General features: G+C 28.0%; 62 protein-coding genes, 1 tRNA gene and 4 pseudogenes (1 of these 67 running past the window's edge). 57 read left to right on the top strand and 10 right to left on the bottom strand.

Annotation, left to right across the window (positions count from 1 at the left end; translation table 11 throughout):
* Both LEQ07_RS10550 and LEQ07_RS10540 read left to right on the top strand, forming a co-directional pair.
* Nucleotides 1-131 carry the 3' end of a hypothetical protein gene (locus LEQ07_RS10550; RefSeq protein WP_263330639.1) on the top strand. 151 nt of this gene lie to the left of the window's left edge, so only the last 131 of its 282 coding nucleotides appear in the window; its start codon lies beyond the left edge, outside the window; the stop codon is at nucleotides 129-131.
* A 285-nt stretch (nucleotides 132-416) separates the two neighbouring features.
* Nucleotides 417-1106, top strand: a complete 690-nt coding sequence (locus LEQ07_RS10540) for a L,D-transpeptidase family protein (protein WP_317852065.1) — start codon at nucleotides 417-419, stop codon at nucleotides 1104-1106.
* Between the two features lie 7 nt (nucleotides 1107-1113).
* Here the strand turns inward: LEQ07_RS10540 and LEQ07_RS10535 are convergent, their stop codons facing one another.
* Nucleotides 1114-2058, bottom strand: a complete 945-nt coding sequence (locus LEQ07_RS10535; protein WP_263330638.1) for an AI-2E family transporter — start codon at nucleotides 2056-2058, stop codon at nucleotides 1114-1116.
* Between the two features lie 35 nt (nucleotides 2059-2093).
* A complete protein-coding gene (locus LEQ07_RS10530; RefSeq protein WP_263330637.1) occupies nucleotides 2094-2252 on the bottom strand; it encodes a hypothetical protein in 159 nt (52 codons plus the stop codon).
* A 117-nt stretch (nucleotides 2253-2369) separates the two neighbouring features.
* Between LEQ07_RS10530 and LEQ07_RS10525 the strand changes: the two genes are divergently transcribed.
* The 6 genes from LEQ07_RS10525 to LEQ07_RS10505 all read left to right on the top strand — a co-directional run bounded on the left by LEQ07_RS10525 (nucleotide 2370) and on the right by LEQ07_RS10505 (nucleotide 8141).
* Nucleotides 2370-2609, top strand: coding sequence for an EscE/YscE/SsaE family type III secretion system needle protein co-chaperone (locus LEQ07_RS10525; RefSeq protein WP_263330636.1), 240 nt, complete (start codon nucleotides 2370-2372; stop codon nucleotides 2607-2609).
* Nucleotides 2610-2737: 128 nt separating this feature from the next.
* Complete coding sequence (locus LEQ07_RS10520) at nucleotides 2738-4519, top strand: BglG family transcription antiterminator (protein ID WP_263330634.1); 1782 nt, start codon at nucleotides 2738-2740, stop codon at nucleotides 4517-4519.
* Nucleotides 4520-4637: 118 nt separating this feature from the next.
* Complete coding sequence (gene pfkB / locus LEQ07_RS10515; protein WP_046824233.1) at nucleotides 4638-5555, top strand: 1-phosphofructokinase; 918 nt, start codon at nucleotides 4638-4640, stop codon at nucleotides 5553-5555.
* A gap of 5 nt (nucleotides 5556-5560) precedes the next feature.
* Complete coding sequence (locus LEQ07_RS23025; RefSeq protein WP_332843095.1) at nucleotides 5561-5686, top strand: hypothetical protein; 126 nt, start codon at nucleotides 5561-5563, stop codon at nucleotides 5684-5686.
* 14 nt (nucleotides 5687-5700) lie between these two features.
* Nucleotides 5701-7455, top strand: a complete 1755-nt coding sequence (locus LEQ07_RS22545; RefSeq protein ID WP_442952421.1) for a PTS fructose transporter subunit IIABC — start codon at nucleotides 5701-5703, stop codon at nucleotides 7453-7455.
* A 191-nt stretch (nucleotides 7456-7646) separates the two neighbouring features.
* Nucleotides 7647-8141 carry a hypothetical protein gene (locus LEQ07_RS10505; protein ID WP_046822381.1) on the top strand — a complete coding sequence of 165 codons (495 nt, stop codon included), beginning with the start codon at nucleotides 7647-7649 and terminating at the stop codon, nucleotides 8139-8141.
* Nucleotides 8142-8144: 3 nt separating this feature from the next.
* Here LEQ07_RS10505 and LEQ07_RS10500 read toward each other — a convergent pair whose 3' ends face one another.
* Nucleotides 8145-8453 (bottom strand): DUF2238 domain-containing protein, encoded by a 309-nt coding sequence (locus LEQ07_RS10500; RefSeq protein ID WP_263330629.1) that lies wholly within the window; start codon nucleotides 8451-8453, stop codon nucleotides 8145-8147.
* A 597-nt stretch (nucleotides 8454-9050) separates the two neighbouring features.
* Here LEQ07_RS10500 and LEQ07_RS10495 point away from each other — a divergent pair.
* The 9 genes from LEQ07_RS10495 to LEQ07_RS10455 all read left to right on the top strand — a co-directional run bounded on the left by LEQ07_RS10495 (nucleotide 9051) and on the right by LEQ07_RS10455 (nucleotide 20665).
* Complete coding sequence (locus LEQ07_RS10495; protein ID WP_317852064.1) at nucleotides 9051-11669, top strand: cation-translocating P-type ATPase; 2619 nt, start codon at nucleotides 9051-9053, stop codon at nucleotides 11667-11669.
* 40 nt (nucleotides 11670-11709) lie between these two features.
* On the top strand, nucleotides 11710-11856 hold the full coding sequence (locus LEQ07_RS10490; protein WP_161794378.1) for a hypothetical protein: 147 nt from the start codon (nucleotides 11710-11712) through the stop codon (nucleotides 11854-11856).
* A gap of 212 nt (nucleotides 11857-12068) precedes the next feature.
* Nucleotides 12069-14687: a cation-translocating P-type ATPase gene (locus tag LEQ07_RS10485; protein WP_263330627.1), complete on the top strand. Its 2619-nt coding sequence runs from the start codon at nucleotides 12069-12071 to the stop codon at nucleotides 14685-14687.
* Nucleotides 14688-14846: 159 nt separating this feature from the next.
* Entirely contained in the window at nucleotides 14847-16190 is a 1344-nt protein-coding gene (locus LEQ07_RS10480) for a M20 family metallopeptidase (protein ID WP_263330625.1), read from the top strand.
* A gap of 104 nt (nucleotides 16191-16294) precedes the next feature.
* Nucleotides 16295-17065 carry an EFR1 family ferrodoxin gene (locus tag LEQ07_RS10475; RefSeq protein ID WP_046823698.1) on the top strand — a complete coding sequence of 257 codons (771 nt, stop codon included), beginning with the start codon at nucleotides 16295-16297 and terminating at the stop codon, nucleotides 17063-17065.
* Nucleotides 17066-17206: 141 nt separating this feature from the next.
* Nucleotides 17207-17566: a PIG-L family deacetylase gene (locus LEQ07_RS10470; protein ID WP_263330622.1), complete on the top strand. Its 360-nt coding sequence runs from the start codon at nucleotides 17207-17209 to the stop codon at nucleotides 17564-17566.
* Between the two features lie 47 nt (nucleotides 17567-17613).
* Entirely contained in the window at nucleotides 17614-17988 is a 375-nt protein-coding gene (locus LEQ07_RS10465) for a hypothetical protein (protein WP_263330620.1), read from the top strand.
* A gap of 157 nt (nucleotides 17989-18145) precedes the next feature.
* A complete protein-coding gene (locus LEQ07_RS10460; RefSeq protein WP_263330618.1) occupies nucleotides 18146-18931 on the top strand; it encodes a PIG-L family deacetylase in 786 nt (261 codons plus the stop codon).
* A gap of 168 nt (nucleotides 18932-19099) precedes the next feature.
* Nucleotides 19100-20665 (top strand): BCCT family transporter, encoded by a 1566-nt coding sequence (locus tag LEQ07_RS10455; protein WP_263330616.1) that lies wholly within the window; start codon nucleotides 19100-19102, stop codon nucleotides 20663-20665.
* Nucleotides 20666-20717: 52 nt separating this feature from the next.
* On the opposite strand, the gene LEQ07_RS10450 is transcribed toward LEQ07_RS10455, so the two are convergent.
* Together LEQ07_RS10450 and LEQ07_RS10445 are read right to left on the bottom strand one after the other, a co-directional pair.
* Nucleotides 20718-20996, bottom strand: coding sequence for a cation:proton antiporter regulatory subunit (locus LEQ07_RS10450; RefSeq protein WP_263330613.1), 279 nt, complete (start codon nucleotides 20994-20996; stop codon nucleotides 20718-20720).
* Between the two features lie 97 nt (nucleotides 20997-21093).
* Nucleotides 21094-21339 carry a GntR family transcriptional regulator gene (locus LEQ07_RS10445; RefSeq protein WP_263330611.1) on the bottom strand — a complete coding sequence of 82 codons (246 nt, stop codon included), beginning with the start codon at nucleotides 21337-21339 and terminating at the stop codon, nucleotides 21094-21096.
* A 185-nt stretch (nucleotides 21340-21524) separates the two neighbouring features.
* Between LEQ07_RS10445 and LEQ07_RS10440 the strand changes: the two genes are divergently transcribed.
* From LEQ07_RS10440 to LEQ07_RS10415, 6 genes are read left to right on the top strand one after another with little or no spacing between them, the layout of a single operon-like run.
* The gene (locus tag LEQ07_RS10440) at nucleotides 21525-21881 is read left to right on the top strand and encodes a NifB/NifX family molybdenum-iron cluster-binding protein (RefSeq protein ID WP_046823700.1); all 357 of its coding nucleotides are present in this window, start codon (nucleotides 21525-21527) and stop codon (nucleotides 21879-21881) included.
* Nucleotides 21882-21907: 26 nt separating this feature from the next.
* Entirely contained in the window at nucleotides 21908-22738 is an 831-nt protein-coding gene (locus tag LEQ07_RS10435; RefSeq protein WP_263330609.1) for an ATP-binding protein, read from the top strand.
* On the top strand, nucleotides 22729-23553 hold the full coding sequence (locus tag LEQ07_RS10430) for an ATP-binding protein (RefSeq protein ID WP_263330607.1): 825 nt from the start codon (nucleotides 22729-22731) through the stop codon (nucleotides 23551-23553). Before LEQ07_RS10435 ends, LEQ07_RS10430 begins: the two co-directional genes overlap by 10 nt.
* A gap of 41 nt (nucleotides 23554-23594) precedes the next feature.
* On the top strand, nucleotides 23595-23951 hold the full coding sequence (locus LEQ07_RS10425; RefSeq protein ID WP_046823703.1) for a NifB/NifX family molybdenum-iron cluster-binding protein: 357 nt from the start codon (nucleotides 23595-23597) through the stop codon (nucleotides 23949-23951).
* A gap of 17 nt (nucleotides 23952-23968) precedes the next feature.
* The gene (locus tag LEQ07_RS10420) at nucleotides 23969-24442 is read left to right on the top strand and encodes a Fur family transcriptional regulator (protein WP_263330604.1); all 474 of its coding nucleotides are present in this window, start codon (nucleotides 23969-23971) and stop codon (nucleotides 24440-24442) included.
* On the top strand, nucleotides 24412-24852 hold the full coding sequence (locus LEQ07_RS10415; protein WP_046823705.1) for a DUF134 domain-containing protein: 441 nt from the start codon (nucleotides 24412-24414) through the stop codon (nucleotides 24850-24852). The genes LEQ07_RS10420 and LEQ07_RS10415 overlap by 31 nt, the downstream gene beginning before the upstream one ends.
* Nucleotides 24853-24880: 28 nt before the next feature.
* Here the strand turns inward: LEQ07_RS10415 and LEQ07_RS10410 are convergent, their stop codons facing one another.
* Nucleotides 24881-25693: a carbon-nitrogen hydrolase family protein gene (locus LEQ07_RS10410; RefSeq protein ID WP_263330602.1), complete on the bottom strand. Its 813-nt coding sequence runs from the start codon at nucleotides 25691-25693 to the stop codon at nucleotides 24881-24883.
* A 115-nt stretch (nucleotides 25694-25808) separates the two neighbouring features.
* On the opposite strand from LEQ07_RS10410, the gene LEQ07_RS10405 reads away from it, so the two are divergent.
* Nucleotides 25809-26270, top strand: a complete 462-nt coding sequence (locus LEQ07_RS10405) for a hypothetical protein (protein ID WP_263330601.1) — start codon at nucleotides 25809-25811, stop codon at nucleotides 26268-26270.
* A 54-nt stretch (nucleotides 26271-26324) separates the two neighbouring features.
* Here LEQ07_RS10405 and LEQ07_RS10400 read toward each other — a convergent pair whose 3' ends face one another.
* Nucleotides 26325-26939, bottom strand: a complete 615-nt coding sequence (locus LEQ07_RS10400) for a DUF4397 domain-containing protein (protein WP_263330600.1) — start codon at nucleotides 26937-26939, stop codon at nucleotides 26325-26327.
* Between the two features lie 177 nt (nucleotides 26940-27116).
* On the opposite strand from LEQ07_RS10400, the gene LEQ07_RS10395 reads away from it, so the two are divergent.
* The 7 genes and pseudogenes from LEQ07_RS10395 to LEQ07_RS21315 all read left to right on the top strand — a co-directional run bounded on the left by LEQ07_RS10395 (nucleotide 27117) and on the right by LEQ07_RS21315 (nucleotide 32811).
* A complete protein-coding gene (locus LEQ07_RS10395) occupies nucleotides 27117-27275 on the top strand; it encodes a (2Fe-2S)-binding protein (protein WP_263330598.1) in 159 nt (52 codons plus the stop codon).
* Nucleotides 27276-27495: 220 nt separating this feature from the next.
* Entirely contained in the window at nucleotides 27496-28896 is a 1401-nt protein-coding gene (locus LEQ07_RS10390) for a [FeFe] hydrogenase, group A (protein ID WP_263330596.1), read from the top strand.
* Nucleotides 28897-29173: 277 nt separating this feature from the next.
* Nucleotides 29174-30223, top strand: coding sequence for a [FeFe] hydrogenase H-cluster radical SAM maturase HydE (gene hydE / locus LEQ07_RS10385; RefSeq protein ID WP_046823058.1), 1050 nt, complete (start codon nucleotides 29174-29176; stop codon nucleotides 30221-30223).
* A gap of 16 nt (nucleotides 30224-30239) precedes the next feature.
* A pseudogene (gene hydG / locus LEQ07_RS10380) lies at nucleotides 30240-31614 on the top strand ([FeFe] hydrogenase H-cluster radical SAM maturase HydG).
* A gap of 9 nt (nucleotides 31615-31623) precedes the next feature.
* A complete protein-coding gene (locus tag LEQ07_RS21325) occupies nucleotides 31624-31881 on the top strand; it encodes a GTPase (RefSeq protein WP_332843094.1) in 258 nt (85 codons plus the stop codon).
* Between the two features lie 17 nt (nucleotides 31882-31898).
* A complete protein-coding gene (locus LEQ07_RS21320; protein WP_332843096.1) occupies nucleotides 31899-32471 on the top strand; it encodes a hypothetical protein in 573 nt (190 codons plus the stop codon).
* Nucleotides 32449-32811 carry a hypothetical protein gene (locus LEQ07_RS21315; RefSeq protein ID WP_332843093.1) on the top strand — a complete coding sequence of 121 codons (363 nt, stop codon included), beginning with the start codon at nucleotides 32449-32451 and terminating at the stop codon, nucleotides 32809-32811. The genes LEQ07_RS21320 and LEQ07_RS21315 overlap by 23 nt, the downstream gene beginning before the upstream one ends.
* A 55-nt stretch (nucleotides 32812-32866) precedes the next feature.
* On the opposite strand, the gene LEQ07_RS10370 is transcribed toward LEQ07_RS21315, so the two are convergent.
* Entirely contained in the window at nucleotides 32867-33322 is a 456-nt protein-coding gene (locus LEQ07_RS10370; RefSeq protein ID WP_263330593.1) for a staygreen family protein, read from the bottom strand.
* 222 nt (nucleotides 33323-33544) lie between these two features.
* Here LEQ07_RS10370 and LEQ07_RS22540 point away from each other — a divergent pair.
* The 24 genes and pseudogenes from LEQ07_RS22540 to LEQ07_RS22535 all read left to right on the top strand — a co-directional run.
* A pseudogene (locus LEQ07_RS22540) lies at nucleotides 33545-33661 on the top strand (hypothetical protein); the annotation flags it as partial.
* A gap of 132 nt (nucleotides 33662-33793) precedes the next feature.
* A complete protein-coding gene (locus LEQ07_RS10360) occupies nucleotides 33794-34690 on the top strand; it encodes a S8 family serine peptidase (protein ID WP_263330592.1) in 897 nt (298 codons plus the stop codon).
* A complete protein-coding gene (gene cspBA, locus LEQ07_RS10355) occupies nucleotides 34666-36792 on the top strand; it encodes a bifunctional germination protease/germinant receptor pseudoprotease CspBA (protein ID WP_317852067.1) in 2127 nt (708 codons plus the stop codon). Before LEQ07_RS10360 ends, cspBA begins: the two co-directional genes overlap by 25 nt.
* Before the next feature lie 16 nt (nucleotides 36793-36808).
* On the top strand, nucleotides 36809-38485 hold the full coding sequence (cspC, locus tag LEQ07_RS10350; RefSeq protein ID WP_263330591.1) for a bile acid germinant receptor pseudoprotease CspC: 1677 nt from the start codon (nucleotides 36809-36811) through the stop codon (nucleotides 38483-38485).
* 139 nt (nucleotides 38486-38624) lie between these two features.
* The gene (locus LEQ07_RS10345; RefSeq protein WP_247013235.1) at nucleotides 38625-39515 is read left to right on the top strand and encodes a sulfite exporter TauE/SafE family protein; all 891 of its coding nucleotides are present in this window, start codon (nucleotides 38625-38627) and stop codon (nucleotides 39513-39515) included.
* A gap of 206 nt (nucleotides 39516-39721) precedes the next feature.
* Nucleotides 39722-39922, top strand: coding sequence for a hypothetical protein (locus tag LEQ07_RS10340; protein WP_263330589.1), 201 nt, complete (start codon nucleotides 39722-39724; stop codon nucleotides 39920-39922).
* A gap of 163 nt (nucleotides 39923-40085) precedes the next feature.
* Entirely contained in the window at nucleotides 40086-40334 is a 249-nt protein-coding gene (locus LEQ07_RS10335) for a hypothetical protein (protein WP_263330588.1), read from the top strand.
* Between the two features lie 14 nt (nucleotides 40335-40348).
* The gene (locus tag LEQ07_RS10330) at nucleotides 40349-40894 is read left to right on the top strand and encodes a hypothetical protein (RefSeq protein WP_263330587.1); all 546 of its coding nucleotides are present in this window, start codon (nucleotides 40349-40351) and stop codon (nucleotides 40892-40894) included.
* A gap of 168 nt (nucleotides 40895-41062) precedes the next feature.
* The gene (locus tag LEQ07_RS10325) at nucleotides 41063-41350 is read left to right on the top strand and encodes a hypothetical protein (RefSeq protein ID WP_263330586.1); all 288 of its coding nucleotides are present in this window, start codon (nucleotides 41063-41065) and stop codon (nucleotides 41348-41350) included.
* Nucleotides 41347-41472: pseudogene (locus LEQ07_RS23020) on the top strand (hypothetical protein); the annotation flags it as partial. The gene LEQ07_RS10325 and the pseudogene LEQ07_RS23020, both read left to right, overlap by 4 nt.
* Nucleotides 41473-41487: 15 nt before the next feature.
* Nucleotides 41488-41772, top strand: coding sequence for a sensor histidine kinase (locus tag LEQ07_RS10320; RefSeq protein WP_263330585.1), 285 nt, complete (start codon nucleotides 41488-41490; stop codon nucleotides 41770-41772).
* Nucleotides 41763-42107, top strand: coding sequence for an ATP-binding protein (locus LEQ07_RS10315; RefSeq protein WP_263330584.1), 345 nt, complete (start codon nucleotides 41763-41765; stop codon nucleotides 42105-42107). The genes LEQ07_RS10320 and LEQ07_RS10315 overlap by 10 nt, the downstream gene beginning before the upstream one ends.
* 142 nt (nucleotides 42108-42249) lie before the next feature.
* Nucleotides 42250-44202 carry a two-component regulator propeller domain-containing protein gene (locus tag LEQ07_RS10310; RefSeq protein WP_317852066.1) on the top strand — a complete coding sequence of 651 codons (1953 nt, stop codon included), beginning with the start codon at nucleotides 42250-42252 and terminating at the stop codon, nucleotides 44200-44202.
* Nucleotides 44171-45394, top strand: coding sequence for an ATP-binding protein (locus LEQ07_RS10305; protein WP_263330583.1), 1224 nt, complete (start codon nucleotides 44171-44173; stop codon nucleotides 45392-45394). Before LEQ07_RS10310 ends, LEQ07_RS10305 begins: the two co-directional genes overlap by 32 nt.
* A gap of 139 nt (nucleotides 45395-45533) precedes the next feature.
* Nucleotides 45534-45622, top strand: a tRNA-Ser gene (locus LEQ07_RS10300).
* An 80-nt stretch (nucleotides 45623-45702) separates the two neighbouring features.
* Nucleotides 45703-47659: pseudogene (locus LEQ07_RS10295) on the top strand (SNF2-related protein).
* A gap of 251 nt (nucleotides 47660-47910) precedes the next feature.
* Nucleotides 47911-48138 (top strand): hypothetical protein, encoded by a 228-nt coding sequence (locus tag LEQ07_RS10285; RefSeq protein ID WP_226896692.1) that lies wholly within the window; start codon nucleotides 47911-47913, stop codon nucleotides 48136-48138.
* 130 nt (nucleotides 48139-48268) lie between these two features.
* On the top strand, nucleotides 48269-48556 hold the full coding sequence (locus LEQ07_RS10280) for a hypothetical protein (protein ID WP_263330580.1): 288 nt from the start codon (nucleotides 48269-48271) through the stop codon (nucleotides 48554-48556).
* A 171-nt stretch (nucleotides 48557-48727) separates the two neighbouring features.
* The gene (locus tag LEQ07_RS10275; RefSeq protein ID WP_332843091.1) at nucleotides 48728-49594 is read left to right on the top strand and encodes a LacI family DNA-binding transcriptional regulator; all 867 of its coding nucleotides are present in this window, start codon (nucleotides 48728-48730) and stop codon (nucleotides 49592-49594) included.
* An 11-nt stretch (nucleotides 49595-49605) separates the two neighbouring features.
* Nucleotides 49606-49731, top strand: a complete 126-nt coding sequence (locus LEQ07_RS23015; protein ID WP_442952420.1) for a hypothetical protein — start codon at nucleotides 49606-49608, stop codon at nucleotides 49729-49731.
* 273 nt (nucleotides 49732-50004) lie between these two features.
* Entirely contained in the window at nucleotides 50005-51660 is a 1656-nt protein-coding gene (locus LEQ07_RS10270) for a PTS transporter subunit IIBC (RefSeq protein WP_046823069.1), read from the top strand.
* Nucleotides 51661-51664: 4 nt separating this feature from the next.
* Nucleotides 51665-52453 carry an endonuclease/exonuclease/phosphatase family protein gene (locus LEQ07_RS10265; protein ID WP_046823070.1) on the top strand — a complete coding sequence of 263 codons (789 nt, stop codon included), beginning with the start codon at nucleotides 51665-51667 and terminating at the stop codon, nucleotides 52451-52453.
* A gap of 153 nt (nucleotides 52454-52606) precedes the next feature.
* Nucleotides 52607-54268, top strand: a complete 1662-nt coding sequence (locus tag LEQ07_RS10260; RefSeq protein ID WP_263330579.1) for a glycoside hydrolase family 13 protein — start codon at nucleotides 52607-52609, stop codon at nucleotides 54266-54268.
* A 31-nt stretch (nucleotides 54269-54299) separates the two neighbouring features.
* Nucleotides 54300-54833, top strand: coding sequence for a sugar O-acetyltransferase (locus tag LEQ07_RS22535; protein ID WP_263330578.1), 534 nt, complete (start codon nucleotides 54300-54302; stop codon nucleotides 54831-54833).
* A 171-nt stretch (nucleotides 54834-55004) separates the two neighbouring features.
* On the opposite strand, the gene LEQ07_RS10250 is transcribed toward LEQ07_RS22535, so the two are convergent.
* Together LEQ07_RS10250 and LEQ07_RS10245 are read right to left on the bottom strand one after the other, a co-directional pair.
* Entirely contained in the window at nucleotides 55005-55160 is a 156-nt protein-coding gene (locus LEQ07_RS10250) for a TetR-like C-terminal domain-containing protein (protein WP_263330652.1), read from the bottom strand.
* Nucleotides 55161-55183: 23 nt separating this feature from the next.
* A complete protein-coding gene (locus LEQ07_RS10245) occupies nucleotides 55184-55594 on the bottom strand; it encodes a TetR/AcrR family transcriptional regulator (protein WP_263330577.1) in 411 nt (136 codons plus the stop codon).
* Nucleotides 55595-55748: 154 nt separating this feature from the next.
* Between LEQ07_RS10245 and LEQ07_RS10240 the strand changes: the two genes are divergently transcribed.
* Together LEQ07_RS10240 and LEQ07_RS10235 are read left to right on the top strand one after the other, a co-directional pair.
* Entirely contained in the window at nucleotides 55749-56465 is a 717-nt protein-coding gene (locus LEQ07_RS10240; protein WP_046823074.1) for an ABC transporter ATP-binding protein, read from the top strand.
* Complete coding sequence (locus LEQ07_RS10235) at nucleotides 56465-57559, top strand: ABC transporter permease (RefSeq protein ID WP_263330576.1); 1095 nt, start codon at nucleotides 56465-56467, stop codon at nucleotides 57557-57559. The genes LEQ07_RS10240 and LEQ07_RS10235 overlap by 1 nt, the downstream gene beginning before the upstream one ends.
* Nucleotides 57560-57671: the final 112 nt, after the last annotated feature.

The following is a 57671-nucleotide window of genomic DNA, read 5'->3' as shown; positions in this document are numbered from 1 at the left end:
TTAATATTAAATCTAGTGAATACGATAAATTGTCAAAAGATATAATGTATCAATGTAAAGTTTTTAGAGAGTATATGAATGACTTAGATTTACTTTTAAGTGAAATATCAGAAGTTGTAGAACAATTTTAAATAACTTAAGAATCAGTATAAGTTTGTTGTAATATAAAATTTATACTGATTTTTATATGCATATAACCAAAATAAAGATAGTTTAACAATAATTACGAAAATGATATATTTTTTAACACACCATTACAAAGTAAATTTTATATGATATATAGGGAGAAAAAACTTAAAGGAAGTGAGTGTCATAAAAAAATTTGTATCTTTTATGGTGTGTATGTTTATGGTATTTGGAAACACTGCCTATGTAGCTGCTAATACCTATAAATCCAATGAAAAAATGCTAAGTATGTGATAGCTCAAAATACAATTAATAAGATGAAGGTAAATGCCAGCTCATTAAATATAAGAAGTGGGCCAGGTACAAACTATAAAAAAATAGGAAGCTTAAAAAGAGAAGTTACCATTGATACGATAGATAAATGTGGAATTTGGTACAAGATAAAGTATAAAAATAGTTATGGGTGGTGCAGTGGAGATTTTTTACTACAAGTAAATAGTACAAATAATAATAAATCAAATAGTAATCAAAATCTATCAAAGGAAGATTTTATAATAATAAAAACATCTAATAATACTATGGCGTATTATAAAGATGGCGTTTTAGTTAAAGAATTTAATGTGGCTACAGGAAAAAAATCAACTCCTACACCAAAAGGAAAATTTAAGATAGTAAATAAAATTGTAAACAGACCTTATTATAAAGATAATATAAAAGGTGGAGATCCTAGAAATCCTTTAGGAAATAGATGGTTAGGCCTTCAAGTAGGTAGTACTTATGGAACTACTTATGCTATACATGGAAATAATAATGAAAGTAGTATAGGCAAGAGCGTATCAGCAGGATGTGTTAGAATGCATAATAATGATATAAAATGGCTGTTTGATCAAGTTCCAAAGCAAACTACAGTTATAATAAGTAATTCAAGTCAAAGTTATAATCAAATTGGGGCATCTTACAATATTAATTTACAAAAATAGACTAGAGTTAAACTCTAGTCTGTTTTTGATAATTTTTTATAATTTTTTTATTATCCATATATCTATTAATGTAAATTATGATTACCCCCATTATAGGAACTGACAACATCATTCCGATAAAACCTGTATAATTACCAGCAAGAGTAACTGCTAATATTGTAAGAACAGGTGGTACTCCAACTTGTTTTCCTACAAAGTGAGGTTCTAATATAGCACTTTCTAATTGTTGAACAATTACCATTACAACTAACACTAAAATTGCTTTGTTAAATGAGAAAAATAAGTTTATAAAAACAGCAACTACAGTACCTATAATTGGTCCAAAGAATGGGATCATATTTGTTACACCAATTATTATTCCAACAAATACTGGATACTGAGATTTTAATAATAGTAAAATTACAGTACAAAACGTTCCATATATCAAAGAGTCTATAAACTTAGCAATTATATAAGAACCTATGTTTTTATCAAGTATTTTTCCGAATTCTTTTGCTTTTAAATAAAATTTACCAAATAAACATTCGCATAGGTCATTAACTATTTGAATTGTTTTTTCTTTAGAAATTAAGAAGTAAATAGAAATAACAATTCCTAAGAATATATTTACTGTATAAGTTACAACTAACCCTATTAGTTCTAGTAATGTCTGACTAAGAACTCCTGCAATTGATGTAACAGTAGGTATCACAGAACTTGTAATAAATTCCTTTATTTGTAATGTTGATTCAGGATTTTTAGTACTTATTTTAAATGTTGAAAGTATAGAATTAATTAAATCTTCTATTTCATTTATATTGTGAGGCATAAATGAATATAAATCAGTTATATTTTTTTGTATAATAGGAACAACATATAACCATATAAATACTAAGCAAGCTAATAGAATTCCATAGATTATAGTAACACTAATACCTCTATTAAGCTTAAACTTGCTTTGTAAATAACTCATAGGTTTATTAAGTATATAGGCAATTAAAAAACCTATTACAATGGAGTTAAAACTCCTGATATTATTGTAATATTAGTACTTACAAATGACATTATGTGATCAAAGTTTTTGTAAAGAATAACTCCTATGAAAAATATTATAATAGGAATTATATACCGTATAGAATTTGAAGCTTCATCAATTAATTTTTTCATGCATCCTCCTACAAATTAATTTTTATAAGTTAATATTTATGTAGTATAACATTTTTAAAAATTTTAAAACTATAAAGCTTAAAGTTTATATAGTAGGAAAGAATAATAATAGATATATTGACCATAATAGGTATTGTAGTACAAATAAATTACATAAGGAGGAATAAAAATGAAAAAAATGCTAAAGAACAATTACAATGTGCTTGTAATCAATTACAATCTGCAAAAGATGAATTAAATCAAGCTATGAGTACTGTTGAGAAACAACAAAATAAACAAGAATTACAAAACACTTTAAGTGCTGTTGAAAGTGCTATGTCTGTAGCAAATACTGCTGTACAAAATTATAGAGATTAATAAAATATCAAAATGTAAATTAAAAAGTGTAGATTTTATTTTAAAATCTACACTTTTTAATTTATTGAAAGCTAAGTGTTGTTTATAGTAAAATTAAGAAGTAATATAAACAATTATGATAAGGGTTGATGATATTGAAGAGCACTTTAAATAAAAGGCAGAGTAAAATTATTAATATATTAAAAAACAGCAAACAACCTATAAGTAGTAAGGCACTAGCGGAGGATATAGGTTGTTCAACAAAGACAATTCAATTAGAAGTAAAAAATATAAACTCTATAATGGATAATATAAAAATAGAATCATCAAGAGGAGTAGGATATAACTTAGTTGGAGATATAAGTAGCATAAAAAATATAAAAGATGAATCTATAAGAGATGATTTTGATAGAATTGGCTACATACTTAAAAAAATAATTTTATTATATAATAGAGATACATTAAAAATAGAAAATTTGGCGGATGAAATGTATGTTAGTCTATCAACTATAAAAAATGACTTAAAAGAAGTTAAAAAAATACTCAAAACGTATAATCTAATAATAATATCAAAGCATAAATTAGGAATTAGCATTGATGGAGATAAAAATAATTTGATTAGATGTATAATAGAAATCAGCTTAAAGTACGAAGATATACATATTGAAGATTTTTTTAGTGAATTTGTAAGTTTAAATATTATATCAATCCGAAATGAAATTTTAAATAAACTTGAAAATGAAAGTATTATTTTTACTGATTATGAGTTTAATAATATTTTTAATTACATACTTTTATATTTATCTTTAGAAAAGCAAATGGATTATAACGATTATATAGATAAATACATAAATCATTACAAAGAGCAGGTAAAAAATAAAAATAATGAAAGTACGAAAAACAAGGTGCTAGATTCTATAGATAAGTTTATTAGAAACTTAAAACTTGCAACTTCTATTGATTTGAGTGCTGATGAAGTTTTCAAGGATTATCTATGTAAACATATAATTAGTTTTTGTATAAAAAATGATTTAAACATAAACAATCAAAGCATTATATCTAATGATATTAAAATTAAGTATCCATTTGCATTTGAACTAGCTACTATAGCTAAAACTACATTAGAAGAAGATTTAAACATAGAGATAGATGAAAGTGAAGTAGCAAATATAGCTATTCATATTGGAGGGGCACTTCAAAGAAGCTCAAGTAATGAAAATCATAAAGTTTTAAAAACTATAATAGTATGTGCATCAGGTATAGGAACATCAATGCTTATAAAGGCTAAGTTAGAAGCGAAATTTGAAAAAAGACTTGAAGTTTTAAAAGTGATTCCATCATATTTAATACATTATGTAGGTATTATGGATGTAGATTTTATAATAGCTACAGTTCCTGTAGAAGTTAAAAATATTCCAGTGATTAAAATATCACCTTTTTTAGATGATAAAGAGGTAAATATAATTGAAAAGTTCTTAGATACTGGAAATATATATTATAATGTTAATTTATCAGATATATTTAGCCAGGACTTATTTTTTATAGATTTAGACTTTGACAACAAGTATGATGTAATAAGTTATATGTCAGATAAGCTATTAGAAAACAATTATATAGATGAAGAAATGAAAAATTCTTATATAGAAAGAGAAAAAATTGCTACTACTGAAATCGGAAATATGGTAGCTATACCTCATGGAGCTCATGGCAAAGTTTTTAAAAATGCTATAGCTATAGGTATTTTAAAAAGTAGTATGAATTGGGAAGTTGGACAAGTAAGACTTGTTGTAATGCTATCTCTTCAAAAAGAAAGCATATTAAACTATGAAGACTTATTTTCAAATATATATAAAAGAATAGATTCTATTGCCAAGGTAATAAGTATATGTGAATCTAAGAGATATGAAAAGTTTATATCAATGTTTAAATAAAACTAAATATATTTATTTCGACAAATTTCTCTTTTGATTAAGAGAAATTTTTTGTCTTTTAGGAAAATGTATTCAAGGTTATCATAAGTATATAAGATAACACTAGCGAGGTGATAATATGATTTACACAGTAACACTTAATCCATCTATAGATTATGTAATAAAATTAGATGATTTAAAAACAGGAGCAGTAAATAGAACAAATGAAGAAAATATATACCCAGGCGGTAAAGGTATAAATGTATCTTTAATATTAAATGAGCTTGGATATAACAATAAAGCATTAGGATTTGTAAGCGGATTTACAGGAGCATATATAAAAGATACTTTAAGATACAAAGGTTTAGAAGAAGATTTTATAAATTTAGAAAATGGATTTACAAGAATAAATGTAAAAGTAAAAAGTAGTAATGAAACAGAAATAAATGGACAAGGCCCAATAATTAATGATATGGATTTAAATGAATTATATACAAAGCTAGACAAGCTTAAGGAAAACGATGTATTGATTTTAGCAGGAAGTATACCAAACACATTAGATTCTTCTCTTTATGAAAATATAATGAAGAGATTAGAAAATAAAAATATAAGAATTGTAGTAGATGCAACAAAAGATTTATTGATGAATGTTTTAAAACATAAGCCATTTTTAATAAAACCAAATAATCATGAACTAGAAGAATTATTTAATGTTAGACTAGAAAATATTGATGACATAATAGTTTATGCAAATAAGTTAAAAGAAATGGGTGCTAAAAATGTATTAGTATCTATGGGAAAAGATGGTGCACTTTTAATTAGTGAAAATGGAGAGATTTTTGTAAGTAATGTTGCAAATGGAGAAGTTAAAAATTCTGTAGGAGCAGGAGATTCTATGGTAGCAGGGTTTATTGCGGGATATTTAGAATCAAATTCTTATGAAAAAGCACTACAATTAGGAGCAGCTAGTGGAGGTGCAACAGCATTTTCAAATGATTTAGCAAATAAAGATTATATATACAAATTAATAGATGAAATCAGAGTTGAAAGGAGATAAATTTTATGAGAATAGTCGATTTAATAGACAAAAGATCTATAAGTCTTGCTTTAAAAGCAAAGGATAAAAAAGATGCAATAGATAAGTTAGTAAATTTAGTAAATAACAGTGGAAATTTAATGATAGATTAGAGTATAAAGATGCTATAATAGCTCGTGAAAATCAAAGTACAACAGGCATTGGAGAAGGAATAGCTATACCACATGCTAAAACGAAAGCAGTTAAAAATGCATGTTTAGCAGCAGGAGTTTGTAAAAATGGTGTAGACTACGAATCTTTTGACGGAAGTTTGTCCCATTTATTCTTCATGATAGCAGCTCCAGAAGGTGCAAATAATACTCACTTAGAGGTATTATCTAGATTATCTACGATACTTATGGATGAAGAATTTAGGTCAAAGTTAATAAATGCACAAAATGAAGATGAGTTTTTAAATTTAATAGATTATAAAGAAAAAGAAAAATTTCCAGAAGAAGAAAAAGAAGAAGTTTTAGAACAGAAAGATGTCGAAAATTCAAAATATCCTCAAATTTTGGCAGTTACAGCATGTCCAACAGGTATAGCTCATACTTTTATGGCAGCAGAAAGTTTAAACAAGCAAGCTGAAAAGATGGGCGTTAGTATAAAAGTAGAAACTAACGGATCATCAGGAGCTAAGAATATTTTAACTAAAGAAGAAATTGAAAATGCAAATGCTATAATAGTTGCAGCTGACAAAAAAGTCGATATGGCAAGGTTTAATGGTAAAAAAGTTATAATAACTAAAGTTGCTAATGGAATTCATAAAGCAGAGGAATTAATAACTAAAGCTGTAAATGGAGATGCTCCTATGTATAATCATGGAGGAAATATAGAATCGTCAGAAGAGAAAGAGGATGAAACTGCATTTAGAAAAGTGTATAAGCACTTAATGAATGGAGTATCTAATATGTTACCGTTTGTTGTAAGTGGTGGTATATTAATTGCATTGGCATTCTTATTAGATAATTATTCTATAAATCCAGCAAACTTTGGCTCAAATACACCAATTGCTGCATTCTTTAAATCTATAGGAGATGTTGCCTTTGGATTTATGTTACCTGTACTTGCAGGATATATAGCGTATAGCATAGCTGATAGACCAGCGTTAGTTGTAGGTTTTGTTGGTGGAGCGCTTGCAAATGCAGGTGGGTCAGGATTCTTAGGAGCATTACTTGCAGGATTTTTAGCAGGATATTTAGTTCTTGGACTTAAAAAATTATTTAGTGTATTACCAGATTCATTAGATGGTATAAAACCTATACTACTATATCCACTATTTGGAACACTTTTAATGGGGATTATAATGACTTTTGTAATAATACCTCCAGTTGCAGCATTAAATGCTGGTATAACTAATTTCTTAAATGGACTTGGAACAAGTTCAAAGTTAGTTCTTGGATTAGTATTAGGCGGAATGATGGCTATAGATATGGGTGGACCTATAAACAAGGCAGCTTATGTGTTTGGGGTAGCATCACTTCAATCAGGTCAATATGAGATAATGGCAGCGGTTATGGCAGGAGGAATGGTACCACCATTATCAATAGCTCTTGCTACAACTTTCTTTAAAAATAGATTTACAAAAGAGCAACAAGAATCAGGAAAAGTTAATTATGTAATGGGATTATCATTTATAACAGAAGGTGCTATACCATTTGCAGCGGCAGATCCTTTAAAAGTTATACCAGCTTGTATTTTAGGATCAGCTACAGCAGGAGCTCTTAGTATGATGTTTAATGCAACACTTAGAGCACCTCATGGAGGAATATTCGTAGTTCCGGTTGTAGGTAATCCTATAGCTTACTTAGGAGCTATAGTAGCAGGATCTTTAGTAGGTATGTTTGCACTAGCAGCATTAAAAAAACCTATAGAAAATTAGTATAAATTAGAATAATAATTAATAAAAATATAAGAATAGACTATGGAGAGTATTTTATCCATAGTCTATTTTGTGTTTGTCTTAAAAAATAACTTTATATAAAATTATATTAAAAAGACTAAGTGTAACAAATTACGACAACATGGATTTTGTATAATATTATCAATGAATTAATACATGGAGGAAAAAATATGAAACAGAAAAAATCTATAGGAATAATTATAATTAGTTTATTATGCTCATTTATGTTAACTGGATGTACAAATAGTAATCAAAGTGTAGACAATAAAGTAAATATAAATAACAATGCAGAAAAATCACCTATAGAGGTTGACGATATAGAGTTTGTTGGTTTAGAAATATCACAACCAGATTCAATCGGCCAGAGGTATATAAAAACAAAGGTGAAAAATAATTCAAACTTAACAATAACTAGCATAAGAGTTGAACTTAAAATAGGAGATAAAGAAACTACTTATATATCATCAAACAAAACACTTAATCCAGGACAGACAAGTGAGGATATAAAATGTTTTGGTCCCAAAAGTGGTGATATAAGTGATATAGAACCTAAAAGTGTAAATATTAAAGTAAATGAAGATGGAAAAATGGTATTTGTAGACTATGATACGAAATTAGGAGAGTATAATGTTTTAGAAGCTAATATAGGAAAGGAAGAAGAGTAATTACTACTTCTTCCTAATATAGTAAATAATCATTAGAAATGCTCCAGTCATAGCATACATCATATCTTGCATAGTATCTTTTAAACCACCAGCTTGAGTTGTCATGTTGAAAAATCTATCAAGTAAATATTCTACTATTTCGCAGAGCCCAGATACACCTAATGAGAAGAAAAAAATGACTATGAAAAATAATATTTTGTCTATTAAGTTTGGGGGATTATAGTATTTTAAAATATTCCAACATATTTTTAAACTTATAAAGCCTGACCAAAAATGAAGAAAGCTATCATAAGGTTTAAATATATCGTACATTCCATAGCATGAACCTATTAAAAAAGAAAAAAGTACAAATAGATTTCCTACGACATACAATGGTGTATCTATTACGTAGAAGTTTTTTACATAAGCTTTTGTAAGTATAAATAATATTATTAAACATAAAAAGCTAATAGAACTTTTCCATAATCTTTAGTAAATAAAAAGTAACTTATAGAAAAAATGTATATGGCATAAAGTAGATATCTAAATATTTTTAAACTATTTTTGTTCATAACCATACCTTCCTATATAAAAATATTTATAATTAGTATGTGTACGTTATATAAATTTATTACATATGTAAAATTTATGAAATGTTAAATGAATGTTAAAAAACAAAAACATGTTACAGATTGTTGCAAAAATTAAAAAAAAGTATATAATAATTTATATAAATAATTTAGTACTCCTTGAAGGGGAGTAGCTTTCGTTAAAAAACGATAATCAATCGCCAATTTCGGATTTAAAAATCCCGGTTGATTAGCAAGATAAAACCTTGTTAGCGAGACCTTCAAGTAAACTTTATTTTAATTTAAAATAGAGTTTGCTTGGAGGTCTTTATTATTTAAATAAATTAGGTGGAGGCAAATTATGTTTTACAAAAAAAGTATCGATGAAATATTAAGTCAATTAAACTCAAGTTTAAATGGTTTAAGTTCAGACAAAGCACACGACATACTATTAGAGCATGGATACAACGAGTTAAAAGAAAAAGAAAAAACTCCTACATGGAAGTTATTTTTAGAAACTTTTAAAGATCCACTAGTTATCATATTATTAATAGCGGCATTGGTTCAAGCGTTCTTAGGAGAAGCGGTAGAGTGTGGGATAATATTTGCAGTTTTAATATTAAACTCTATATTGTCCGTAGTTCAAACTAAAAAAGCAGAGGGATCTTTAGCGAGCCTTAAAAAGCTATCAGTTCCAAATGCAAAAATTATAAGAGATGGCATAAAAGTTACAGTTCCATCTAGGAATGTAGTACCAGGAGATATAATAATTTTAGAAGCTGGTGATTATGTGCCAGCAGATGGTAGAATTTTAGAATCTCAAAACTTAAAAGTTGTAGAAGGAATGCTTACAGGAGAAGCAGAACCTGTGTTAAAGCATGAAGATGTAATAAGTGAAGATGTAGCATTAGGAGATCAAAAGAACATGGTATTTAGTGGATCTATGGTAGTTTACGGTAGAGGGACATATTTAGTAACTCAAACTGCTATGGACACAGAAATGGGTAAAATTGCAGATTTATTAGAAAATGCAGAAAATAAGCAAACACCACTTCAGATAAAACTAGATGAGTTTAGTAAAAAATTAGGTGTAGGTATAGTAATATTAGCAGCTTTAATATTTGGTATAGAAGTATTCAGAGGTGGAGAAGTGGTAGATTCATTTATGTTTGCAATAGCTATAGCAGTTGCAGCTATACCAGAGGCATTATCTTCTATTGTGACTATAGTGTTAGCAGTTGGAACTAATAATATGGCAAATAAACAAGCCATAGTTAGAAAATTACCAGCAGTTGAAACATTAGGATCAACAAGTGTTATATGTACAGATAAAACAGGAACATTAACTCAAAATAAGATGACAGTTGTAGATGACTTCACTTACAACCCAGAAAAAGCACTAGTAAATGACGAGTGTTTTGAAACAGCAGCAACAAAAGAATTAACTAAACAAAAGAGTTTCCTGATATTAAGTTCAGCACTTTGTAATGATTCAGATAAAACTAATGAAGGTGTTGAAATAGGTGATCCTACAGAAATAGCACTTATGAATTACACTAACAAAAGTGGATTTGATTATAAAGAAATAAGAGAAATAAATACTAGATTAAGTGAATTACCATTTGATAGTGATAGAAAACTTATGACTACTGTTAATAAGGTTGATGGAGAAGTAGTCATGTTTACAAAAGGGGCTCCGGATGTAATATTTAATAGATGTAAGTATGCATTAGTAGGAGACGAAGTTGTAAAGGCTAGTGATGAGATAATTGATGAATACAAGAAAATGAACGAAGAATTTTCTAATAAAGCATTAAGAGTTTTAGCATTTGCAACAAAGAGAGTAGAAGATGAAAGTTTTGTACCAACAATTGAAGATGAAAACAATTTAACGCTAATCGGACTTACTGCTATGATAGATCCTCCTAGAGAAGAAGTCTATGGAGCGGTAGAAAATGCTAGAAAATCTGGAATAAAAACTGTAATGATAACAGGAGATCATAAAACAACTGCAAAAGCAATAGCTGTAGATATCGGAATATTTGAAGATGGAGACATGGCTCTTACAGGTAATGAGTTAGATGCATTAACTGATGAAGCGTTAGATAGAGATTTAGAACATATATCAGTATATGCAAGAGTTTCACCAGAAAATAAAATAAGAATAGTAAAAGCATGGCAAAGAAAAGGAAGAGTTTGTGCAATGACAGGAGATGGAGTAAATGATGCTCCAGCTTTAAAACAAGCAGATATAGGTATAGGAATGGGAAGTGGAACAGAAGTTGCAAAAGACGCGTCGGATATGGTTTTAGTAGACGATAACTTTGCAACAATAGTAAATGCTGTAGAAGTTGGTAGAACAGTTTACACAAATATTAAAAAATCTATAATGTATTTATTCTCAGGAAACTTAGCGGGAATAATAGCTATATTATTTGCAGTATTTGCAAACTTACCAAATCCATTTACTACAATACAACTATTATTTATAAACTTAGTAACAGATTCATTACCAGCAATAGCGCTAGGTCTTGAAAAGCCAGAAAAAGGCGTTATGAAGGATGCCCCTAGAGATCCAAATGAAAGTATCTTATCAAAAGGTTCTTTAGGATTTGTTGCAACTAGAGGGATTATAATAGGTGTTGTTACAATAGCTGCACAATTTATAGGAATGAAGCATTCAGCTGAATTAGGTGTATCAATGGCATTTGCAACTCTTACATTATCTAGAATAATGCAGACATTTGCATCAAGATCAAATACAGAAACAATATTTGAGCTTGGAATTAAAAGTAATAAATATGTATTGGGTGCAGTTGGAGTTTGTTTAATGATGTTCTCGTTAACATTACTCCCATTTATGAGAGAAATATTTACAATGCCAAGTAGCTTTAACTTCACAACTTTAATGACTTGTTTTGGCCTTTCAGTACTTGCCACTTTAGCGATGGAAGTTAGTAAAGTTATAAAAAGAAAATAAATTCATATACTTTATAAATAAAAAATTTGGAGGTATATGTATGTATGAGTTTATAGTAATGACAATAGCGACTCTTATATTAACTTCTCCTACCATTTTTATAAAGTATATAATAAACCATATGATGAGTATAATTAAATTTTATATTTGTTTAGAAGAAATAATAAAATTACAATTAGAAGTTTAATAAAAAGAGTATCGAAATTTTCGATACTCTTTTTTACAACAACGTATTGCAAAAATAAATTAAACGTATATAATGTTTATATAAATATATATTAAAAAGAGATTACAGACCCCTAAGTGAATTTTAAAGAACATAAAATTTTACTTAGGGTTTTTTATTTTAGCAAATTTAGCTAATAATTTTATTTAAATTAATGTAGGTGGAGGAAGTATATGTTTTATAAAAAAAGTGTAGAGGAGACTTTAAGCCAGGTAAATTCTAGCTTAAAAGGATTGAGTTCATCTAAAGCAAGTGAATTACTAAAAAAGTATGGGCCAAATGAATTAAAAGAAAAATCCAAGGTGCCTATTTGGATGTTATTCTTAGAAACATTTAAAGATCCATTAGTTATTATCTTATTAATAGCAGCACTTGTCCAAATATTTTTAGGCGAAGGGATGGAATCTTTAATTATATTTGCAGTGCTTATCTTAAATTCAATACTATCTGTAATACAAACTAAAAAAGCAGAAAGTTCACTTCAAAGTTTAAAAAAACTATCAGTTCCAAATGCAAAAGTCATAAGAGATAACAAAAAAGTTACAGTTAATTCAAAAGATATAGTGCCAGGAGACATAATAATTTTAGAAGCCGGAGATTATGTTCCTGCTGATGGAAGAATTATAGAATCCCAAACTCTTAAGGTTGTAGAAGGAATGCTTACAGGAGAAGCAGAACCAGTTTTAAAACACAACAAACCAATATTAAAGGATGTAGCATTAGGAGATCAAAAAAATATGATTTTTAGTGGATCTATGGTTGTTTATGGAAGAGGTGAGTATGTAGTAACACAAACTTCTATGAATACTGAAATGGGGAAAATAGCAAATCTGCTTGAGAATGCAGAAAGTAAGCAAACACCACTTCAAATAAAATTAGATGAGTTTAGTAAAAAACTTGGTGTAGGCATAGTAATATTAGCAGCTTTTATATTTTTAATAGATATATTAAGGGGAGCTAGATTAATTGATTCATTCATGTTTGCAGTTGCTATAGCGGTTGCTGCAATACCTGAAGCATTATCATCTATAGTAACGATTGTTCTTGCAGTTGGGACAAACGTTATGGCTAAAAGACAGTCAATAGTCAGAAAGCTACCAGCAGTTGAAACGCTAGGATCAACAAGTGTAATTTGTACAGATAAAACAGGAACTTTAACTAAAAATAAGATGACAGTTGTAGATACATATGTATATAATCCAGAAAGATCATTAGTATATAATACTAGTTTAGAAGTTGCAGCAGCAAAAGTATTATCAAAGCAAGAAGAGTTTATAATAATGTGTTCAAGTTTATGTAACGATTCAGATATAACTAATGAAGGTGTTGAAATAGGTGATCCTACAGAAATTGCTCTTATAAATTATGCAAACAAGAAAGGTTTTGATTACAAACAAATAAGAAATGAGAATATTAGGATAAGTGAATTGCCATTTGATAGTGAAAGAAAGAGAATGTCTACTGTACACAAGGTAGATGAAGAGGTAGTTATGTTTACAAAAGGAGCTCCAGATGTAATATTTAGTAGATGTAAATATGCATTAGTAGGAGATGAAGTAGTTAAAGTAAATGATAAAATTTTAAATAGATACAAGCGTATGAATGAAGAATTTTCTAATAAAGCTCTAAGAGTTTTAGCTTTTGCTAGTAAAAGTGTTAAAGATGAAGGTTTTATTCCAACCGCAAATGATGAAGAAAATTTAACTTTAATAGGACTTACAGCAATGATAGATCCACCTAGAAAAGAAGTTTATGCAGCTGTTAAAAATGCTAAAAAATCTGGCATAAAAACTGTTATGATAACGGGGGATCATAAGACTACAGCAAAAGCTATTGCTAGAGATATAGGTCTATTTACAAGTGGAGATATGGCTTTAACAGGTAATGAGTTAGATGAATTAACTGAAGAAGAGTTAGATAAGGATTTAGAGAAAATATCAGTATTCGCAAGAGTTTCCCCAGAAAATAAAATAAGAATAGTAAAAGCATGGCAAAGAAAAGGAAAAGTTTGTGCAATGACAGGAGATGGAGTAAATGATGCTCCAGCTTTAAAACAAGCAGATATAGGTATAGGAATGGGAAGTGGAACAGAAGTAGCAAAAGATGCGTCAGATATGATTTTAGTAGATGATAACTTTGCAACTATAGTAAATGCAATAGAAGTAGGTAGAACTGTTTATACAAATATTAAAAAATCTATAGCGTATTTATTTTCAGGAAATTTAGGAGGAATAATAGCTATATTATTTGCGGTAATTGCAGGATTACCAAATCCGTTTACTACAATACAGTTACTATTTATAAATCTTGTAACAGATTCATTGCCAGCAATAGCACTAGGACTTGAAGAGCCTGAAAAAGGTGTTATGGATAATCCGCCAAGAGATAAAGATGAAAAGATACTAACTAAAGATACGATTGGATTTGTTTTAACCAGAGGATATATAATTGGTGCAGTTACAATAATGGCTCAACTAATAGGTCTTAGATATTCTCATGAATTAGGCGTTGCAATGGCGTTTTCAACACTTACACTTTCTAGAATACTGCAGACGTTCGCTTCTAGATCAAACACTCAATCAATACTTGAATTAGGATTTACTACTAATAAATACGTGCTAGGTGCAGTTTGTATTTGTTTGACAATGTTTATGTCAACACAGCTTCCGTTTATGAGAGAAATATTTAATATCCCTTATAGTTTTAACTTTAACATATTATTAATTTGTTTTGGACTTGCAATGTTATCTACATGCTCTATGGAGATAAGCGAATTTTTAAAAAGAAAATAAAAAATTATTAAATATAATAAAAAGGCTGAATATAGAAGTACAAATATCTATATTTAGCCTTTGTTGTATGTATAAATAGTATAAATTATTTATAGAAATAAAAATATAAATTGATATAATTATAGTTGAGAGTAGATTTTGAATAAGGGGGTATGTGATATGAGAGATCAAATTATAAAAAGCGTTGAAAATATTAAAGATGAAATGGTTAATTCAATTATTGAAAGTGTACAAATACCAAGTGTAATTGGTGAAGAAAGTAAGCAATATCCATTTGGAAAAAATATAGATGATGTACTAAACCATATTCTAGATTTGTGTGAGAGATTAGGATTTAAAACTTATAAAGATAAAGAAGGATATTATGGCTATGCAGAAATAGGAGAGGGCGAAGAATTAGTAGGGATTTTAGGGCATTTAGATGTAGTTCCAGCTGGAGATTTAAGTGCATGGGATGTAGAACCTTTTAAGGGAACTATAATAGATGGTAAGCTTTATGGAAGAGGAACTCAAGATGATAAAGGGCCTACTATTGCAGCTATATATGCAACAAAGGCAATAATAGATTCAGGCTTTAAGTTAAATAAAAGAGTTAGATTTATTTTTGGAACAGATGAAGAAACTTTATGGAGAGACATGGCTAAGTACAATGAAAATAAAGAAGAGATACCTAGTTTTGGATTTACGCCAGATAGTGCATTCCCTTGTATAAATGCTGAAAAAGGATTATTACAATGTATATTATCATCAAATAAAGCATCAAAAGTAAATTTAAAAGCAGGAGATGCTTTTAATGCAGTTCCAAGTAAAGCTAAATATAACAGTATAAATTTAGTTGAACTAGAAAGTGAATTAGATAAATTAGGGTTTGAATATAAAAAAGAAGAAAAAGCTATAACAGTTATAGGAAGAAGTGTGCATTCGCAAAAATGCAATGAAGGTATAAATTCTATATCTAGACTTTGTATAGCACTTAAAAATATTGGAATAAGCACTCCAGCTATAGATTTTATATCTGAAGTAATAAAAGAAGATGCACATGCAAATTATATATTGCCAAATTGCGAAGATGTATCAGGTAAGTTAACCCTTAATTTAGGGAAAATTGATTTAAATGAAGATGGTGAAAAAATTTATTTAGATGTTAGAATACCGGTTACAGTTGAAAAAGATGAATTTGTAAGTGCATTAAGTGAAAAAGCAAATAAATATGGATTAGATTACATTGAATATGATTGGCTTAACTCAATATATATACCTAGTGACCATTTTTTAATAAAAACTTTGAGAAAAGTATACGAACAAGAAACAAATTGTGATTCAACACCTATGTCATCGGGAGGAGCTACTTATGCAAGAGCTATAGATAACTGTGTTGCATTTGGAGCAATATTCCCTTGGGGTAAAAAAACGGAACACCAACCAAATGAATATGTTGAAATAAAAGATATAATAAAAGCTACTGAAATTTATGCGCTTACATTATATGAACTAACTAGATAATTTGATGTATAATAAATAAGGGACCTTTCTATAAGTGGAAGGTTCCTTGTTTGTAATAAAAAGAAAAGAAAATTAATAATAGTTAAAAGGAAGGGGATGATTAGATGTTAAAAAATGGAGCAGTTATATTTTTTTCAGGAACTGGAAACTCAAAATACATAGCTAAGATTTTCAAAGAAGAATTTGAAAAATTAAACGTAAACATGGATATTATAAACATAGAAAAAGAAACCGGATTAAAAAAAGAATATGATTTCTATGTATTTGGAGGTCCTATACATGCAGAGATGCTACCAAGAATATTTACAGATTGGGTAAGCAAAAATATACCAAACGAGCATAAAAAGTGTATAGTATATCACACATTAGCAGGCGATAAACATAGTGAAGGCAGAGTTTATTTAGCCAAATTGTTAAAGAAAAAAGGGTTAGATGTAGTTATAAATACATCTATACAGATGCCTAATAATTATTATCATAAATTTTTTAAAAGAGATACAGATGAGCAGATAAAAAAAGTTTTAAGTTTAGCTCCAAATAAAGTAAAAGTTATTGTTACAGATTTTTTAAATGAGAAAAGAAGTGATATAAATTATAAAAAGCTAACGGTTGGAACAAAATTGGTTTATGATAGTTTTTTGATTTACGCTAAAAAATACGCAAAGAGAAATTTTTCTGTAGATAAAAGTAAATGCATAAATTGCAAGATATGTGAACATGAGTGCCCTACTAAAAATATAGTTATGGATGAAAAAAATATAGAGTTTTATAACAAGTGTATAGGATGTGAAAAATGTATTCATAGATGTCCTACAAATGCTATTTTATTTAAAGATGAGCCTTTTACACCATACAAAATCGAGGATTATATATAAATAGGAAAATGAAAGGAAAATTGCAAAAAATTACAAAAATGGAACAAAAACGACAAAAATATAGAAATATCTTGTGAAGATGTGTACTATAAATATCTAAAGGGTATAAACCCCTTATAAAAGATATTAGGTGGTGCAAAAATGAGCAAGAAGATAAAAATAGTTATTTTTATGATGATTATTTTAATAATAGGATTAGGTGCTAAGTTCGTATATGGAGAAGCTGAAGATCCAATGCATAAGAATTTTAAGGATCATGTAGTTTTTTATCCTCAACATCAAGATGATGAAACTCTATGGGGGGCAAGTGCAATTATAGAAGCTATAAAAGAGTGTGGAGCAGATAATGTATATATTGTATTAGTTTCAGATGGTTCAGGTGTAAATGTATTTAATCAGCTTGAACAATTCAAGGGCATAAGTAGAAAAGAAAAAGAGATTTTAAGAAACAATGAATTTAAGGCAGCATTAAGCAGTTTAGGGGTAAAAATAGTAATATAAGAATTTTAGCAGATGAAACAGAAAAAACAGGAACACATTATGATTTAATGGAAAAAGCTATATTAGACTTTGAAAATAAATTTAGTAGTGTTACTCAAGTTTCTCAGCATTATCAGTATGATAATCATCCAATGCATAGAAAAAATGGAATAGTTTTAAAAAGACTTAGTGATGAAGGAAAAGTAAAAGATGCTAGATACTTTGTAAAACCAGCATATGTAAAAGATATACCAGAAGATAAAAGGGATACATATACAGTAAATAATGAAGAAGATAAATTAAAAGTAAAAGGCGCTTTAGATGCATACAAAACAAAAAATGAAAAAGAACAGCTTTATGGAATTGGATATATGTCAACCCATAAATATTTTGATCATTTATACAATGATCCTCAATATACATCAGTATTAAGTAGATACTAATAAAAACTATCTAAAATTGAACAATTTTAGATAGTTTTTTTATTATTTTAATGTGGCAATTAAATAAGAAATGAATATTTATAAATAAGGGTGAAAAATAAGTACACTTAGTAGCAAATCATAATTTTTTTAACAACGACACTAGGTGGTGGATAATATGAAAAAAACAAATATTAGAATAGGTATTCTAATATTAACTCTTTTTATAATTGTGGTTGGAGCTAAGTTTCAAGGGGTTAAAAGCGAAAAACTTGAATATAAGAAGCTTAGTAGTCATGTAGTCTTTTATCCTCAACATCAAGATGATGAAGTACTTTGGGGAGGTAGTGCAATACTTAAAGCTATAAACACTTGTGGAGCAGACAATGTATATATTGTATTAGTTTCAGATGGATCAGGAGTTAATGCATTTGATCAAATGCCAGAATTTAAAGGTATAAATAGAAAGGAAAGATGTTGTTTAAGAAATAATGAATTTAAATGTGCTTTAAAAAATTTAGGAGTAAAAAGTAGCAATATAATAATTCTAGCCGATAAAACAAAACAAGAGAAGCCACACTTTGACCTTATGGAAAATACCATATTAGAATTTGAAAATAAATTTGGCAGTGTTACTCATATAGCTCAGCACTATAAATATGACAATCATCCAATGCACAGAAAAAATGGAGAAGTTTTAAAGAAACTTAGTGATGAAGGAAAAGTAAAAGATGCTAGATATTTTCTCAAACCTTCGTATGTTAAATATATTCCTCAAAAACAAAGAGACGTGTACGTATCAAATACTATAGAAGATAAAGCTAAAATAAAATGTGCACTTAATTCATATAAAATAAGAAATGAAAAAGAACATCTTTATGGAATTGGATATATATCAGCCCACACGTATTTTGATCATTTATATAATGATCCTCAATATAAATCGGTACTAAGTATTTATTAGAAAAGGTGCATCCAGGTAAATTTTGTTATTTACCTGGATGCACCTTCATAGTTTATATAAATTTGCAAAAGAAACAACTTTGTGTTAAAATTAAGTTGTTTCAAGAAAAAACTTGTTTATGAATTCGAGTTGTTACTTTTGACATAAAAAATATATGGGAGGTTGAGCATGAAACAAAATAATATTGTATTTAAAATATCTTTATTACTGACCAGCATAGTTGTAATATTAGGGCTTGTGTCACCTACAATGTTTAAGAATATATCTAATGAAGGATTTAATATAGTGGTAAATAATTTTAACTGGGTATATCTGATCGTTATGTTAGGATTAGTTATATTTGCAGGTTTTTTAGTTTTTAGCAAATATGGGAATATAAGGTTAGGAAAAGATACTGATAGACCGGAATTTAGTAATTTATCGTGGTTTTCTATGTTGTTTGGAGCAGGAATGGGAATTGGATTAGTATTTTTCGGAGCAGTAGAGCCTATGAAGCACTTTGTAAATCCAATAGGATTAGAAGCGGGAAGTTTAGAGGCTACAAATTTTGCTATGCAACAATCATTTATACATTGGGGTGTGACTCCATGGGCGGCTTATGCAATAATGGGATTGTCATTAGCATATTTTCAATTTAGAAAAAATGCGCCAGGGTTAATAAGTAGTGTGTTTTTACCTATTTTAGGAGAAGAAGGAGTAAAGGGGCCTGTAGGAAAAACTATAGATATTTTAGCCGTATTTACAACAGTAACTGGAATAGCCACATCTTTAGGTATGGGAACAATGCAGATTGCAGGTGGACTTGAATATATGTTTGGTATAAAAAATAATATATATTTACAAATGGTTATAATAGCTGTAGCTACTATTTTATATATTAAAAGTTCTACTAGTGGGTTAGATAAAGGTATAAAATTATTATCTAATATAAATCTAACACTAGCAGCTTCATTATTATTAGGGGCTGCAATTATTGGGCCTACAATGGATATTGTAACAAACTTTTCAAATGGTATAGGAGTATATATAGAACAATTTATATCTCAAAGTTTATATATGGATCCTACAGGTGAATGGATTAGCCAGTGGAGAGTATTTTATTGGGCGCTGTGGATAGCATGGATACCTTTTGTTGGAATCTTTATAGCCAGAATATCTAAAGGAAGAACTATAAGAGAGTTTATAATTGGAGTAACCTTAGTACCAGCATTAGCATGTATAGTATGGTTTTCAGTTTTTGGTACATTAGGAATTAATTTAGGGTTAGATTTTGCTAAAGATGCAACTATGGTAACTGAAACGGCACTTTTTAAAGTTTTTTCAAATTATCAATTTGGAAATATATTATCATTAATAGCTATGATATTACTATGTACATTCTTTATATCATCAGCAGATTCAGCTACTTATGTACTTGGAATGTTTACATCTAATGGAGACTTAAATCCTAGTAATAAAAAGAAAATTACTTGGGGTATAATACAAGCATTATTGGCTTTAGTACTATTAATGTCTGGAGGACTAGAAACATTACAGACAGTATCTATAGTCTCTGCATTCCCGTTTGCGATAATAATGGTAGTGAGTATAGTATCTATAACGAAAGCATTAAAATCAGAATTTAGAGATGAAAGTAAAGTACTAAAAAAGATTTTGTTAGTGAAAAGGAAAGTAAGAAGTCTGCAATTAAAATTCAAAAGGAAGCTTATTAAAAATAAAAAAGGAGTATCTTAAAATGATCATATGATCAGCTTAAGATACTCCTTTTTTATTAAGTTTTTTACTATTATTTTTCGTAAAGGAACATAGGCACAGATGTATTAACGTGAGTATCTCCAATAACCATAAGTATATCATTTTCCATAAACTCAATATAAGGCCCAGGAGATATTATAAGGTCTTCACCTCTTTTAATCGCAACAATAGTTCCACCAGTATTTTGCCAAAAGTTAGTTTGACCTGGTGTTTGACCTATTAATTTACAATTAGATTTTATTAGAAACTCAAAAGGAACAAGTGGGTTTATAGTAGACAGTCTACTAGAGTAGTCTACTATTTTATTCATAGTTTCTAGAATTTGAGACTCTAATTTACTTCTTGAGCTAAGTAGTTCTGATAATTGAGATTTATATGAAGAAACATTTGTTATATTTTGGTATTTTTTAAAAAGACTCAGCGTTACTACGAGATAGCACTATAATACCTTTACCCTTTATACTTTCAACAACTTTTAAGTCTTCAAGTATTTTTATTGATCGTCTAATTGTCTCCGGAGATACATTGTACTTTCCAGCAAGTGCAGACCTTCCATGAAGAGTAGTTCCTTCAGCTATATAACCATTACATATATTATTTGCTATATCTATAGCAATTTTTTGATATATAGGCATAGTATATGATTTTTCCATGATTCCTCCAAAATTATATAAATATATTCTAACACTTAAATATTGTATACCTACTGTAAAAGGATGTCTATAGACATTTTATATATATAAAATAATAATTTTTTTATTATTGGCATTTGACAATAATAAAAAAGATGCTAATATTTAAATAGCAAATGCCAATAATAAAAAGGGAGGTATATTTTATGAAAATAGCAATTTCAGCAAATGGAAAAAATTTAAGTGATTTACTTGATAAAAGATTTGGAAGATGTGAGTTTTTTCAAGTTTATGATACTGAGACAAAAGAAATAAAAATAATACAAAACAAAGGAAATCAGGCTAGTGGAGGAGCAGGAATAGCAGCAGCTAACCAAATAGTAGATGAAAATATAGAAATAATAATAACTGGAAATTTAGGACCTAATGCTTTTGACATAATTGAAGAAAATAGCATAAAGGCATACACATGTGAATGTTTACCTATAGAAGATATATTGAAAAAATATGACAAAAAAGAGCTTAAAGAAATAACTGTATGTGGGCCTAAGCATCAAGGATAAAATAATTATTTTGGAGATGATAGAAATTGAATATAGCAATACTTAGTGGAAAAGGTGGAACAGGAAAAACTACTGTATCAACTAATTTGGCCTTTTCAATAGGCGCAAATTATATAGATTGTGATGTAGAAGAACCCAATGGTTTTTTATTTTTAAATCCCAAAATAAAAGACGAAGAAAGTGTTATGGTGGATTATCCAGTAATAGATAATGATAAATGTAAAAATTGCAAAGCATGTGTAAGTGCTTGTCAATTTAATGCATTAGCAAAGGTTAAAGATAATATTAAAGTATTTGAAAAATTATGCCATGGCTGTGGAGCATGTGAAATTGTGTGTAAGTTTGGAGCATTAACTTATGAAAAAAGAGAAATTGGAAAAATACAAAAAGGAAGCAATGAACATATAAATTGTAGTAGAGGTATTTTAAATATAAGTGAACCTATGGCAGTTCCTATTATTAAAAAACTTTTGAAAAATTTAGGGAATGATCTTAATATAATAGATTGTCCTCCAGGAACATCATGTAATGTTGTAAACTCGTTAAGATATGCACATGGAGCAATACTTGTAACAGAGCCATCAGAGTTTGGGTTACACGATTTAAAAATGGCTATAGAGCTTGTTAAAATGTATAAGATACCCTTTGGAATAGTTATAAATAAAGATGATGAAAAAGATAATATAGTAAAGAAATATTGTAGAGAAAGTAATATATGTTTATTAGGGACTATTCCTTATGATAAGGATGCAGCTATATTATATTCAAAAGGTAAAATGATTTGTAAAGATGAAAAATATGAAAAAACATTCAAAAATCTTTCAAAAAATATAAAGGAGGTACTACTTTGGAATTAGTTGTATTAAGTGGAAAAGGTGGTACAGGAAAGACTACTATTGCAACCGCATTAGCAGAACTTGAGAAAAATGTAATTAGAATAGATTGTGATGTAGATGCTCCTAATTTATATTTGTTTTATAAAGGTGAAGATATCAAAAAGGAAGATTTCATAAGTGGTAAAAAAGCGATTATAAATGAAAATTTATGTGACAAATGTAATAAATGTGAAGAAATATGTAAGTTTGATGCTATTAGAAATTCTGAAATAGACCCATTTTTATGTGAGGGATGTGGAGCATGTTCTTTAATATGTCCTAAAAATGCAATACTTATGGAAAATGAAAAAACAGCAGATACATATATCACTCAACTAGAGGATGGATTGATATCTAGAGCACAAATGGAAATTGGAAGTGACGGTTCAGGAAAATTAATTACTCGTCTAAAAGAAAATGGTAAGAAGATAAATGAAGATAAAAAATTAACTATAATAGATGGATCTCCAGGAATTGGATGTTCTGTTATAGCTTCTATAACTGGGAGTGATTTAGTTTTAGTTGTTACAGAACCTACAAAATCAGGAGTTGAAGATTTAAAAAGAGTTATTAAGTTATGTAAACATTTTGATGTTTTTACTATGGTTTGTATAAATAAATATGATATAAATGAGTCTATATCAAAGCAAATAGAAGAACTTATAAATAAAGAAGACATGCAGTTAGTAGGTAAAATTCCATATGATGACAATGTAATGAAATCTATAAATGAATTAAAACCTATAACTCATTATAAAGAAAGTATAGCTAATGAAGCTATAAAAAAATATATATAAATATAAAAAATATTATAAAAAAGTAAAAGGAGATTTAAATTATGAAAATAGCAGTTGCATGTGAAGGTAAATTAGTTAGTGGACATTTTGGTCATTGTGAAGGATTTTACACTTGTGAAGTTCAAGATGGAAAAATAGTGGAAGAAAAATTTGTTCAAAATCCAGGCCATAAACCAGGGTATTTACCAGTATTTTTAAAAGAATTAAATGTAAGTACTATAATATCTGGAGGAATGGGTGAAACAGCACAACAACTATTTAACCAAAATAATATAGAAGTAGTAGTTGGAGCTACAGGAGACTGTGGCGATACTGTAGAAAAATATATAAATGGGAATCTAAAATCAACAGGTTCTGTATGTACAGAACATGCACATGAAGGTCATTGTAATGAATAAAATAAAAGGTATTCATTATGAATTATAATTTGGATTATTTAAAAAAAGTAATAAGTAAAAGTGGTCATAAAGTAACAACACAAAAACTATTAATATTAGAAGTTCTGATAAATAATAGTCATCATTTAAGTGCGAAAGATATATATGATAAGCTAAAACAAAAAAATATAGGCCTTGCAACTATTTACAGATCTTTGAATTTATTTATTGCATTAAACATAATAAAAAAAGTAGAAATAGACAATATAACTTACTATGAAATGAAAATTTTTAGCCAAAATCCATTTCATATTCACTTTAAGTGTTCAAAATGTGGTAGTATAATTGATATAAATAATAAAGATATAAATATTGATTATATTGGCATAATAAGAAAAGTTGAAGAAGAAGAAAACTTTGTAATAGATGACTCTGATATTATGTTTAAAGGTATATGTGATAAATGCAAGGAGGATATTAAATGGCAAGACCAACAAAATTTAGACGAGTAGAATTTTTCCCTGAAGATACATATTTTACGCCACTAGATAAGAAAGGGTGTAAAGTAGATGAAATAATTTTAAAGTTAGAAGAGCTAGAGGCAATGAGGCTTAAAGATATAGAAGAGCTAAATCAAGAAGAATGTGCTAAAAGAATGCAAGTATCTAGGCAAACTTTTCAAAATATAATAGATAGTGCCAGAAAAAAAGTAGCAATAGCATTAACAGATGGAAAAGCTATAAAAATTGATGGTGGTAACTATAGAGCTAGCTTTTGTAAGTTTAAGTGTTTTAATTGTGGAGAATTATATGAAATAAATTATGAACAGGATAAACATAAGTGTCCATCTTGTGGGTCTGATGAGGTTATATGTAGCAAAAAAGCAGGAATTTGTAAAAAATGGTGTGATAAAAATAAATAAAACTATCTCAATATATATTGAGATAGTTTTATTTATATAAATCTGGACGACGATGATTAAGAACAGGAAGTTCTTTTCTAACTTTATCAACATAATCAAAATCTATATCACAAATAAAAAAACCTTCTGTTTCATCTAATTTATCTACAATATCACCCCAAGGAGAAACAACAATAGAGTTTCCAAATGACACATATGAATCTTCAAAATTTCTAGAAGGAGCACATCCAATTGTATATATTTGGTTATCAACAGATCTAGCCTTAAATAATAAATCCCAATGACAAGGTCCAGTTTTCATATTAAAAGCAGCTGGAGCTATAATTGCTTTAGCACCTTTATCAACCATTATTCTAAATATTTCGGGAAATCTTAAATCATAACAAATACAAAGTCCAAATTTACCAAACTCAGTGTCAAAAACAGTTATATTATTACCTGGAGTTATAGTTTTAGATTCATGAACAAATTTATCACCTATCTTCATATCAAATAAATGGATTTTTCTATGTTTAGCTATCATTATACCATCTCTGTTAAATACGTAAGATGTATTATAAATTTTATCTTGATTATCTAACTCAGGCATAGAGCCAGCAACTAAATATATTTTATTTTCTTTTGCTAAGTTAGACAAATATGTAAAAGTATTTCCTTGTTCATATTCAGCATATAAAGGAAACTTAGATGTTTCATAAGGGCAGCAAAACATTTCAGGGAGTATGATCATATCGATATCATTTTTTAAAACTTCATTTAATATTGAATTTAGATTTTTAAGATTTTTAGTTTTACTTTCACATATACGCATTTGCACGACAACTACTTTACATTTATTCATATATATACCTACCTTTTATATATTCTCTAATATTATCTTAATATAATATGATATTACAAGCTATCTTAATGATATAATATTAATTATATTTAAGTAAGAGAGGAGTATAAATATTTTGAATGATTTTTTAGTTAATATAAATTCAGATATAAAAAGATGTGAAGAAATAATAATGTCTAATAATTATTTGGAAATTGTTATAGCTATAGAAGAACTAACAGACAAGTACAAAGATAGTGTTGATGATATAGAACCATCAAATGATAGGGTGTGGAATTTTACAAAAAAAGATCTTGAATTTTTAATGAGCAAACTTGAAATTAAAAGAGATGAAATATTAAATAAATATATAGATAAGCATATAAATGTAGATAAATTAATAAGTAGTATAAATGAAAATATAGAAAATAATAGTAGTCTAAATAATGAGGATAAATTGGATGCAGCTAAAGTATTAGATGAAATAAAAAAAATACATAGTGAAAATTTAAATAAAATATTTGACTTGGGAGAAAATGAAAAAATATATAAAGTGGAGTTTGATTCAAGAAGAAACTATAGGAATGAGTATATTTAATTTAATTAATGTAACAATAAATAATAAAAAGGACAGTTAACTGTCCTTTTTATTTTATCTACACAGATATGTGTTTACATCTACTGATTGTATTAATCCTAAATTTGGAGGATTACCTACTGCAAATATAGTATATATTCTATTTGCTTTAAGGTTTACTTTACTTGAAAGCGCGATATCTCCATTTTCAGATAAAGCTACTTTTATGTCATACATACCAGCAGGGACTTTAATATAGTCAGTGCTTTCTTTAAAATCAATATCCTCAAATATAGTAGTATTATTAGCAAGAATATTGACACTAGGTGCATCAGGAGATAGATGAACAACCCTAAGTGTAGCCTCCTTAGTTGAAGGCACTTCATTTATATCATCTTCTATTAATAGTAATTCTATATTTTCTAAGTTTCCAACAGCTGCTATAGTAAAAATTCTATTATCAGGAACATCAACCATTTTATTTATTACAACAGTTGATGAATCATTTGCAGGTGTTACCTGTATTGTATGCATTCCTTCTTCTAAATAAGAATAATCAGAAAAGTTGGTGAAGGATAAATCTTCAACCACTAATTGACCATCTATATAAACATCAACTTCTGGTGCATTAGGAGATGCATGAAGAACTCTTACAATAGAAGTTCCTTCTTGAGTTTTAAAACAATCCATTTATATAATTCCCCCTTTATATAATTTATATCACTCATATAGAGTATGAAAAAGTTTATATATTTGTTCTTAATATAAAAAAATAATATAAAATTAAAAATAGTAGTTAGTATCATTATTATATGGGTATAATAAGAATATAAGAAAATCATATAAAATATATTAGGAGGATTAAAAATGTCAGAAAAAGTGTGTTTATGCAAAGGAATAACAAAAGAAACTATATTAGATGCAATAAAAAATGGAGCTGATAGTATTGAAGCAGTAAAGGATGCAACTGGAGCTACAACTGGATTTTGTCATGGTGGAAGATGTAAGTCTACTATTGAAAATTAATAGAAGAAAATAAATAAAAAATAAAATTAAGATATCGTTTATTCCAAAACACTCAGGGGTAGACGATATTTTTTTACTAAAATACAATAAAAATATGATAAAAGTTAATTTTTTTGGGTATAAACTTTAGTAACTGTTTAATTGTCGAAATATGCAATTAAGTTAAAGTTAATTTAATATTTTACTTTATGAATCAAACAAACACTAAAGGAGATTTAATATGAAACACTTATTTACAGAAAAAGTAGTTCCAATAGAACTAGACAACCCATCTATACAAATTGATTTTGATAAATGTATAAAATGCGGATTATGCAAAAGAGTATGTGCAAATGAAATTGGAGTTAATGGATATTTTGATTTAGAAAATACTGGAGACATAGCTATATGTATAAACTGTGGTCAGTGTGTACAAGCTTGTCCTAAAAAAGCCATAACTCAAGTTATTGATGTAGATAGAGTTAAAGAAGCTATAAATGATCCTGAAAAAATTGTTATATTCAGTACAGCTCCAGCTGTTAGAGTTGCACTTGGAGAAGAATTTAATTTAGAAGAAGGCGCTTATGTAGAAGATAAAATGGTTGATGCCTTAAGAAAATTAGGTGGAGACTATGTATTTGACGTAACATTTGGTGCAGATATGACTATAATGGAAGAAGCTAATGAATTAGTAAGCCGTATAAAAAATGGAAAGGGTAAAACTCCACAATTTACAAGCTGCTGTCCGTCATGGGTTAAATTTGCAGAAACTTTTTATCCTGAATTAATACCGAATTTATCAACAACAAAGAGTCCAATAGGGATACAAGGTGCTGTTATAAAAACTTACTTTGCCCAAAAGGCTAATATAGATCCAAAAAAAATAGTAAATGTAACTATAACTCCTTGTACTGCTAAAAAGTATGAAATAGATAGACCGGAGATGAATGCTTCGGCTAAGTATAATAAGTCTGAAAATATGCGAGATAATGATATAATATTAACAACTAAGGAACTTGCACAATGGCTAAGAGATGAAGAGATAGATTTTAATGCTTTAGAAGGATCTAAATTTGATAATATACTAGGCCTTGGTAGTGGAGCAGGTGTAATCTTTGGTAATAGTGGCGGAGTTATGGAAGCTGCGGTCAGAACTGTATACAATATACTAACTGATGAGAACCCACATAAAGAATTACTACACTTTAATCCAGTTAGAGGCCTTGAAGATGTAAAAGAAGCAACATTAACTATAGGGGATACCACTTTAAAACTAGCTGCTGTTCAAGGTACTGCAAATGTTAGAACTTTAATAGAAAAATTAAAATCAGGCGAAGTTAAGTATGATTTTATAGAAGTTATGACTTGTAAAGGTGGATGTATAGGTGGAGCAGGACAACCTAAAATGAAAGCTAGAATTTCAAATGAAATGAGATTAAAACGTATAGAAGGATTATACGATAAAGATGAGGATATAGCTATAAAATGTAGTTATGAAAATCCAGATGTAATAAATGTATATAAAGAATTCTTTAAACAACCTTTATCACATTTATCACATGAACTTTTACACACTACTTTTGAATCTAAACATGATATGTTAGGATTAGATAAAGATAGTGATGTAAGTGATATAGGATAAGAGAATCGTTGTAATATTACTTGTATAAGTTTGAACAAGTAATATTACAATTTTGTCTTATAAAATAGAAGAACAATAAAATGAAAATTGTGGTATTATTTGGTTATAAGCAAAAATTTAATTAGATAATATCACAATATTAGTAAATGTATTTATATTATAAATAGTTTTAATATTAGAGGAATTAATGTGTAAATATAGTATTTAAGATAAAATACTCATTTTAAATATTATGTTTGGATATTGATTTTATAATAATTAAAATTGAGGTGAATTTATGGATGTTAAAGCGATTATAGAAAAACTATATGAAACTAATGATGCAACAAAAGAAGAATTATTGTACTTATTAGATAATATAGATGATGAATCAAAGAAACTGCTAATGAAAAGAGCTCATGAAACTAGAATGAAATACTATGGAAATAAAGTTTACATGAGAGGTCTTATAGAGCTAACAAGCTTCTGTCAAAAAGATTGTCTATACTGTGGATTAAGAAGACACAATAAGGAAGCGCAAAGATATAGATTAAACTTAGATGAAGTGCTTGAATGTGTGCGAAAAGGTGATAAATTAGGATATAAAACCTTTGTATTACAAGGTGGAGAAGATGCATATTTCACAGATGAAAAAATTATAGAAATTATTAAGGCTATAAAAAGTGAATTTCCACATAATGCAATAACTTTATCATTAGGAGAAAGAAGCTATGAATCGTATAAAAAACTATATGATGCAGGAGCTGATAGATACCTATTAAGACATGAAAGTGCTAGTAAAGATCTATATGAAAGCATACATCCAGGAGAACCTTTTGAAAAACGTAGAAATTGTTTGAAGAATTTAAAGGAAATAGGGTATCAATCTGGTGCAGGATTTATGGTTGGAATTCCAAATCAGACTAATTCTGATTTAGTTAATGACTTGAGATTTGTAAAGGAATTTGAACCGGCAATGTGTGGAATAGGCCCTTTCATACCACATAAAGACACGCCTCTTAAAGATTATGAACATGGAAGTTTAGAAACAACAGTTATATGTTTAAGCATAGTAAGGTTATTACTGCCAAGCGTGCTATTACCAGCAACTACTGCTCTTTCTAGCATTGATAAACATGGTAGAGAAGAAGGACTAAAGGCTGGGGGAAATGTAATAATGCCGAATTTATCTCCTATGTCTGTAAGGGAAAAATATTCTTTATATGACAATAAAGCATATATATTAGATGAAGATGCAGAGTATAGAGTTATGATAGAAAATAAGATAAAAGAAGCAGGGTTTGAGGTAGAAGTAAGTAGAGGAGATAATCCTGAATTTATTAAATAATAAAGGAGATTGTATTATGTTTATAAATCATGAAGAAATATATAATATATTAGAAGAAACTAAAAATCCATCAAATGAAGAAATTAAAGAAGTTTTGAATAGAGCAAAAAAAAGAGAAGGGTTATCATATAAAGATATAGCTATTTTATTACAAGCAGAAGATGAAAAAGATTTATCAGAAATATATTCTTTAGCAGGTGAGATAAAAAGAGATATATATGGTAAAAGAATAGTTGTATTTGCGCCTCTTTATGTAAGTGATTACTGTGTAAACAACTGTGTTTACTGTGGATATAGAAGAGACAATGAATTCTGTAGAAGAAGATTAACTATGGAAGAAGTTGCAGAAGAAGTTAAAATTCTAGAACAAATGGGACACAAAAGATTGGCACTTGAATTAGGTGAAGATCCAGTAAATGCTCCTATTGATTATGTTTTGGAATGCTTAGATACTATATATAAAACTCAAAATGCAAATGGGGAAATAAGAAGAGTTAATGTAAATATAGCAGCTACAACTGTAGAAAATTATAAAGCATTACATGAAAAAGGAATAGGAACATATATATTATTCCAAGAAACATATCATAAGCCAACTTATGATAATATGCACCCGAAATCATTAAAGGGAGATTATAACTATCATTTAACTTCATTTGATAGAGCTATGGAAGCTGGAATTGATGATGTAGGAGCAGGGGTACTATTTGGACTAGCAGATCCAAGATTTGAAGTCTTAGCACTTATGATGCATAATGCTCACTTAGAAGAAAAATTTGGAGTTGGGTTCCACACTATATCAGTACCAAGACTTCAAGAAGCAACAGGAGTTACCCTTGAAAATTATCCAAACTTATTAGATGATAATATGTTTAAAAAGATTGTTGCAATACTTAGAATAGCTGTACCATTTACAGGTCTTATATTATCAACTAGAGAAACAGCAGATATGAGAAAAGAATTATTACGTTATGGAGTTAGTCAAATTTCAGCAGGATCATCAACTGGAGTTGGAGGATATAAGGATAGAGAAGAAGGAAAAGAAAGTAAACAATTTAAAACAAATGATGAGAGAAGTCCAATAGAAATATTAAAAGAACTTTTAAGTGATGGATACATACCAAGTTACTGTACTGCTTGTTATAGAAAGGGAAGAACTGGAGATAGATTTATGCAACTTGCTAAATCAGGAAATATTAAATATGTTTGTGAGCCTAATGCATTAATGACATTACTTGAATTTACTTTGGATTATGGAGATAAAGAACTATATGAAAAAGCACAAGAAATTATAAGTACAGAAGTAGAAACAATTGAAAGAGACGATATAAAAGAAAGAACTAAAGCAAGTATGGAAAAATGAAAAAGGTGAAAGAGATTTCTACTTATAGGAGGTATATATGAACACTACTCCAAATTCAAATAGAAAACATATAGGAATATACGGAAACACTAATAGTGGAAAATCTTCGCTTATGAATAAAATTTTAGGTCAGGATGTATCACTAGTATCTAGTGTAGAAGGAACAACTACAGATCCAGTTCAAAAAGCTATGGAACTAATACCATTTGGACCTATACTTTTAATAGATACAGCAGGCCTTGAAGATAAAAGTGAACTTGGATCAGTTAGAATAAAAAAAGCTATGAATATTTAAAAAGATTAGATTTTGCTATATATGTAGTAGATGGAAAGAATATAGACTTTGATACTTATAAAGTTTGGAAAAAAGAAGCTAATAAATATAATGTAAAACATATAGTTGTCGCAAATAAGATAGATTTATTAACTGAAGAAGAATTAAGCAGTATTAAAAAACTATTCAATGATGTTATTTTAACTTCTATAAAAGATAATAAAGGAATAGAAATTTTAAAAGAAGAACTTATAAAAAATCTAGAACAAGAGGAAGAGGATAAACCTATAGTTGGAGACTTACTTCCATATGGATCAAAAGTAGTTTTAGTAGTACCTATAGATTCTGAGGCTCCAAAAGGAAGAATAATTCTGCCTCAAGTTCAAGTTATAAGAGACTGTTTGGATCATGGGATAAAAACTTACGTAGTAAGAGATACTGAACTAAATGATGCTATTCATGAGTTGCAGGATATAGACCTTGTTATAACAGACTCTCAAGCTTTTAAAGAGGTTGAAAGTATAATTCCTAAAGAAATGAACTTAACTAGCTTTTCGATATTGTTTGCAAGACAAAAAGGTGAGCTTAGTGATTTTTTTAGAAGGAACTAAAAAATTAGATAATTTAAAACCAAATGATAAAGTTCTTATATGTGAAAGTTGTACACATAATGTATCTCATGAAGATATAGGAAGAGTAAAAATACCTAAAATGCTTAAAAAAATAGCTGGCGGAGATATTAATATAGAATATAAAGTTGGATATGATTTTGATGAAAGTATAGAAGAGTATGATTTAATAATTCATTGTGGAGCATGTATGGTAAATAGAAAAAGTGTAATGAATAAGATAAATACCTGTAAAGAAAAGAATATACCTATAACTAATTATGGTATGGTTATAGCCTATTTTACAGGAATATTACAACGATCTGTAAGTATATTTAAATAATAAAAATGGTGAGCTTATACAATGTTAGGCTTACCATTTTTATTATTTAAATATACTAATCTTGTATATACTGTCTGATTACACCATAAGAAACTATTTTGTTAAAATCTGGCTGTGTAGATATAAACCTAACAAATATAGGTGTATTTTTAAGTATAGGTCTACTATTTAAAAATTCAATATCTCCATTTACAATTGAACTAATTGTTATAGGCATTTTAGCTAAAAATTGCTCATATCTTTCTTTTGCCATATCATATGGATAGTCACCAACAAAGGCAAATAAGTTTAGCTGATATATATTTTGAACAAACCAAAACCATTGACCATAAATTAAATCTGTACTTACTGTACTAAGTTCTAGATTCTCAAATTCAGGACCTATAATTAAATCAATAATACTAGAATCATCATTATGTTCAACAGTATACTTCCTAAACCTAACAGGTTCAGTGCTAGTATAAGGTTCTCTTATTATAACATTAACCTTTGCAGAATTAAAATCAACCATTAAAATCACATCCTAAAATATTTATGTAATTTATTATATTTATAAAGATAAAAAGTGTGATAAAAGTATCAAAAATTGAAATATAAGTACAAAATTATAATGAATATTTAAGTTGGAAATTAAAATTTGCATATTCATAATTAAGAATAATATACATACATAGATAAGGGGAAGTAATATATTAGTAGTAAATAGAAAAATTTATAATATGGGTTAGGGGGGATTAATATAGAATATGAAGTTATAGTTAAATATAACTCAGATGTAAAAAGATTAGAAAATGAATTAAACATATTTGTAGAAATTTTAAGTCCCACATACGCTATAATAACATCAACTAGCCAAGTAGATTTAGAGAGATTAATTGATTACCCTGAAATTGAATATGTAGAAAGACCATTTATATTAGAAACACAAGATATTCAAAGCTTTTCAAGTACAGGAATAACATCATTTAAAAGGAATACAAGTTTGAATGGAGAGGGTACGATTTTAGGAATTATAGATTCTGGAATAGATCATACTCTTCCCATATTTAAATTTGAGGATGGAACATCAAAAATATTATACTATTGGGACCAGTCTATTGATGGAAATCCTCCAGAAGGGTTTAACCATGGAACAGTGTACACAAATGAAAATATAAATGAAGCTATAGTTCAAACTACTAGCCTTCATGGAACTCATGTTGCAAGCATTGCAGCAAGTATTGCTAATAAAGCTAATATAATAGCTGTTAGAGTTGGAAGAAGACAATTAGATACATTTTCAAAGAGTACTGAATTTATGAGAGCTATAAAATTTATACTAGATAAAGCTTTAGACTTAAAAATGCCAGTTGCTATTAATATTAGTTATGGAAGTAATGAAGGATCCCATAGGGGATTATCTTTATTTGAAAGATATATTGATGATATGAGTTTGTTTTGGAAAAATAATATAGTTGTAGCTGCAGGAAACAATGCGTCAAAAGGAAGTCATAAGCGTATTACATTGAGAAATGGAGTAACACAAGAAGTTGAACTTGTTGTAGGTGCAAATGAAAAAATTTTAAATTTAAATATCTGGCCAAATTATGCGGACGAATTTTCAGTGTTATTAAGAAATCCATCAAATAGAAATACACAGGAACTTTCACGACAAAATCCTAATATAAATAATAGATTAGGTACGACTACTATAAATGGAGTATTTTATGAAGTACCTCCATATTCTTTACTTAGAAGAGTAACGATACAAATGAGTTCATTAACTCAAATTACACCAGGTATATGGACTTTAGTTTTTACACCAAAAGATATAATAGAAGGAACAATAGATATATATTTGCCTACAGCTGAAGGATTATCAAAGATACTAGGTTTTTAGAACCTAGTGAAATTTTAACTGTAACTGTTCCAGGAACTGCAAATCAAGTTATAACTGTAGGTAGCTTTAATTCAAGGACGGATGACAGGTCATCCTTTTCTGGGGAGGGAGACTTTGAAAATGGAGTGTATAAACCAGATTTATTAGCTCCAGGAGAAGATATAATATCATTTTTACCAGGAGGAACATTAGGAGCATTAACAGGCACTAGTATGGCAACTCCACATGTAACAGGAGTATGTTCTCTTTTAATGCAATGGGGTATAGTTGAAGGTAATGATCCGTTTTTATATTCTCAAAAAACTAAAGCAATGTTAAATCAAAGTGCAAAAAGAAGTAATAATAGAGTATATCCAAATTCGTCATATGGATATGGACTTTTAAATTTAAATAATTTGAATCTAGAATATCTATCAAGAAACTTAGATGAAAATGGAAATTATAGACTTGAAAATAATATATCAGAAGCTATATTAGTTGACCATGATAAAAATTTTCCTGAAGAATTAGTTAATTTTCTATATCCATTTAACTCTATTAGGTTAAGTGAAAATTATACTCTTATGTTTTTTGATACTTTAAGAAGAGAATACATAGAGGATATATTAAAACTGAATTCTGTTTTTATAATAGAAAATGTAGTGCCTATAACACCATTAGGAGAAATAACAAGGGGAATAGAAGATGGAGTTATAGCTAAGGAAGATATAGGTGTTAATTTTTTTAAAACAAACCCAAATTTAACCTTACTTGGTTCAGGCACTTTAATTGCAATAATAGATACAGGGATAGATTATTTGCACCAAGATTTTATTTATCCAGATGGCACAAGCAAAATATTATATTTATGGGACCAAAGTAAAGATGGAAATCCTCCAAATGGATTTTTTATAGGAACGGAGTATACTAGAGAAGATATTAACAAAGCTATAAGTGAAAATGATGCTAGTCTTTCAGAAGACGAAGAAGGTCATGGAACTATGATTAGTGGGATATGTGCAGGGCTTGGAAGTATAAATAGAGAATACGAAGGTGTTGCACCAGAAGCAGAGCTTATAGTTGTTAAATTAGCGAAAGTTAGTGGATTTTATACAAGTGCTATGATGGAAACGGCAATATCATATGTATATGATATTGTAAGTAGATTACAGCGTCCAACTATAATTAATATATCTATGGGAAGTAATTTATTAGCAGGATATGCAAGCAATACAAATGATAAAAAAACATACTTTACGAATGGATTATCAATTGTAGCTGCTGCAGGCAATGAAGGTAATACGCAGACACACATTTCAGGTAATATTAATAGAGCAGGAGAGGTAGTAGATGTAGAACTTGAAATTATAGAAGAGGAAGAAAATCTTGTAGTAGAAGTCTGGATGAGTAGACCTGATAGGATAAATTTACTAATAATAACTCCAAGTGGAGAGGAAAGCAAAGTACTTGATCTATCAAATTATGATGAAGTAAAAGGAATATTTGACTTAGAAAATACAGAGTATATCATAAGGTACTCTTACCCAACTAGTTACTCAGGGCAAGAACATACTACTGTAATATTAAAAAATGCTAAAAGGGGTATTTGGAAGTTGAGACTAGAGGGGGCATATATATCTGAGGGAATATACAATATATATTTGCCTAATAGAGTTTTCTTAAATCCCGGAACTAAATTTAAAGAATCAAATCCTGCTTATACTATAAACTATTTGGCTGTTAGAGAAGATGTCATAACTATAGGCACATATGACTCTATAAATAAAAGTGTATGGCCAGCATCATCAAGAGGACCAAATATAATTGGAGGAATGAAACCGGATGTAATAGCTCCTGGCGTTAATATAATAGGACCTTATCCTAAAAATAATTACGCCACTGTAACGGGAAGTTCTGCAGCAGGAGCACATGCATCAGGGGTTATAGCGTTATATTATCAATATGTTATGGTAGAAGATTACTATAGAAATAGAGGTTTTATGCAAAAGGCTAGAACATATATGCAAGGTGGCGCAACTAGGATTAAAGGGATTGAATATCCAAATAATACATCTGGATATGGAAGTTTAGACTTTAGAGGTATGTTTGACCAATTAAAGTAGGAAGGTTGGATATATTATGGATGAAAAATCTTATTATCTACTTTATAGTGGAGATATAAAAAAATCATTTGAAGAAAATAATATAGATAAGTATATAATACTAAATGATCAACTAGCTGCAATATATGTAAGGAATGATTTTGAACCTGAAACATTAGATAATATTAAAAATGTTGAATGGTGGAGTCCAGCTGATGTTATGAGTTCTCTTATAAATATAACTGATAATCTAGATAATGGAGAATCGATAAAAAGTTCTATAGGAGGTGACTATATAGAATCTAATCCTTACTTAAATGTTACAGGAAAAGACGTTTTAGTAGCTGTAATAGATTCAGGGGTAGATTACCTACACAAAGATTTAATTGATGAAAATAATAATAGTAAGATATTGTATTTATGGGACCAAGAAAACGATAGTAACTCCCCCCCTGAAGGAATGATATTTGGGAGTGAGTACACAAGATCAGAAATAAATGAAGCTATAAGAAATCAAGATAGTAGTTTAAGTACTGATAATGTAGGAACAGGAACTATTGCTTGTGGAATTATAGCTGGTCAAGGTAATATAAATAGAGAATATAGAGGGATAGCAAGAGATGCAGATTTATTAGTTGTTAAGTTAAGAGAATTTAAAGGGGTATATTATGATGATAAAATAAGCTATGCAGTAACAGATTTTTTAGCAGCTTTAACATATGTCTTAAAAATTGCTCTTAAAGAAAATAAACCATTAATAATAAATTTTACATTAGGAAATATGGCATCTATTAATATAGAAGCATCTATATTACAAACTTATGGAATGTTTGAAAGATCAGGTATAACTCTAGTTAGTGGAGCAGGAAATGAAGGAAATACGGATATACATTATGAAGGATATATAACCAGTGATAATAATTATATAGACGTAATTATTCAAAATGGGAATAATAAAAACTTGGAGATTACTATAAGAGGAAGAGGGCCTGACAAATTATTTCTACAGATTATATCTCCATCAGGAGATATAAGTCAGGTTATAAGATACGCACCTGACGATAGAATATATCGTGGCCGATTTTATATAGAAAAAACAACATACACAGTTTTAAATACATTTCCATGGCTTAAAGGAGGAGATCAAATTATAAGAATAAATCTTTATGATATAAAACCTGGTATTTGGACCTTAAGAATAAGTCCAGAATTTATAATACATGGAGATTTTAATGTGTACCTTCCAAATAAAGCTATTATATCACCAGGTACTAGATTTGTAGATTCTACATCAAAGGCTACGATAACTTTCATGGGATTAGCAACTCCAGTAATAACAATAGGTGCATATAGTGATAAGACAAATAGTTTATGGATTGGATCATCAAAAGGAAATTTAGATGGACACAAGATAAGACCAGATATAGTAGCACCAGGAGTTGATATAATATCAACATATATAAATGATTCTTATAATACTGCTACTGGAACAGGTGTAAGTAGTTCTATAGTATGTGGATCATTGGCACTTATAATACAGTATCTTCAAGAAGAAAGTAGAGTTTCAAAACTTTCTCTTTTTACAGAGCCTTTAAGAACTTATTTAATGCTTGGAGCAACTAGACAAGAAATTTATACATATCCAAATATTTTTCAAGGGTATGGTATATTTGATTTAAGAAATACATTTAGGCAAATAGCTAAAAACTTATAAAGAAAGGTGTATGCGAATAAGTGTTCACCTTTCTTATTTTATTATAATAAAATAAAAATAAAAAACAGTGGAAATGTTATCCTGGATATGTTATAATCTGACAGGTCATAATAAATTTTTATAAAAAGGGAGAAATAAGATGTTAAATGCAATTTTAGGATTACTAGCAGTTATAACAGCTGGGTTTTCAACAGTCTATATAAAAGACTTTAAACAACATAGGGATAAAAATAAAAATAAAATATTTAAGACAGGTATATTTATAGGATTTATAACTGACTTTTTAGATGCTATAGGAGTAGGATCTTTTGCAACAACTACAGGAATATTAAAACTAAATAAAAACATTAATATTCCTGACAAGTTATTACCAGGAACACTAAATGTAGCACATGCTTTACCTATGATAGTACAAGCTTTTATGTCATTAAATTCTATAAGCGTAGATTTACTTACATTAGTTAGTATGATTTTATCAGCTGTAATAGGGTCTTGGATTGGTGCAGGAATTATATCTAAGCTACCAGAAAAAAAGGTGCAATTAACTATGGGGGTAGCACTAGTTGGAACTGCTATATTAATAGTACTAGGACAAGTTGGATTGATGCCAGCAGGTGGAGATGCTATGAGTCTTAGCGGATCAAAATTAGTTATAGGCATAGTAGGAAACTTTATTTTAGGGGCTCTTATGACAGCGGGTATAGGACTATATGCACCATGTATGGCAATGATTGCATTACTTGGAATGAATCCTAAGGCAGCATTCCCTATAATGATGGGAGCAAGTGCATTTGTAGGCCCAATAGCTAGTACAAAGTTTGTAAAAGAGCAAGCTTATGAAAGAGAAGTATCTATGGGTATAACTATAGGTGGAGTAGTTGGATCTATATTAGCTTTACTATTTGTTACAAATATGCCGGTATATTGGTTAAAGTGGTTAGTGGTAGCTGTTGTAAGTTATACTGCTATAACTATGTTTAAAGCAGCGCTTAGCAAAAACGAAATTTTAGAATTTGAGCAAATTAGCTAATATAAGTGTTAACTTTGAAAGCATAAACCTTAAAGTTCTTTAAGGTTTATGCTTTTTTATGATTAAGTAAATTAAAGTTGGTATAGGGAGTATTTAAATCAAAGTCCACTTTTTATTTTAAAGATTAAAATCGTGGGTATTAGTTATATATATTAATAATATGAGCAGAATAAATAATAAAATTTAAGCAAGAAAGAGGAAAAACTATGAAAAAAGAATATAAAGAGAATGAACCATTTGAAGGGAACTTATATGAAAATTTATTTATACCCAAAAAAACTCCATATGAAGATTTATTTACAGGTGGGGTAATAGAGGAATTATCAGAGGATACTCCGTATTCATTTGTACATCCAAATAGTGATGAAGTAAAAGAGTTGTTACAAAAAAACAGGGGCGAAAAATAGATTATAAATTTACAAGAAAATACAAAAACTAATATTAGGGAATAGATAATTTATTTAAAGAGGCAGACTGTTGTGTAATAGTCTGTCTTTTATTGTCGAAAAGATAGACCGGACTATAAAAACATGTTATAGTGTGTATTGATAAAAATTAGGGGAGAGAAATATGTTAGGAATAAGTAAAAATAAAAAGTTTGAGGCTAGTAATAAATTAGCAACTGTATTAACGATAGGCATATCAGCTTTTTTAGTTGTATTTTATATATTAAGTTTAATACATATATTCAAATATAATTTAATTTTAATGATAAAACCAGAAGACTTTATAAGAATTTTTAATATAGTCTTAGCATTTTTAGCGACAGTAAGTTGCATGGTTTGCTATAATAGCACAAAAAAGAAGAGTTATTTATAGTTTCTTTAATGTATATGATATTTGTAATAGATATTATTTTGGGAGTATTTGATAATTTAACTTTACAAAACACTATTATAAGTATGAAAGGCTATATAGCGATATCTACTTCGTTAATGAGAATAGCTATAATTTTAATAGCAATATTACCATTAAATAAGGTTAGACAATTTATTGTTAAAAATAAATTCTATTCCATAGTGTTTATAATTTTAAGTGCAACAATATTTGGATATTTAGAAAGTAAAAGTATTATATTCCCAATAAAAAAAGAAACCGATTTTTTTATTCTTTATAATATTATGTTAATTTTTATTTATAGTATAACTAGCACTATTTTATTTAAAAAAAGTATACAGAAAAAAGATTATACATACTCAGTTATTGGAGCTAGTATATTAATGTTTTTAGTCAAGGCATTTTATGCAATAGTGGGGGCTAGAATACCTATAATAGAACTTAAATTTATATCCATATCAATATCATATATGGCTTTTATAATACTTATAGTAGGTTTATTCTTAGAAACAAGTATAAGTATAAAGAAAAAAGAGAACTAGAAGAAGAGAAAAATATTTTTTTAATCTTGTAGAAGAAAATAAAGCTAGTTGTATATTTATAAGTAATATGGATGGAAATATAATTTACTCTAATAAAAAAACAAAAAAATATTTCTTTGGAATGATGATTATAAAAATTCAGCATTAACTGAAAGAATTGAAATTGCAATGTCTACTATAGATAAAGAAGTTATGCAAAATATAGAAAATAGTGTTAAAAAAGATGGGTGTTGGACTGGCAAATTTGAAATAAATTATGGAAAAAATATTATTGATTGTGGAATTCAAAAAATTATAGATTCAAGTTTAAAAGGTATTGATGAACATGGAGAAACTGCTAAATTAGTTGTTACTTTTAATGATATAACAGAAGAGCACAGAATGGAAAAATACATATCAGAATATGAAAAAATTAAAGATCATGAAAAGTTAAAAATGAATTTTTTGCCAATATAAGTCATGAATTAAGAACTCCTTTAAATATATTTTATTCAACTACTCAATTACTGGATATTAAGGTATCTAATAAGGATGAAGATTTTAGGCAAGTGTATGGGACATATAGACAAAGCCTAAAAACTAACTGTCAACGTATGTTAAGACTTATAAATAATATGGTTGATATAACTAAAATTGATGTAGGATATACAAAAGCAAATATGAAAAATTGTGATATAGTAAAGTTGATTGAAGAAATAACTATGTCAGTTATAGTATACGCAAGGCAAAAAGGTATAAACATAATATTTGATACAGATGAAGAGGAAAATATTATTAAGTGTGATCCAGAAATGATAGAAAGGGCAATTTTAAATTTATTATCTAATGCTATAAAGTTTACAAATCCAATGGTAATATATTTGTTAATATGCATATAAATAAGGACTGGGTTCAAATAATTGTAAAAGATGATGGTATTGGAATACCTATACATATGCAAGATTTAATATTTGAAAGATTTGTACAAGCTGACAAATCATTAACTAGAATGAATGAAGGTAGCGGAATTGGATTAAGTATTGTAAAAGCTATGGTTGAATTAAATAAAGGCGAAATATATTTAGAAAGTGACGGTGAAAATGGAGCGGAATTTGAGATTTTACTACCTAATAAAAAACTATTAGGAGATATTATTGAAGATGAAATCAAAGATTATAAAGTAGATGTTCAAAAAATTGAATTAGAACTTTCTGACATATATGAATTATATTAAAATTTTGGTAAATATTGTTAAAATAAGGGGATTAGTATATAATATAAAATAATATAAAAATTCTATTAACATCTTTGAAAGGAAAGTATATGGGGAAAATTAGTTTATTTAATAAATTTAATATATTTGTATTAATTAATATATTACTATTGCATATTCAACATTCGATATACATGCAAATAGTAATAATATAACATTTAATGATTTTAATATAGATCAAGGCATAAGCCAAACAACCATAGAAGCTATTTTTCAGGATAGTAAAGGGTATGTGTGGCTAGGTACAAATGATGGATTAAATAAATTTAATGGATATGATTTTAAAGTTTACAATTATGAGGAAGATGAAAATAGTATTAGTAATAACTTTATAACTGATATAAAAGAAGATAAATATGGAAATATATGGATAGCCACTATAGATGGAATAAATAAACTAGATCAAAAAAGTGGTAAGTTTACAAATTACTTAAAGGAAAATAACTTAATATCAAGCGGAAATGTGACAGAGATATTAATTACAAAAGATAATAAGATATTAGTTACAACAGATGATGGGCTGAACATATACAATTCTAAAGAAGATAGATTTGATAGAATTTTATCTAAAAAAGATGACTTAACAAGTCAATTTATATACTGCATTGATGAAGACAAAGAAGGTAATATTTGGTTGGGTACTAAGTTAGGTGTTAGTAAGGTATCTAAAGATTTTAAAGTTATTAAAAATTTTAATATAGATAAGTCTGATATGAGTAAAAATGAAATTTACAATGTTTTATGTGACGATGAAGATGGATATACATGGGTTGGAAGTGCGAACTCAGGTCTATACAAGATAAATGTTAAAACAAATGAAATAACTAGTTATAAATGTGATCCTTTTGATGAAAGTTCAATTCCTTGTTATTCAATTGGAGCAATAAAAAAAGATAGCAAAGGAAATTTATGGATTGGAACATCTAAAGGATTAGCCCTTTACAACAAGAAAGAAGATAATTTTGAGATATACACTCATAAAATATATGATAAAAATAGTTTAGTTAACAATGATGTTAAAAGTTTAATGGAAGATAGCAATGGGCTTATATGGGTAGGAACATATTCAGGATTAAGCGTATTTGATACTGAGAGTAAAATTAAGCATTATAAGGCAGGTCAAGATAAAGATTATTTATTGAGTGAAAATATCGTCCATGGTATATATGAAGACAAGGATGGAGATTTGTGGGTAGGTACAAATTCAAAAGGAGTAAATATAATAGATAGAAAAAAGAATAAATCTGTATACTTAAGCACTAAAACTGAAAAAGAATTTACAAACGACTCTGTAAACGATATAACGGGAAAAGGAAATCAAATATATATAGCTACTGATGGAGGTCTTATAGAAGTAAATAAATCTAATAAGAATATAAATCATTATGGAGTAGCTGATGGATTAGTTAATGATAGAATAAAAGATGTTTTACTAGATAGCAAAGGTTATTTATGGATGGGGACTGCAGATGGGGTTAGTATATTAGACACTAAGACAAAAAAATTTATAGATATAAATAAGTATATAAATAAGGGACAAGACAAAAACAAATATGTAAGATATATATATGAAGATAGTGAAGGGAATTATTATTTAGGATTTTTAAGAGATGATGGTTTGTGCAAGATAGACCCTAAAAATAAAACTATAAAGATTTATAGAAATAATAAACAAGATAAATATAGCTTAAGTAATAACTATGTAAGGTATATAAATGAAGATAGTCATGGAAATATTTGGGTAGGGACTAGTTATGGATTAAATAAATTTGATAAAGAGACTGAAAGATTTGAAAGATATACGACTAAAGATGGTATAGCAAACAATACCATTTATGGGGTTTTAGTAGATGATGAAGATGATATATGGATAAGTACTAATAAAGGAATATCAAAAATTAACAATTTAAATAATAAAGTTCAAAATTTTAGTGTAACAGATGGGCTTCAAGGGAATGAATTTAATGGAAATGCAGCGTACAAAAGCAAGAGCGGAGAACTTTTTTTTTGGAGGGGTAAATGGATTGAATTCATTCTATCCAGAGAAAATTATTAAAGCAGATAAAAAACCAAAATTATTATTTGATACATTTGCTATAAATAATAAAGAATATAATGATATAAATGGAATGAAATTTAGTGAGAGTACGGATACAATAACTATCAAATTTTTTACTCCAGACTACTCTAATTATAGAAATACAACATATGAATATAATTTAGATGGAAGTAGTGGAGGATCAGTAAGAACAAAGGATAACTATGTAACTTACAATGATTTACCTCCAGGTAAATATAGATTTAGAGTTAAAGCTATTGATACAAGTGGAAATGTAAGTGATGAAAATTATGTAACATTCACTATAAAACCTCCAATATGGTTAAGCTGGTATGCAGTAATTATATATATATTAATAGGTGTTGGACTTATAGCAAATCATAAGCGTAAGATGAGAAAATTAGATAAATTAGTTCAAAAGAAAACTGTAAGACTAAGAGAAGAAATGGAGAAAAATAATATTTTATTAAAAAGAAATATAAAATTGGAACAAAATAAGAATAGTTATTTTGTTAACTTATCTCATGAGCTTAGAACACCCCTTAATGTAATTAGCAGTACAAATCAACTGATTTTAGGATTGCTTAGAAAAGATGGACACATAAAAGAAGAAAATTTAAATCATAACATAGATGTATCTCAAAGAAACTGTAAAAGGCTTTTAAATTTAATCAATAATATAGTAGATAGTGCTAAGTTACAAAATGATATGTACATAGTAACGTTAGAAGAAACAGATATAGTCTATTTAGTTGAAGAAACAGCATTGACTTTAAAAGATTATGTGAGTACTAAAGGAATTGAATTAATAATTGATCCTGAAATAGAAGAAAAGCTTATAAGATGTGATAAATATGAAATTGAAAGATGTATTGTTAACTTAGTAGGAAATGCAGTTAAGTTTACACCAGAAGGTGGTAGTATAACTGTAACTATAAAAGATTTAGAAGAAAAAGTTATGATAAGTGTTTTAGATACAGGAGTAGGAATTGAGGAAAAATATCATAAAGTTATATTTGATAGATTTAGTCAGGTTGTAGAGGAAAACAGCGAGATAAAGCGTGGAAGTGGATTAGGGCTTACTATAACGAGTCAAATAGTTAAGCTACATAAAGGTGAAATATATGTTGAAAGTGAAATTGGAAAGGGCAGTAATTTTATTATAATACTTCCTGTAAATCCTAACTAAAAAGATCTTAAAGTAGAAAAATATAAATTGTTAAAATGGTGGATATCGTAGTGTATTCACCATTTTTGTAAAAAAAGTAAAAAATTATTTACAAATTAATAAAAATATGATATATTGTCTATATAAGTTAATGAAATACGGAGAGGTGTCCGAGTGGTTTAAGGAGCTGGTCTTGAAAACCAGTGACTCCGAAAGGGGCCGTGGGTTCGAATCCCACCCTCTCCGCCAGTTTTAAAAGTACCTGAGTTTGAAGGTACTTTTTTTGTATTTATAAAACTATATATTTTAAAGTTTAAGGTGGTGAAATTATGAAAGTTAGTACAATTAAAAGCATTATTTTAAATAATACAGAAAAGAATAGACATAACTCTGGAGTTGCAATTTATAAAAACAACTTAGTAAGTGAAAGCTATATAAAGAAAGAAAATAATAATATAAATTTTTATGCTGTAGTTGGTAATGAAATGTTTAATGAAAAAAACAATTCTTTAATAACTATAAGCGAAAAAACCAATAGAATAGTGTCAACTAGCTGTGATTGCAATGATTGGTTAAATAAAAGTATGGAAAGTAATACATTTGTTTGTAAGCATATAGTTGCAACTATTTATAAGTGTATAGATGACCTTACAAACAAGAAGAACAATATAAAAAGCACTCAAAATAAACTTAATAATAATGAAGTAGCATATGCTAAGGCTAAAGTAACATATAAGTTTGATTTGGATGAAGACGATAATTTGAGACTTTCTTTTAATATAGGAAATCTCAATAGAAAAAGATATAATGAGATATTTAGTGCATACAAAGAAAATAAACGTCTATATAGATTGAAAGAATCTATATACTTGGATTTACATAATAAAGATATACAGGAATTATTAGAACTTATTGATACGTTGGGGATTCCTGTTGAAGCAGATGATTTTAAAGTTGAAAATAGTAAACTTTTATATATAGACAATTATATAAAAGAAAATAAACTTAATTTTATATCAGGAAAAGAATACATAGATAAAATAATGTCTGGATTTAATGAAAAAATAAATTGCGAGATTCCGCAAAATATTAAAAATATATTAAGGGAATATCAATTAGAAGGGGTTAACTGGTTTAATAGTATAAGTAACTATAACTTTGGAGGGATCTTAGCGGATGAAATGGGTCTTGGAAAGACACTACAAACAATTGCGTTTATTAGTAGTCAAAAAAAATCGAAAAATATAGTTGTAACACCTACATCACTTATACACAACTGGAAAAATGAAATTGATAATTTTGCTTCAAATTTGAAGGTAGGAATAGCATATGGGGATAAAAAATCAAGAGACTTAATAATTAAAAATTATAGAGATTATGATGTAGTTTTAACTACTTATTCTACAATTAGAAATGATTTTGAGAAATATAAAGACAAAAAATTTGATTATATGTTCATAGATGAAGCTCAAAATATAAAAAATCCAGATGCTATAGTAACTAAATCTATAAAGAGCATTAGCGCTGATATTAAGTTTGCCTTAACAGGGACTCCATTAGAAAATAACTTATTAGAACTTTGGTCTATATTTGATTTTATAATGCCTGGGTATTTATATGATAAAAAAGAATTTCAAAATAAATTTGTAGATGGAGACATTAAAAAATTAAAAAAATTAATAAAACCTTTTATATTGAGAAGAACAAAAAAAGAAGTTATAAAGGAATTACCAGACAAAATAGAAAAGAAATTCATTGTAGAATTAAATAAAGAACAAAAGAAAATATATGATATTTATAATAAAAGTGTAATAGAAAAATTAGAAAGTACTAAATATGAAAATGATAAAATAACAATATTTTCATATTTAACTAAACTGAGACAATTATGTCTTCATCCTAAGACCTTATTGAAAGAGTATAGTGGCAAGAGTTCTAAAGTTGATATTTGTATAGAAATTTTAAATGAAGCTATTTTAAATGGGAGAAAGATATTATTATTTTCTCAGTTTACAAGTGTTCTGAGATTAATAGAAGAAGAACTTAAAAATAAAAATATAAAATCTATGTATTTAGACGGAAAAACTAAAGCTAAAGATCGTATAAATTTAGTTAATGAATTTAATGAAAATAAAAATATTAATGTTTTTAATATCTTTAAAAGCTGGAGGCACAGGATTAAATTTAACTAGTGCTGACATGGTTATACATTTTGACCCATGGTGGAATTTAGCCGTAGAAAATCAAGCAAGTGATAGATCTCACAGGATAGGTCAAAAAATGTAGTTGAAGTAGTAAAATTAATATCAAAAGACACAATAGAGGAAAAGATAGTTTTATTACAAGAAAATAAAAAGGATATGATTGATAATATTATTGACGATAGCTTATCTAATTCTACTAATTTAAAAGGATTAAGTAAAGAAGACTTAATAGAATTATTCAAATAGAAGTGATGTAACAAAAAGCTAAAAAACTACATATTATTGTATAAGTAGATAAAACTACTTATACAATAATATGGGAGATGTTAAAAAATGGGTAAAAAGAAGGTAGAAGATAATATAAAAAAAGTGACTAAACCAGTAACAGATGTAGGTAAAGAAGTTTTAAATGGAGCTGGAAATATAGGAAAAGAAACTATAAATACAGGGTTGAATGTAGGTAAAGATGTTATAAATGGAGTTGGAAACATAGCTAAGGAAACTATAAATACAGGGGCAAATGTAGGTAAAAAAGTTAAAGATAACATCAAAGGTAAATAGATACACTAAAGGGAGTTTTATACTCCCTTTTATTGTGTAAATATTGGAATTAGCACGATATTACATAAAACGACAAAAGAATGAGTTATAATAATCAAGCACAATATAAAATTAGAAAGGAGAATTAAAAGTGGGGAATAAAATGGAATTACTAAAAAGCTCTTATGAACTATTATTAGAGGCTGATGAGGTGTTAAGATCCAATTTTGATTATGAAAGTATTTTAGAACATAGCTTTATAGATGAGGAAGAAGAAGTTATTTTTACAAAAGATACATTTGGAAATTACATACAATATGATATTAGTGATTGTTATACTCCTTTAATAAAAGCTTTAAAAACTTATAGATGTAAGGAAATAAGTGATATTTATAAAGAGTTAAAAAAAATAAGTATAGAGGCTAGAAATATTTGCTAAATAATAAAAATAACTAAGGCTATAATGAATGTTATAAAGTCTTAGTTATTTTTATTATTTAAAATAATGAATAGAGAAGTTATAGTTAAATATGATATAATAATTAGACATGATTAGAAATAATATGATAAAAAATTTATATAAAAATAAAAAATATTGAGGGTATTTGGTATGATTAAAGTAACTATAAAAGATGTTGCAAAAGAGGCAGGAGTTGCAACTTCTACAGTGTCTAGAGTTTTGTCTAATAATCCTAAAATTAGTGAAGAAACTAAAGCTAAGGTCAATGAAGCAATAAAAAAGTTAAATTACAAACCTAATGCAATTGCAAGAAGTCTTGCAAATAATAAAACAAAAATATTGGGAGTAGTTTTACCAAGTGAAGCAGATGACTTACTTACAAATCCATTTTTTATAAATGCCATGAAGGGGATGAGTATTTATGCACAAAATAAAAACTATTATATTACATATGTGTTTGCAAAAGATGGAAAAAAGGAGTTTGAAAGTATAAAAGAAATTACTAACACTAACTTAATTGAAGGAATTATACTTCTAAGAGTAAATGAAAATGATGAAAGTATTAAGTTTTTAAACAATATAGAATTTCCTTTTGTAGCAATAGGAAGGCCCGAAAAAACAGAAGATATATTGTGGGTGGATAATGATAATTTCCAGGCTATGTATAATGTAGTAAATAGGCTTATTCAAAAAGGTCATAAAAAAATAGGATTTATAGGAGCTATAAAAACTTTGAATATGTCAAAAGACAGATTGAAAGGATATAAAATGGCTTTGGAAGTGAATGGATTAAATTATGATGAAGATTTAGTTATACATAAGCAACTTTTTAAAGAAAATACAGGATATGATGCAGCTAAAGAATTGTTAAGAAAAAATGAGATTACAGCTATTGTAACTACAGATGATTTATTGGCATTTGGAGTGTCTCAGTTACTAAATGAAAAAAATTTAGAAAAAATATCATTAGTTGGATTTAATAATATCCAACTTTCAAATACCAGACACCACCATTAGCATCTGTAGATATAAATGCAGATGATCTAGGATACTATGCTGCAAAACTACTTATTGAAAAATTAGAAAATCAAGACACAGTAAATACACATTACATAGTAAATACAGAGTTTATAGAAAGAGAATCTTTTAAATAAATTATATATAGAAGGTTTAAGACTGTCTTAAACTATTCTATATATAATAGATGTGTATAATAGCTTTGTGCAAATGGTTGCATTATTGAAATTAATGATTTATATCAAATTTACAAAAAAATTAAAAAAATCTTGAAAACATTTTCATGAGGTGTTATAATTTGCTTATAATAAAGGTGAGAAATAAAAAAGTTGTATATTTTTTTACTATTTAATGCAATCGATTGCATTAGGTAGAGACAATACTTAAATTAAAAAGGAGATGAGTTTAAAATGAGTAGTAAAACAAAATTAATTTCATTTGACTTTTGGCAAAAGCTAGGTAAAGCTTTATTAGTGGTTATAGCGGTTATGCCAGCAGCAGGGCTTATGGTTTCTATAGGAAAACTTATAGGTATGTCATCTGATGCTCACTTAATAATGACAACAGCAAAAGTTGTGGAAGATATAGGTTGGGGAATAATTGGAAACCTACATATACTATTTGCTGTTGCAATAGGAGGATCTTGGGCAAAAGAAAGAGCAGGAGGAGCTTTTGCTGCTGTAATTGCATTTATATTAATAAATCGTATCACGGGAGTTGTACTTGGTGTAAATGCAGATATGCTTTTAGATCCACAAGCAACAGTAACTTCTTTAACAGGATCTACACTTTTAGTTAAAGATTATTTCACATCTATATTAGGTGCACCAGCACTTAACATGGGAGTGTTTGTTGGTATAATATCAGGGTTTATGGGAGCTGTACTTTATAATAAATTCTACAACTTTGATAAACTTCCTAAGGCTTTAGCATTTTTCAATGGAAAACGTTTTGTTCCGTTTGTTGTTATATTAGGTTCTGTAATAACTGCAATTATATTATCTATAATTTGGCCATTTGCACAGGGAGCTTTAAATGCTTTTGGTATGTGGATTGCATCTTCTAAAGATACTGCTCCGGTTTTAGCGCCATTTGTATATGGAACACTTGAAAGATTATTACTACCATTTGGACTTCATCATATGATAACTGTGCCTATGAACTATACAGAACTTGGAGGTATATATCATATTGCAACAGGCGCAGCTGCAGGAACTACAGTTGCAGGACAAGATCCATTATGGCTTGCATGGATAACTGATTTAATTAACTTTAAATCTGCAGGAGATATGGCATCGTATAAAGAGTTATTAACAAGTATAACACCAGCTCGTTTTAAAGCAGGGCAGGTTATATTATCAACTGCATCACTTGCAGGTATATCTTTAGCAATGTACAAAAATGTTGATAAAGATAAAGCTAAAAATTACAAACCTATATTTATATCTGCTATGCTAGCATGTTTCTTAACTGGGGTTACAGAACCAATAGAATTTATGTTTATGTTTATATCACCAGTTTTATATATAGTTTATGCAATTCTTACAGGACTTGCATTTGCACTTGCAGATATAATTCACTTAAGAGTGCATGCTTTTGGATTTATAGAATTTTTAACTCGTACTCCAATGCTTGTTAAAGCAGGACTTACAATGGATTTAGTTAACTTCTTTATATCATGTGTTGTATTTTTCTTACTAAACTTTGGAATATTCAATTTCTTAATCAAGAAGTTTAATATTGCAACACCAGGACGTAAAGGAAACTATATAGAAGAAAGTAACGAAGAAGAGAGCAAAAAGGTAGATACTAACAACATAGCTCAAGATGTATTATCAAGTAAAATAATCAACTTACTTGGAGGAGCTGATAATATAGAAGACGTAGATGCATGTATGACTAGATTAAGAGTAACTGTAAAAGATGTGAGCTTGGTTGGAAGTGAAAAAGATTGGAAGGCACTTGGTGCATTAGGACTTATTGTCAAAGATAGAGGGGTCCAAGCGATATATGGACCAAAGGCTGATGTTTTAAAATCTAATATATTAGATATGTTAGGAGTGTAAAACAGTGAAGCTTTTAACATTGAATTGCCACTCTTGGCAAGAAGAAAATCAAATTGAAAAAATATCTTATATAGCTAAGGTCATAAATGAAAAAGAATATGACGCTATAGCTCTTCAAGAAGTAAGTCAATTAATATGTTCAGATATAGCTTATGATAATGTGAAAGCAAATAACTTTGCATTGTTACTTCAAGATGAATTAAAAAAACTTGGAAATGAGAATTATACACTCCATTGGGATGTTGCTCATATAGGTTATGATATATATGAAGAGGGGCTTTGTCTTATGACAAAGCTTCCTATAGTTAAAAAGGATAGTTTTAACATATCTATAAGTGAGGATATCAATTTTTGGAAAACTAGGAAAATAGTTAAGTTAAATGTAGTTTATAACAATTATGAAATTAGTTTATATTCGTGTCATTTAGGATGGTGGAATGATGATGAAGAGCCATTCAAAGAACAGTTTGATAAACTTTTTATGCAAATTGAAAATGATAAATTTGCATTTGTGATGGGGGATTTTAACAATAATGCTAATGTAGAAAATGAAGGATATGATTATATTTGTGAAAAATTATTTGACACATATAATTTATCAAATAATAAAGATTCAGGAATAACTGTAAAAGGAAAAATTGCAGGGTGGGATAAAAATAAAGAAAACTTAAGGCTAGATTTAATTCTTTCAAATAAAGAAATCAAAGTAGAAAGTTCTAATGTTATTTTTAATGGAATAAATAAAAATGTGGTATCAGACCATTATGGGGTAGAGGTAGTTGTAAATATATAGTTTATAAGGTGGTTTGAAGTCAATAAATTTGCTTCCTTCACACAAAGTACAAAAAACGTACTTTAAGTGTTTCGTCAGCAAATATATTAACTTCAAACCATTATATTAGCAATGGGTGAAGAAGAAAATGGAAAGTTATGGAGGTTGATATATATGAAAAAGACTTGGTGGAAAGAAGCCGTAGCTTATCAAGTTTATCCTAGAAGTTTTAGAGATTCTAATGGAGATGGAATTGGAGATTTAAGAGGGATTATACAAAAGTTAGATTATATAAAAGATTTAGGTATAGATGTAATATGGGTTTCACCTTTTTATAAGTCTCCTAATGATGATAATGGATATGATATTAGTGACTATAGAGATATTATGGATGAATTTGGTAGTATGAAAGATTTTGATGAACTATTAGATGAAGTTCATAAAAGAGGAATGAAGTTAATTATAGATTTAGTAATAAATCATACTAGTGATGAACATCCTTGGTTTGTGGAATCTAGATCTTCTAAAGATAGCAAAAAGCGAGATTGGTATATATGGAAAGATGGAAAGGATAGTAAAGAACCAAATAACTGGGAAAGTATATTTGGAGGATCTGCATGGGTTAAAGATGATCTAACAGATCAATACTATTTACATCTTTTTACTAAAAAGCAGCCAGATTTAAACTGGGAAAATAAAGATATGAGATTAGCAATATATGACATGATGAACTGGTGGTTAGAAAAAGGGATAGATGGATTTAGAGTAGATGCGATTAGTCATATAAACAAAGAAAAAGGGTTTTTAGATATGCCAAATCCAGACAATTTAAAATATGTTTCGTGTTTTGAAAAGCATATGAATGTAGATGGAATCCACAATTATTTAAAAGAGATAAAAGAAAATACTTATGGAAATTATGATGTTATGACAGTTGGAGAAGCTAATGGAGTAACTCCTGAAGATGCTCATCTTTGGGTATCACAAAAAGATGGTAAGTTTGATATGGTATTTCAGTTTGAGCATTTAGATTTATGGAATAGTGATATGGATAAGACTATTGATTTAGTTGAATTTAAAAAAGTATTAAGCAAATGGCAAACCAATTTACATGGATTAGGATGGAATGCTTTATTCATAGAAAATCATGATATACCTAGGATTGTATCTATGTTAGGTAATGATAAAGAGTATTGGTATGAAAGTGCTACGTGCTTAGGGCTTATGTATTTTATGCAAGAGGGGACTCCTTTTATATATCAAGGTCAAGAAATAGGGATGACAAATGTAGAGTTTAAAAATATTGAAGATTATAATGATGTGAAAACTAAAAATAATTATTATATAGGGTTAGATTCAGGGGATAGTCATGAAGAGCTTATGAAACGAGCATGGAGGTTATCTAGAGACAATGCCAGAACTCCTATGCAGTGGAACAGTAGTGATTTTGGAGGGTTTAGTAGTGTAACACCTTGGATAGGAATAAATCCAAACTATAAAAATATAAATGTTGAAAATCAAATAATGGATAAAAACTCTATATTAAACTTTTATAAAAGTATGATTAAAATTAGAAAAGAATATGAAGCTTTAATATATGGTGAGTATAAATTAATATTAGAAAATAATACAAATATATATGCATATGAAAGAGTATTAGATGATAGTAAATTTTTAGTAATTAGCAATATGTCTAATGATAATGTTTTATATAATTACGATGAAGTAAAATTAAATTACAAAAACTTAATTTTATCAAATATAGAAGTAAAAGAGCATGATATAATAAGTTCGATGAATTTAAAACCTTGGGAATGTAGATTATATAAAATATAATAAGGGGTATTTATATGACTGAAAAGAAAAAATGCTAAAAGGAGATGCATATATTGCATCTGATCCAGAGCTAGTAAAAGATAGACAACAAGCTAGGATATTAACAAGATTATATAATCAAACTATAGATACTGATGATTATACAAAAAATGAAATTTTAAGAAAGCTACTTGGATCTACCGGTGAAAATGTATATATAGAACCAAGTTTTAAATGTGATTATGGTTACAATATACATTTAGGCGAAAATTTTTATGCTAATTTTGATTGTATAATGTTAGATGTATGCGAAATTAAAATTGGTAAAAATGCAATGTTAGCACCAAATGTTCAAATATACACAGCTTATCATCCTATAGATCCTAAATTAAGAATTTCAGGAATCGAATATGGATCTCCAGTAACAATAGGAGATAATGTATGGATAGGCGGGGGTGCTATAATAAACCCAGGTGTAAATATAGGCGATAATGTTGTTATAGGATCTGGTAGTGTTGTTACAAAAGATATACCATCTAATTGTGTAGCTGTAGGAAGTCCGTGTAAAGTAATTAAAAATATTTAAATAAAAAATTCGCTTTGCTCATGTCGCCAACGACTATGTCCGTTGCTCAAAATATCATTTTTTACTTTCGACAAAACATTTGTATAACTACGTTGTATAAGTTATCCACAAACATTTGTTAAGTATGATTTCCTTAAGCGTAAAAAATGGCTATCTTATTAAGATAGCCATTTAATTTTTTATAACTGAATTAGAAATAGAAACTATAATATTAGATGTTATACAAGCTAACTCATAAGGTGTTTCAACCATTCCATCTTCAAGCCATCTGGATATAATTCCAATATGCATGGATGTTGCTGTTTCAATTAAATATTTTAGAGGGATACAAAATGCATCTGGAGTTTTTATTACAGATATTTTTTTATAAACTCTTCAATTAGACTTTTAAATTTTAAATGAAAGTTTAAGTCTCCATTTCCGCCTAGTATAACTTTTACAAAGTCAGAGTTTTTACCTATACATTCATAAACGCAGCTTAAAAAAGGAATTATAGTAGTTGCATCTTGTATGGGTAAAGATTGAGGGTTAAATATTTTAAATGCATCAGCTAATACTTCTCTTATTTCGTTTAATATATCATTTTGACTTTGTTCTAATAAATCGTATTTATCCATGTAATGTAGGTAAAAAGTAGCTCTGTTAATATTAGCTTTGTCAGTAATATCTTTTATAGTAATTTTATCAAATGGTTTTTCTTTCATTAATGATGTTAAAGATTTTTTAATTACACTTCTAGTTTTTAAAATTCTTCTATCCATAATATCCTCCTAAACTAAATATAATCAACAAAATCATGAAATGTGTTTAATAATAAACACATCGAGAGTTTTTAATTATTGTTATATATTATGACTTAATTATAATTATAATATAAGGATTAATCAACACCGTGTCGATTAAAAGGAGGTTAACATGAGTATTGTTAAAGTAAAAAATATTACTAAGGAAGTTTCTAAAATTAAAATTCTTGATAATGTAAGTTTAGAAATTGAAGAGGGAGAAATATTAGGATTAATAGGACCATCTGGGTCTGGAAAGAGTACATTTATAAAATCTATTATAGGTATGGAAAAAATTAGTTGTGGAGAAGTATTCATATTAGGAAGTAAAATACCAAATAGAAACATATTACAAAGTATTGGATATATGGCTCAGTCTGATGCTCTATATGAGGATTTGACTGGTAAAGAAAACCTAGAATTTTTTGCTAAAATATTTTCAATAAATAAGTATGAGATAAATAAAAGAATAGAGTATGTATCAAATTTAGTTAATATGCAAAATGATTTAAATAAAAAGGTTAAATATTATTCTGGAGGTATGAAAAGAAGGTTATCATTAGCTATATCATTAATACAGGACCCAAAAGTTTTAATACTAGATGAACCTACTGTAGGAATTGATCCTAAACTTAGACTTAGTATTTGGAATGAGCTAAATAAATTAAAATTAAATGGGAAATCCATAATAATAACAACTCACGTAATGGATGAAGCTCAAAGATGTGACAAGTTAGCATTAATAAGAAATGGTAAAATTATAGCAAATGGAACACCTAGTAAATTAAAGGATGAATTTAAAGTAGATACTATTGAGGATATATTCTTAAAAATAGGAGGTGAAATTTAATGAGGGTAAAAGCTATTATAATAAGAATAATAAAACAAACCATTCATGATAAAAGAACATTAGCACTTATGATGGTTGCACCTATGATTGTTATGACTTTAGTTTATTTTTTATTTAACTCTAATGAAGAAAACTTATTAAATGTAGGGGTTTATAATACATCATCAGAGTTTAATGAATCACTTAAAGATGCAGATCTTAATATAAAAGAATACAGTGATAAAAATAATATTAAAAATAAGATAACAAATCAAAATTTAGATGCGTTTATAGTTAAAAATAATAATAATGAATTAGAAATAACATATGAAAATAGTTCACCAATAAATACAAAAGAAATTGAAGGAAAAGTACAATCAACTATATTAAAAGATGAATTTTTAAAAATTTCTTCAAAAGTTAATAAAAACATTGGAGAAAGTAATAAAATATCGATAGACTCAAGTTATGTATATTCAAATGAAGACTTAACATATTTTGATACTTTAAGTCCTATACTCATTGGTTTTTTTGTATTCTTCTTTGTATTTTTAGTTTCGGGAATATCTTTATTAAAAGAAAGAACTACAGGTACATTAGATAGATTACTATCTACTCCTATAAAAAGAAGTGAAATTGTATTAGGGTACTTGGCTGGCTATGGTATATTTGCTGTAATACAGACTATATTAATCGTGTTATTTTCGATTTACATATTGAATATAACGATTGAAGGTAATATATTGTTGGTAGTTATTGTAAATATATTAATTGCGCTTGTAGCATTATCATTAGGACTCATTTTATCTACATTTGCTAATTCAGAGTTTCAAATTATGCAGTTTATACCTATAATAATAGTTCCTCAAATATTTTTTACAGGGCTAATACCGATAGAAAGTATGAGTATATGGCTGCAAAATATTGCTAGAATAACGCCTTTATATTATGGAGCAAGTGCTTTGAGCGGAATATTTATAAAAGGTTTTGATTTTTACAACATATATAATGATTGTATTATTTTAATAATATTTATAATAGTTTTATATGTTTTTAATATATTAGGATTAAAAAGATATAGAAAATATAGTATAAGTATAACTTTCCACATATAAAACTAATAAAGAAGTTTTATATGTGGAGGGGTTATGGAAGGATTTATTGCATAAGATAGATGAAATGAAATTTAATTTAAGATCTAAAGATGATTAAATCTATAAAAGTAAA

This window comes from Paraclostridium sp. AKS73 (genome assembly GCF_025671395.1).
Taxonomy (GTDB): domain Bacteria; phylum Bacillota; class Clostridia; order Peptostreptococcales; family Peptostreptococcaceae; genus Paraclostridium; species Paraclostridium benzoelyticum.
The sequence above is the reverse complement of the archived record's forward strand: the minus strand, read 5'-3'. Positions and strand labels throughout refer to the sequence as shown.

Bases quoted from the DNA above. Each gene is read 5' to 3' on its own strand.
- cspC (WP_263330591.1), top strand. From the start codon at position 36,809: ATGGATGAAAAATCTTATTATCTACTTTATAGTGGAGATATAAAAAAA.
- LEQ07_RS10485 (WP_263330627.1), top strand. From the start codon at position 12,069: ATGTTTTATAAAAAAAGTGTAGAGGAGACTTTAAGCCAGGTAAATTCT.
- LEQ07_RS10410 (WP_263330602.1), bottom strand. From the start codon at position 25,693: ATGAATAAATGTAAAGTAGTTGTCGTGCAAATGCGTATATGTGAAAGT.
- LEQ07_RS10275 (WP_332843091.1), top strand. From the start codon at position 48,728: ATGATTAAAGTAACTATAAAAGATGTTGCAAAAGAGGCAGGAGTTGCA.
- LEQ07_RS10315 (WP_263330584.1), top strand. From the start codon at position 41,763: ATGCATATAAATAAGGACTGGGTTCAAATAATTGTAAAAGATGATGGT.
- LEQ07_RS10400 (WP_263330600.1), bottom strand. From the start codon at position 26,939: ATGGATTGTTTTAAAACTCAAGAAGGAACTTCTATTGTAAGAGTTCTT.
- LEQ07_RS23025 (WP_332843095.1), top strand. From the start codon at position 5,561: ATGAGAATAGTCGATTTAATAGACAAAAGATCTATAAGTCTTGCTTTA.
- LEQ07_RS10495 (WP_317852064.1), top strand. From the start codon at position 9,051: ATGTTTTACAAAAAAAGTATCGATGAAATATTAAGTCAATTAAACTCA.
- LEQ07_RS10455 (WP_263330616.1), top strand. From the start codon at position 19,100: ATGAAACAAAATAATATTGTATTTAAAATATCTTTATTACTGACCAGC.
- LEQ07_RS10470 (WP_263330622.1), top strand. From the start codon at position 17,207: ATGAGCAAGAAGATAAAAATAGTTATTTTTATGATGATTATTTTAATA.
- LEQ07_RS10425 (WP_046823703.1), top strand. From the start codon at position 23,595: ATGAAAATAGCAGTTGCATGTGAAGGTAAATTAGTTAGTGGACATTTT.
- LEQ07_RS10480 (WP_263330625.1), top strand. From the start codon at position 14,847: ATGAGAGATCAAATTATAAAAAGCGTTGAAAATATTAAAGATGAAATG.
- LEQ07_RS10235 (WP_263330576.1), top strand. From the start codon at position 56,465: ATGAGGGTAAAAGCTATTATAATAAGAATAATAAAACAAACCATTCAT.
- LEQ07_RS10445 (WP_263330611.1), bottom strand. From the start codon at position 21,339: ATGGAAAAATCATATACTATGCCTATATATCAAAAAATTGCTATAGAT.
- LEQ07_RS10520 (WP_263330634.1), top strand. From the start codon at position 2,738: ATGATATTGAAGAGCACTTTAAATAAAAGGCAGAGTAAAATTATTAAT.
- LEQ07_RS10260 (WP_263330579.1), top strand. From the start codon at position 52,607: ATGAAAAAGACTTGGTGGAAAGAAGCCGTAGCTTATCAAGTTTATCCT.
- LEQ07_RS10345 (WP_247013235.1), top strand. From the start codon at position 38,625: ATGTTAAATGCAATTTTAGGATTACTAGCAGTTATAACAGCTGGGTTT.
- LEQ07_RS10395 (WP_263330598.1), top strand. From the start codon at position 27,117: ATGTCAGAAAAAGTGTGTTTATGCAAAGGAATAACAAAAGAAACTATA.
- LEQ07_RS10465 (WP_263330620.1), top strand. From the start codon at position 17,614: ATGGAAAAAGCTATATTAGACTTTGAAAATAAATTTAGTAGTGTTACT.
- LEQ07_RS22535 (WP_263330578.1), top strand. From the start codon at position 54,300: ATGCTAAAAGGAGATGCATATATTGCATCTGATCCAGAGCTAGTAAAA.
- LEQ07_RS10245 (WP_263330577.1), bottom strand. From the start codon at position 55,594: ATGGATAGAAGAATTTTAAAAACTAGAAGTGTAATTAAAAAATCTTTA.
- LEQ07_RS10490 (WP_161794378.1), top strand. From the start codon at position 11,710: ATGTATGAGTTTATAGTAATGACAATAGCGACTCTTATATTAACTTCT.
- LEQ07_RS10500 (WP_263330629.1), bottom strand. From the start codon at position 8,453: ATGTACGATATATTTAAACCTTATGATAGCTTTCTTCATTTTTGGTCA.
- LEQ07_RS10450 (WP_263330613.1), bottom strand. From the start codon at position 20,996: ATGAATAAAATAGTAGACTACTCTAGTAGACTGTCTACTATAAACCCA.
- LEQ07_RS10285 (WP_226896692.1), top strand. From the start codon at position 47,911: ATGGGTAAAAAGAAGGTAGAAGATAATATAAAAAAAGTGACTAAACCA.
- LEQ07_RS10390 (WP_263330596.1), top strand. From the start codon at position 27,496: ATGAAACACTTATTTACAGAAAAAGTAGTTCCAATAGAACTAGACAAC.
- LEQ07_RS10270 (WP_046823069.1), top strand. From the start codon at position 50,005: ATGAGTAGTAAAACAAAATTAATTTCATTTGACTTTTGGCAAAAGCTA.
- LEQ07_RS10475 (WP_046823698.1), top strand. From the start codon at position 16,295: ATGTTAAAAAATGGAGCAGTTATATTTTTTTCAGGAACTGGAAACTCA.
- LEQ07_RS10505 (WP_046822381.1), top strand. From the start codon at position 7,647: ATGAAACAGAAAAAATCTATAGGAATAATTATAATTAGTTTATTATGC.
- LEQ07_RS10420 (WP_263330604.1), top strand. From the start codon at position 23,969: ATGAATTATAATTTGGATTATTTAAAAAAAGTAATAAGTAAAAGTGGT.
- LEQ07_RS10370 (WP_263330593.1), bottom strand. From the start codon at position 33,322: ATGGTTGATTTTAATTCTGCAAAGGTTAATGTTATAATAAGAGAACCT.
- LEQ07_RS10460 (WP_263330618.1), top strand. From the start codon at position 18,146: ATGAAAAAAACAAATATTAGAATAGGTATTCTAATATTAACTCTTTTT.
- hydE (WP_046823058.1), top strand. From the start codon at position 29,174: ATGGATGTTAAAGCGATTATAGAAAAACTATATGAAACTAATGATGCA.
- LEQ07_RS10340 (WP_263330589.1), top strand. From the start codon at position 39,722: ATGAAAAAAGAATATAAAGAGAATGAACCATTTGAAGGGAACTTATAT.
- LEQ07_RS10325 (WP_263330586.1), top strand. From the start codon at position 41,063: ATGTCTACTATAGATAAAGAAGTTATGCAAAATATAGAAAATAGTGTT.
- LEQ07_RS21325 (WP_332843094.1), top strand. From the start codon at position 31,624: ATGAACACTACTCCAAATTCAAATAGAAAACATATAGGAATATACGGA.
- LEQ07_RS10335 (WP_263330588.1), top strand. From the start codon at position 40,086: ATGTTAGGAATAAGTAAAAATAAAAAGTTTGAGGCTAGTAATAAATTA.
- LEQ07_RS10535 (WP_263330638.1), bottom strand. From the start codon at position 2,058: ATGAGTTATTTACAAAGCAAGTTTAAGCTTAATAGAGGTATTAGTGTT.
- LEQ07_RS10240 (WP_046823074.1), top strand. From the start codon at position 55,749: ATGAGTATTGTTAAAGTAAAAAATATTACTAAGGAAGTTTCTAAAATT.
- LEQ07_RS10530 (WP_263330637.1), bottom strand. From the start codon at position 2,252: ATGAAAAAATTAATTGATGAAGCTTCAAATTCTATACGGTATATAATT.
- LEQ07_RS10330 (WP_263330587.1), top strand. From the start codon at position 40,349: ATGATATTTGTAATAGATATTATTTTGGGAGTATTTGATAATTTAACT.
- LEQ07_RS10415 (WP_046823705.1), top strand. From the start codon at position 24,412: ATGGCAAGACCAACAAAATTTAGACGAGTAGAATTTTTCCCTGAAGAT.
- LEQ07_RS10320 (WP_263330585.1), top strand. From the start codon at position 41,488: ATGTTAAGACTTATAAATAATATGGTTGATATAACTAAAATTGATGTA.
- pfkB (WP_046824233.1), top strand. From the start codon at position 4,638: ATGATTTACACAGTAACACTTAATCCATCTATAGATTATGTAATAAAA.
- LEQ07_RS10440 (WP_046823700.1), top strand. From the start codon at position 21,525: ATGAAAATAGCAATTTCAGCAAATGGAAAAAATTTAAGTGATTTACTT.